The sequence below is a fragment of the Exiguobacterium sp. S22-S28 genome (assembly GCF_043359615.1).
GTDB lineage: Bacteria > Bacillota > Bacilli > Exiguobacteriales > Exiguobacteriaceae > Exiguobacterium_A.
Map to the genome: position 1 here is coordinate 52270 of NZ_JBHFFC010000028.1, position 57015 is coordinate 109284.

Sequence of the window (57015 nt, forward strand, 5' to 3'; positions counted from 1 at the left end):
GCACTTATGCCACGTGAAATCAAAAACTTAGTTGTATCCCACGTCTCCATCGTGGACAAGGCCGCCAATAAGCGGTCTTTTTTGTTGACCAAAAGCGAGGAACAGCCAAATGTTTCCCGCGACATGAACATTCTCAAGCAGGATGCCTCACAGCAGATTGCCTACGGCATCGTGTATGAACCGCTCGTTAAGGATGCACACGACGACTACATGACCGCAGATGAAATTGAGAAAGCGGCGCACATCTTCCTCAAGGATTACCGCCAAATCGATAAGCAACACGATTTCACCTCGCAAGTTGGGGATGTCATCGAGTCCTATATTGCTCCGGCTGACTTCGAACTGGGTGGCGAAACCGTCACCAAAGGCACGTGGGTCATGGCGGTCAAGGTAGCGGACGAGGTCTGGACCGGCATCCAAAAGGGTGAATATACCGGATTCTCACTCGCTGGTATGGGTGAGGTCATCGAAAAGGCAGAGGACCACAAGTCCTTTCTTGCCAAGGTGAAAGATTCCGTCGCGGAAGTCCTCAAAGACATGGGGATTCTACCAGACGAACCGGGAGAGGAGGTGACAGACATGACACAGGAACAATTGCAGAAAGAACTCGATTCGTTCAAGACCGAAATGATGGACTTCTTGAAATCCGCTCTCCCCGTTGCGAAAGCAGAGGAGCCGGAACAAGCCGCCGCTCCGGAAGGTGACCAACCAGAAGAACCGGACGCACAACAAGCAGAACCGGAAGCATCTGAACTGGAGAAAGCGCAGGCGAAGATCGCAGAACTCGAAAAACAGCTATCTGTCCGACCGCTCCCCGCTTCACACGAGGAAGTCACGAAGGCAGAAGTCCCAGATAAAGCTTCATACGCAAGTCACTTTGGATAAGAGAGAGGATGAAAGTATTGAACACTACTGAAATGCTTCAAAAACAGATGGAGAGCATCAAGAAATCAAACAATGTCACATTGCCAGCGGATGACGGTCGCGCCTTCATGCAAGATGTCGTCGCTTCGGGTGAGACGCTTAAAAAGCTGTACTACTACCCTGCTAAATCAGCAAACGGTGCCATCGACATGCTCGGTGTCAAAAAACGCCGCTTGAAACTGCACCAAGGCATCAACACGACGCCGGACGGCACAGACCACAAGGAAGAACGCACAGTGCCATTCGCGTTGACTCCAGTTTACACGGACGCTTGGTTCGAAAATGACAACGTCTACTACACAGCTCGCTCGCGCGGTCAGAACGTTGAGGACATCATCGCTTCGATGATTCAGCAGCAGTACGGGGCGGATTTACAGGATCTCGCATTCAACGGGGACAAATCATCGGCTGACGCGTTCATCAAGTTGGATGATGGCTTCCTCAAGCTTGCTCGCACGAATGCAGACACGATCAAACACGACGTCACGGGTGCAATCAAGCTCGCTGACCTTCAAGTCGTACCGATCAAAGTCGCACCGGAACAACTTCGTGTTGGGAAATACGTGTGGATCATGGGCCGCGGAACGCACACAGCGCTTCAAGCGGAAGTTATCGCCCGCACGACAGCACTCGGGGATGCGGTACTCGTTGACGGTCTTTTGTCTAAACTTCACGGGTATGACATCGAAGTCGTCGACCACATCGTCGAAGATACTGTCCTCTTCACGCCGCTTGAGAACCTCACAGTCGTCACTGGATTCGACGTACAGTACTCACGTACTGGTGAAGGCCCAGAAGCGATGGCGAAGCAAGCGACATACCACTTCGTTCTGTCTTCAGTCGACTTCGTTATCCGTACACCGAAAGCGCTCGTCTACATCGACGCTGACATCACACCCTGAGCCGGCTCCTTTCGCTCTCATGAGTGAGGAGCCTGTTTACGATCGTGAACAGCTGACTGCGATGACACGGGATGAGGTCTACGCCATTGCAACGGACTTGAATATCTCCGGACGTTCGAGTATGACGAAAGCACAACTGATTGACGCGATTCTTATGACGCAGGAAGGAGGGGTCTGATGCCTGTCATCACACCAACGGAGCTACGTGCCTATACCAGTTTTGATTCGGTCAAGGCGCGGAGTGACCAACAACTGACCGACGACATCATTCAAGCGGAAGCCGACATCTTCGATTATGTACATCACGAGTTTCCAACGAATGAGTATCCGACCGTTCCTGTCCGCGTCAAACTGGCGTGCAAGAAGCTCGCTGAATACTATGCCCTTTCTTCCCTCGATGAGAGTGCGGTAAAGGGCTATAAAAGCGAAAAGATTGGCGATTACAGCTACACGATGGCAGACGGCAGTGGTCTTCGCGGGAAACCCGAGATCACGGCACTGCTTGAGAAATACGTGAAGCCGGTCATCGTTGAAAAACCACAAGTCAGGATGCGGTATCTATGAGTTACGACAAGTTACTCTCCGACCGCGCTAGTATCTATCATCTCGACAAAACGTCTTCCGGCGGTGGCTTCGGTCTCCCGTCAGAGGACGCTTTTTCGTATCCAAGCACACCCGACCTCACGAACGTGCCCTGTTACCTCGTCAGAGGACGCGGGACGCTCATTCAGACCGACAGCATGCACGTCTCGTCTTCGGACGACATGGCTCATTTCAAGTATGCGACCGACCTCCGGGAAGGGGACAAGGTCGTCATCGATGGGTCTGTCTACAAAGCAGGCAAACCGTACAAGGTCAAACAGCATCATATCGAGTGCCCACTTCAACGGGAGAGTGCGTTATGAACAGCATGGGTGAGTTTGAACGCGACATGCTGAAGATCCGCAAGGACTTCGCACGAGAAATCCCACTCATCATGGACGCCGTTGGCGCTGAACTGCTTGCGGAGACACGGAAAGAGATCGTGCGGCAACAACTCGTCGATACGCGCGATATGTTGAACAGCTTTTCACTGGGTAACAGCTTCAACGTGTTCGAAAAACGCAACAATGGCTATCTGGTCGAAGCGGGCACCACGAATAATTACGCTGAAATGGTCAACTCAGGTCACTGGACAGTTGGACGCAAGTCATTCGTCGAACCGACCCACTTTTTCGACATGGCGGTCTACATTTCAGAGCAATACATGGCTGTTGGTATTACCAAAAGACTCGATGCACTCGTCAAGCGTCGGCTAGGAGGGTGACATGGCGATTCAGAAACAAAACTCGTTCCTCGCCTTCTGCCGCGCGGAATCGGGCATCACAAAGTTTTACACGGATCAAGTGCCGGCGACGTTCACAGAGCGTTGCCTTTTCTTATCCGCTCCTTTATCGGAGGCGTTGCCACACGCAAACGGAATTTCCCGACGCGTCGTCATGGCAACCGTGACCTTCTTCGCACCGAAACGTTCCATCGCGCTCGCAGATGCCGAAAAGGTCCTGCTTGCCTTGGAACGACGGGGCAACAAGGTGCCTCTGTATACGCAGAACAACACCATCGCGGGGCAATTCCTGCTGATGGACGCCAAGATCCGTGCCATCGAGAATCCCGTCGATACGGTCGGAGCGGTCACCTTGACGGTGGCATGGCACGAAGAAGTCAAACACATCATCACACGCGGTCCACTCGTCAACCGGGTCGCGACTTATTTGAACTAAGGAAGGGGCACATACATGGCATATTGGGACAAAAATGGACCGCAGCCTGTCTTACCAGGTTTGTACATGGTCATCGAAAAGATGCAGGACCAAGTCATCCGTCCGGGTCAACGGGGCGTCATCGGCATGGTCACGAACGGTCTCGTCGCAAGCAAAGGGACGGTCGTCACCCTCAACAACGTCGGGGATGCACTTAACTTGCTCGGCGTATCGAATTACAAATTTGCCAAACGATGCTTCGCAGGTGGGGCGCGCCAGATCGTCGCGTACGTCTTAAACGATGCAGAAACACTCGCGGAAGGTCTCGCACAACTGGACCCGTACTACTTTGACGTGGCAACCGTCGGTCGGGACGTGACTTCAGATGAGGTCGATGACCTCAAATCGTGGCGCATCGCGAATGAACTGGACGGCAAGAACTACGTCGTCGTCGCAGGTGGTGCGGCAGGACTCGCAGATAACACGGCAATCAAGAACCTGTACGCAACCGGCAAGCACGGGGACATCATGTATATCGGCATGGGTGGCGTCGACATTGATGGGAACACCGTTTCACCGGGCGAACTGGCCGCATGGATTGCCGGCAAGCAAGGCGCGAAGGGGATGGGCCAAGGCTCACTCACGCGTCAAATCGTTGATTTCCTCTCGGACGTTGAACGTCGCTTAACGAAAGCCCAGCGCGAAGATTTATACAACGCCGGAATCGCGGTTCCAATCCACAACGGCAATCAAGTCGTCTTGGAAGCGGCCATCACGTCGAGCAAGATCATCGAAGGGACGAACCCGGCGAAAGCGCATCATTCGGGCGGGAAACTTCGGATTGCGTACAATGCAGCCGTCTATCAAACGACGCTCAACGAGGCAGTCGAGAGTGGCTTCATCGGCAAAATCAACAACGACCTGCCGGGTCAAGATACGTTGCTCGGTGCACTCAATAACTTCAACGATGCGTTGATTGACGAAGGCGTATTGGCACCGGGAACGGTCACGACGCTCCATCCGGACTACCAATCCGTCGGGGATGACATCTATCTCTTGACGCGCGGGTACTTCATCGACGCCGCCGAACAATTCTTCGTTGATTTCCAAGTCGGTAGCGTACCGGCAACAGCCGCAACAGGAGGTGCTTAATCCATGGCATTTGATGGTAGCAAAACAATGCTAGGGACGGGACTTGCGCTGTATTACAGCACAGGGACTCGTTTAACATACATCGACCGGATTCAAGTCAAGGTAGACATCGAAAAAGAAGACATCAAGGTGCCGCGTAAAAAGGTGGTCCAGTACAAGGACAAAAGCATCAAGATTTCGGGTACGATCGGTGGCTTTGAATACACGTCGACACTGCAAAAGATTTTACTGACGGCACTCAGTGACAAAGGGCAGGATCGGATGGACTTCCTCGCAGAACTGGAAGATTCGGAGTCGGGTGAGCGCTTTGCCTACCAACTCATCGACTGCCAGTTCACATCCGGCGACATCGCCAACTGGACGGTCGGGGAAGTCGTCAAGAAGGAGTTCCCGTTCGTCGCGACCGGCATCAAGATGACGAATGGAGACGACCGCGATTAAGAGGGGGCAACCTCTCTTTTTTTACTTAGATCATAGAAGGAGGAACACGCATGGCTAACCAACGCTTGATTGACAAATTACTGAAGCGCCAAGAAGAAGAGACGAAGATTGAGGTCGACTTAAAGGGTCTCGCGGATACGCCGTTCATCGTCAAACTCGACAAAGAAACGTATAAGGAATTGCAGAAGGAAGCGTCAGAAAGCAAGAACGAAAAGGAAGTCCCGTTTCTGATCTATGCCGAGAAACTGGACGCCCTCGTCGTCGCCCGCTCACTCCATGACCACAATGAGGACCCTGTCTTCACAGGCGAGTTGTATGAAGCCCTCGGGACATGGGACGCGGTTGAAGCGGTCAAGAAGGTCATCACCTTTGCAGAAGAACAAGCTATCCATGCCGCGGCCAAGGAGTGCTTGGGCTACGTTAGCTCAGACAAGCTGAAGAAAGAAAACGATGAATTAAAAAACTAATGCGAGGGTTGCGGGCAGACGGTATGCCGCTGATGAAGAACGAATCGGTCACGGATGACTACTTCTATCATCATCTGTTCCGGCTGCACGGCATCCCTCCACATGACATCCATCAATGGACGGAAGGGCAAAAACGCTTTGCCTTTAACTCGTTGATCGTACAACTCGAAGAAGAACAGGAACGACTAGCCAAAGGAATCGGGAGGGTGATGTAAATGGCGGAAAAACGGTATACGGTCGTCTTCGATGCGAAGGACAATGCGTCCGCTCGACTCAGTGCCATGGAGCAACAAGCAAGAAAAACCTCCCGAGGCATGGACGACTTAGCGAACAAGACGGAAAAAGTATCCGACGTGACGGAGCGCCTTGACGGGGCCTACCGGGATGCCAATGGACGACTGCGGGATGCGAACGGGAAGTTCCTCAAAATGTCGGATGTCATCAAACAGACGAATAACGAAATGGACCGTTCCGGTGGTCTATTGTCTCGCATGGGTTCCGGTATCTCCCGCATGGGCACCGAAGGACGCGGAGCAGTCGGGCGATTGGCGACAGGTCTCTCAGGTGTCACCGGCATCCTTGGTGGCATCACGGCGGCGGCAGGGCTTGCAGGGGTTGCACTCACGGGCCTTGCGGCAAAAGGTGTCGTTAACGGCATGATTCAACCAGCCATGACAGCCGAAATGACCCGGATGAGCATCGATGGTTTGAGTGGTGACCCGGTCATCGGGAAACAAATCTATGAACAGACGAAATCAGCAGGTATGGAATCGATGTTCGCGGATCAACCGTTCATGGACACGGCGCAGATGTTCCTCAACAGTACGAAGGACCCGGAACAGATTGCGCAGGGTGTTGCCATCACCGAACGACTCGCCACGAAGAATCCATCTGAAGCGATGGGCGGCGGCATGGAAGGTGCGAAGGTCGCCATCAGTGAGGTCATGTCCGGTGATATGACATCGATTGCGGAACGCTTTAACATGTCGCGCTCTACCTTGAAGGAAGCAGGCGTGAGTGCCAGCAACGACTGGTTGACGAACTTACAAGCTGTCGACAACCTACTCAGTAGTCAAGGGTTCACATCGGATTACGTCAAAAAAATCAACGAATCGACGACGGGTCAATGGGAAAAGTTTAAATCTAACTCACAAGGCGTATTCGCGTCCATCGGTACAGGGATGCTCGAAGAAATCCGTCCGGCGTTGAAACAAATGAACCGACTCTTTGCGGATACCGAGGGAATGGACCGTTTCACGAGTTCGATGAGTGGAAAGTTTCAGGGATTAGCAGCGGATGTGTTCGGACTTGGAAACGGTGTCCAAATCACATGGGACAACATCACCAACTGGTCAGTAAGTACTTTCGATGGCGTCTCAAACGTCATGTCTTCGACGACCGACATGTTCGGCACAATGATCACGGCCTTTGCCGGCGGGGACCTCACGAAGCCACAAGAGACGTTCGCGAACTTCGGTTCTGTCTTGGATGGGATTGCTCGGAAGATTGACAGTTTGAAACAAGGATTTATCGAACTCGACCAATGGGGCGACAAGATGACCAAGTTTACAGAAATCGGTCAAAAGGGTGGCATTCAAAAGTCGATTGATGACGGCGCTTGGTGGCTCCCGGAAGGCGCGAAAGGCGGACGTGGTCTGATTCCGTGGGCACTCGAAGGATTCCCGTCGGAACGCAAGAAAGATGGTTCGCACGCTCTCGGTCTCTCCTATGTTCCGAAAAATAAATACAACGCAGAACTCCATGAAGGCGAACGTGTCTTGACGAAACAGGAAAACATCGACTACACGCAAGGTGCGGGCAATCAATCATCAGGCGGAGTGGTCATCACCGGTAATACGTTTAACGTCCGCAGTGATTCTGACATCGACGCCATCGGGGAAGCCCTTTACATGCGTCTGCAAGCGAGGGGGTAACCAATGGCACAAGCGATCAGCATAAAGTTTACGCATTACTACAAGGGCAAGGTGCGAAAAAACGTCAAGGTGAAACAAAAGAAGAAGGTCAACGGACGGTGGGTCACCCGGTACGTCACGAAGAAGAAGACGGTCTACGAAAACCGAAGCCGTTCCGTCACGATCCCCGTCACGCCGGAGTCGATGCCAAGCACCCGGACAGCCAACTACGATGACCTGCCGACGTTGCGCAAGAAGACGCATACCCGACGCGGGGCCTATACCGGACGGACGATGACATGGACGTCATTTTTCCCAGCGCGGAACTATCGCTTCCTGCAAGTCAATAAAGTCGAGAATCCGGTCAAACTGGCACGGTGGTTCGATGAACGCCTGCTGCATAACTCGAAGATACGCGTCCGGATCCCAGCGCTTTACATCGACAACTATTATGACATCCGGTCGTTCGAGTGGGATGTCGAGGGCGGGACGAGTGACATCCGGTACAGCATCACGATCCAAGAAGAATACAATCCGAAGATCAAGACGAAAACCATCAAATAAGGAGGGTCACGCATGAGTTGGGTCGATGACTTGAATGAACACATACAGCATAAAGGCAAGAACACAGACGCCCGCTTTTTTGTCGGCGTGATCAACTCTGTGACGCCGCTCGTGGTGGCTGTCAATGATGGGGTCGTCGGAGCGGCAGAATGGACGACAAGTGCGGCGAATGACGCAGCTGTCGGGGAACGGGTCGTCTTGGTGCAAGATATGGCGACACGGACCTTCATCGTCCTCGGGAGGCTCATATGACGACGTATACGGTTTATTATTATCATCGTAAAAAGAAGAGACGGTACGATATCAGCGCCATCACCCAAAACATCAGTTGGGCAGGTTCCGTTGACCGCATGCACCGGACGGCTGTCGTCACGCTCACCAGTTACGCCAACATCCCATTCGACACAGGTGAGAAGGTACGGATCTATAAGAATGACACCTTGATGTTTGCCGGACGCCTGTTCAAGCGACAACGCGCCGGAACGGGTGATGTGACGTTGACCTGTCACGATGATGCCTATTACCTCTATCGGTCAGAGACGAGCATCAGTAAGTCGAAAATCACGTTATCCGAGCTGTTCGAACTATGCTGTTCGCGGGTCAACCTCAAGCCGGGCTATGTCAAGAAAACGAAGACGACTTACACGAATTTAGAGTTCGTCGGGGAAACGCTTCAAACCATTCTCTATACGGTGATGGGGATGGAGCGCCAACGGACGGGTCGGAGTTATTACGTCCGGGCGCATAAAGGCAAGCTCGAACTTCGGGAACGTGGGGCAATGAAAGGAATCGACATGGATGCGGCGGTCATTGCGTCGATCGATACGACGAAATCAGCCGAGAACACCTACACCAAGATCAAGTACGACGTCACGATTGATGCAAACAAAGGGAGTAAGGCATCCGGTGCAGCAGGCAGTAAAGCGACACTCGGCAACCTTGGCTCGGGCAACTACAAAGGACCGGACTTGATTGCAGGACGTGCCGGATTCAAGGGCAACCTCAAAGGGACGGACAAGTGGAATGACGCGATGATTGCGGTCGGTCGTCAAAAAGGGATTGATCCTTTGTTTTTAAAAGTCATCATGGCAATCGAATCCGCCGGTGACGAAAAGGCATTGGGACCCATTTTGAACGACGGTGACCGAGCGCGGGGCTTGTTCCAACTGGTGCCTGGACGCATCGGGACGGACCTTGACTGGAATCGCCTGCTTGAAGGGGAATACAACCTCAGCAAGTCGGTCGATGTCATGCTCAATGAAAAGGGCGGCATCGCGAAAAGTCTCGGGAAGAAAATGAGCATCGCGGAGATGGCCCGTTTTTGGGTCGGGTATTCGGAAACGGATTACTCCTATACCTATCAGACGTGGGCGAAAACCCTGTATGCCGGATTTGGTGGAGATCCCGACAGCTTGATCACGACGAACAAGTCCGGAACTGCTGCCGGAACGACGGCGAGTAAGCCCGTCAAGGTCGATACGGAAAAACGATACACGTTGGACTCACCGCTCGAGAAAAAACTGGGCACGCTGATCTCGCATCGAAAAGGGACGTTCACGTCGCAAAAAGAGTTCAAGGATACGCAAAAACGACTTGCAAAGGAACTCCTGCGGGAAGAAAACACGGTCTCGGTCAAGATGCCCGGCAGTGTGTACGGGGTGTCCGGACGCAAGGTCGACTTTGATTATTACATCCACGGTGCCGGCGGCGTGTGGTACATCCAATCGGACGACCACATCATTGATCAATACGGACATCAGATGACGCTGAACCTGTCTGATACGAACGAACAGCCAGAACCGGAGTACACGCCACCTCGTGCGAAAGCGAAGGCGAGTGGTGGTGCCTCCAGTAAAGCGCCAACCGGCAGTGCCGCAAGTGTCGTCGATGAAGCGATGTCGTGGGTCGGGAAGATCCGGTACGTCTTCGGCGGCAAGTCCATCGTCAACGGTACGGGAGACTGCTCCGGCTTTACGAAATACGTGTATCTCAAGGCGGCAGGATTGAATATCGGAGACGGGACGAGTAACCAGCTCACGAAAGGTAGTCGGGTCGACTATGCGGACGTACAAGCCGGGGACATCGTCTTTTTTGCGGGTACTTATCGTTCGGGCGTCTCGCACGTCGGGGTCGTCACAAAAAAAGGATGGATGGTCAACCTGCAAAGTTACGGATGCAAGCACGAACGGTACGATGCCGGCTACTGGAAAAAATATTTACTCGAAGTCCGTCGGGTACTGTGAGGTGAGGGAATGGACGCAGAAGAACTAATCGGTGAAATGCTCGACGAGGCGGAAACGCCACAAGAAGAAGAAAGTTTGCTGAATGGCGGATCTCTCACGGATGCAGTGCGCGAAGGAACGTATGCGATCGATTTCAAACGTGGTCGATTCGCGGGCAAGGTGACGGGAGAACAGGCCATCATCCAACGGGTCGTCAAGTATATCCTGACGCCGCGCGGTGAAGTCGATGTGTATCCGGGCAGTGACACCGAAGACATCGAGGATGACGTATACGGTTCGTACATCTTTAGTTTGATCGGTGAGGTTTACCAGTCAGACGAGGACATCACGCAAGCGTTACAAGGCGTTTGCGACATGGCACTGAACGAACTGACGGATATACAAAGTTTGCTTGTCGATGAAGCGACGATTGTAGGCGATAAGGTACAGGCACGGATCGTCGTGCAATTACAAAATGGGACAGAAACGGAGGTGGCGGTCGATGGCGTTGGAGTTTGAGACGGAGTTTTTACCGACGATTGAACCGAAAGACGTAGAAGAAATTCATGCAGAAATGTTACAAGTCATCACCGAACAAGACAGTCAAACCGACATCCGCATCGGAGAACCAGTGTGGGATGCAACGCGTCCGGCTGCCGTCATCGCGGCGGACCTCTCGCAAGAACGGGTCGATGGCATTCGGGCAGCCATCCCGCAACTGTCCTTCGGGGAATACCTCGATGAACATGCAAAGGATGTCCTGCCGAACGGACGCAAGCCCGGTGCCAAAGCCGTCCTGCCCGTCACACTCAGTGCGAACGCCGCCATCACGGTCCCGCAAGGCACGCTCGTCCTGACGAGTAATGACCTCGCCTTTGCACTGGATGCAGATGTTGTGCTGACACCGCCGGAAGAACAGCCGGACCCGGAGTATCCAATCCCTGGTGAAGCGGAAGCAACCGCAACTGCCGTTGAGATGGGTGTCCTCTATAACGTCGTCGCCGGTGCCATCAATACAGTCGATGGGGATTTTAAAGATTTGGTCAGCGTGACGAACGGCATTCCAACGACAGCTGGCGTCGATCAAGAAAGTGACGCCGAACTCCAAGCTCGGATGCGGACGTCCGCACAGAATCAGTCCGGTGCAGGCAATCCGGAAGACTACAAAGCATGGGCCCTTGAAGCGACCGGCATCACGAAGGTCAAAGTGTTTCGGGCGGATCCATCACCCGGTAGTGTGACTGTTCTCGTCGCGCAAGCGAGCGGGATGCCGACAGCGGGGCAGGTGACGGAAGCGCAAAGTAAAGTCGATGCCCGGGCGTCCCTGATTGCGAACAACATCGTACAAGCACCGACGGCGCTTCCAGTCAATATTGCAGGTGATGTCGTATTGGTCGATGGCGCTGAGATGAGTGACCTCGTGACGAGCTTTTCTCAAGCGTTGCAAGGGTATCTCGCCAATCTCGCGTTTTCGGGTGAGGTCATCCGATACACGCAAATTTTTAACTTGCTGCTCGATCAACCACTGCTGATTGATGTGTCCGGCTTTACGGTCAATGGGGCGAGCGCCAACCTCGTCGTCGGGGAAAAACAAATCGCGACACTCGGGACGGTGAGTTTCACATGATCCCAGTGACGACACTCGCTTTAGACATGCAGGAAGATATGTTCTCGATGTCTGCCCCGTACTGGCGTGAGAATTACGACATGGCAAGCGTGTTCCTTGCGGCATCTTTTGCCCTCAGCCGGGAGCAGGACACGATTGACCGGTACTTGTATTCGGAATTGATGACGGCGACCGCGACGGATTGGGGCTTGTCGCTCAAAGAGGATTACTACGGCTTGCGGGATGGGGTAGCGCGAACACTCGATGAACGACGTGGGCGCATCCGGGCGGCGAAACGGGGCGGGAAAGTCCTGACGGTCGAAGATTTGGAAAGCGTCGCGTCTGCCTTTGCCGGTGGACTCGTCAACATCACGATCGACTACGATGCGTTTCTGTACACGATCGAGTTCGTGGACCAACTCGGGATTCCGACGCGCATCAAGGACGTGCAGGATGCCCTCGCTCGTTCGATTCCAGCATACTTCGGCATCGTCTATAAATATCGGTACAACACGTACGGCGACATCAAGACACTGTATGCGACGTATCAGCAACTCAAAGACAGCGGCTTGACCTACGAACAAATTCTCACGGCGGAAGGAGACTGACATGCCGACAACAAACTTCAATTTACCTAAAATCGAGAATACGAACACAGCGGACGTCGTCCGGGATTTAAATGCGTTAGCGGATGCGGCAGATGTCGCCATCAAAACAGCTAAAGATAAAGCAGACGCAGCGGTCCCGACCTCGCAAAAAGGACAACCATCCGGCGTCGCCACCCTCGGCACAGACGGCAAAGTCCCGACCGCCCAACTTCCGACCATTGCCAGCACCGCGAACGACATCACGATTGCGGATACCGCCAACTACTACTCATCTTCTAACGTCGAAGGTGCTCTCGCTGAAATCGGGCAGACACTCGCCGGCACACGCACGAGCATCGTGACGACAGCGCAACAGTTAGGGGTGATGTAATGCCGACGATCAATAACGCAACGGTTGCGACGGGTACGGGGCTGAGTACGGCAGGGAATGGCGGACGGAAGTTAGTTCGCTTGAGTAACGGGTGGTTGGTTTCCATCTATTACGAACCTTCTTCGCTTAAGCTGTACCTCATAAAATCTCTAGATGGTGGCGTAACATGGTCTCAGCTATGCCAAATTGACAGTGGCGGAAGTTACGCGTTATCGAATTTTGCTATTGTTTCAAACGGGACTAAGGTATTCGTTGTATCAACAATGTCTCAACTTTTTGTTTCATCATGGTCTTTTGACGCCGTTACACAAACGAATACGAATATTTATTCTTCAAATAGAGTGTCTATGGATACTCAGTCTGCACTCGGCGCAATCTCCCTCGCCATCAACGATGCCGGTACGGAACTCCACGCCGCTTGGTCATCGAAGAACAGCACGTACCCGAACAGCTTCAACATCCGGTATGCGAAGGGTACGATTGCGGCGGATGGTTCGGTGACGTGGGGTGCGGTGGAGCAGTCTACAACTTTTAATAATTCATCTTTAAATTCCAGTAATCCAAGCGTAACTTTAGATAAGAATGGTGTTCCTTGTATCATTCACCAAGTAGTAAACGATAATTCTACCGCTAGATCTATTGATATATTAAAAAACGCCAACTTCTCAAACTTTCCTGTTTCCGGCGGTAATTGGCGCGTCAATACTATTTATTATATTGGCAGCGCACACAATCAATTTAGTCCCGCTTCTTTTTTCGTCCCGCAATCCATCAACGGACTCGCAAACGGTCGCCTGTGGGTCGCTTGGCATGGTAAGGACGCAACGGACAGCGCGAAGTTCAACATTCGCACCTCGTTCTCGGACGATGGTGGCGTAACATGGGCGACACCTACGAAGCAGACGACGGGCAACCTGTACGACCAAACGAACGCTTCCCTCACGGCAGACGCGCAAGGCAAAGTCCTGCTGACATGGGACGCTCAAAACGCCACGACGACGCAAACGGCGCTGAAAGTGTTTAGCAGCGGAACATGGGGCGCAACCACAACGCTCACAGGCGATGGCTATACGAATGCTACGACGCTGTTCGACAACACGTTTAAGCTCTCGATGACGACACCGCTCCTCATTCGCCAATCGACATCCGGCGTCTATTTCAGCGGGAACTATTTCACGGGTGCTTCCATCACTCCGGCATCCGGCGCACTGGGCGATAAGACCGCATCATCCGTCCTGTCGTACACGGTCACGCCGGAAAGCGGTAGCACCATCACATCTATCGTCGAGAAGGTTAACGGGGCGACGGTCAACACGTACAGCAACCCGGCGTCTCTATCGCGCACGTTCACGATTCCTGCCGCCAACTGGGACGCGCTGAAATATTACAACACGCACACGATCAGCGTCACGGTGACGGATTCAAACGGCATGGCGAACACGCAAACGTATACCTTTAACAAGGCGTTGGCGAATGATGCCTCACTGCTCGAAGGAGCGAAAGCGGCGAAGGACGGGAAAGACCGCATCAGCACGAAGCGGGACGGGATTGCCGGGCAGGTCGGATTACCACCGGGGAGTACGTTTGATGCGATTAGTGCGGCGATTGATTCTAGGAATGTTGTTAAACGCCAATCAGGAATTGCGACAGCGTCGGGTGGACAGATTGTCGTGAACACACTGCTTTTCATGCCAAAAGCAATTACATTAAAAGCATCGACCGGCTCGACTGGTGTTTACAATGAATCGATAGGTCTCAATGAAACGCGTTCTGGTACAACACCGAACCCAAACGCCTTCACCAACATTACAGCGACGAGTTTCACTGCTGGAATCGGTGGAACTACCACTGGCACTACTGTTACATGGGAAGTGTTCGGATAAATAAGGAGGTGGCGCGATGCCAAAGGTAAACGGCAAAATCTATTACAACAACGTCACGGGCGATGTCCTCGTTATCGTCAATCAAAATGAGGGCGTGTGGATTCGGGAGACGACGTTCGCGCAGGACGTGGCGACGTACCCGCAACTCAAGGAACTCGATAAAAACGTCATCAGTGTGCTGAAGCTCGCGTGGGATCAATACAAGGAGGACTTCATGACACAGCAGGCGGTCAAAGTGGTGGCAGGTGAGATCAAGTGGCAACCGATTGGCGTCAATCCTCCGCCACCGCAAGACAAGCCGTTCAGTGAACGCTTGAAGGAAGTGGAGTCAGAGAGAGAGGTGATGACCGCACGAGTCACCGATCTAGAAGATTTAATTTTGTTTATCACTGGTATGTAATCATAAAAAGGAGAGTGGAGTTGATGAGTATTATGTATAAATTCGTATTGCGTATGTGGAAAGAACGTCGTTGTGATGAGGCGTATATCTTGTTCCAGGTTGAAGAAGGTCGTCTCACGCAAGAGGAAGCAGATGCCATCCTTGCAACACCGCAAAACCCAATCGTCACACTGTAAGCGCCTCGGGCGTTTTTATTTTGGCGTCCTCCGGGGCGCTTTTTCTTTTTACCTCACATCCAACTCAATCACACTAGGGGGTCATCGCTTGGAAGGAGCTACCGACATGGATTCCATCATCCAGACCGTACAAAATCATGGAGAGCGCATCACGCTACTTGAGCAGTCGGACGAAAAGATGCGGGGCGACATTACGTCGATCAACGATAAACTTAGCGCCGTCGAGCGTTCACAATTCAAGATTGAATCCACGCTCCACGATGTCTCCCGCGAGACACGCTCGGTCATCCGAGACTCGCAGGACATGACACGTGGGCTTTTTAAATCACAGGAACTCGTCATCTCGCAACTGGCGACCGCCTTTGAAAACGAAGCGGGACGACAGCATAAAGAGAACACGCTTAACGTCGAGGTCCAGGACAAGCGGAGCGAACGCATTTGGGCGGCCATCGGAAAGTGGTCGCTCATCATCGTTCCAACACTCGGCGGCATTGCGACGTTACTCAATATTTTCTATAAATGAGGAGGCTACACCATGACATTATCCGTCAACTGGCTGATTGAAAAAGCCAACCGCAAGCTGAACGCACCGGGCATGGACAAAGACGTCGCAGACATCACCCGTGCCGTCATCAAGGAACTCGCGCCGAAAGGGATTTACGTCGGGGTTGCGCAAGGCTATCGCTCGAAAGCGGAGCAAGACGCTATCTATGCACAAGGACGCACGAAACCCGGCAAGATTGTCACATGGGCACGAGGCGGGTACTCCAATCACAACTACGGTGTCGCTGTTGATCTGTTTGCCTATTCTAACGAGGGTTCAGAAGCCATCTTCCTTGAACCGCATGATAAGCGTTCCGTCGCGCTCGTTAAGGCGATGAAACAACGGGGCATGGAGTGGGGCGGTGACTGGGTCAACAACCGGGATTACCCACACTTCCAGTTGTATGATGCGGTGCGTGGTCAAAAGAAACCTTCGGTTGCGAAACCATCCGCCAAACCCGTTAGCAAGCCTGCTGCTAAACCGCAGGGTGACGGTAAGGCAATCGTTCCAGTCCCTAAACACCCACTGTTCCGAACACAAGAAGCGAAGAAGATGGTCAAAAAAGACATCGAACGAGTCCAACGCGCCGTCGGTGTACCAGTGACAGGGAAATTCGATGCGGCAACCGAGAAGGCAGTCAAAGCTTATCAGAAGCGCAAGAAGCTCGATGCAGACGGCATTGTTGGAAAAGATACCTGGAACATGCTCTTTTAATTCAAACGAAACGGGGAATTGATATGAACGAAAAAACAGTTGCTTTTATCCGACTCGCCATTCCGCTGTATGCTTTCCTCAACGCGACCCTGCTTGCTATGGGGTACGACCCACTGCCATTCGAATCCGAAAAGGTAGATGCCTTTGTCACGGGCGCGATCGGTGTGATTGGTCTCATCGCCGCTTGGTGGAAGAATAACAACGTCACGCCGGAAGCGCAGAAGATGCAACGGTCACTGGATGACAAGAAATCCTACAATCGATTGAATAAGTTATGACCACGCCTGCCCTCACGGGTGGGCTTTTTTTTGTTGCGCAAAAAGAGTGCCCGTCAGGACACTCCCAGTTGCATGCGTAATTGTTCCTCGAAGCGTTCCCGCTTCATCTTGCTTTGCGTGACGTCGAGTTGCATCAGCGTTTCCGTCTGCTTGAGCACATCGACCTGCAAGCCTTTCGTCAGACGTTCGAGTGCGGCGAGGATCTCAGGTACCTCTCCCGACAGCACGATCTGCGTCTTGTTTACCAGCATCACTTTCATAATGCCCTCCCTTGTGTAAACAGTGCGACGGTCAATGCTTAATGATACCCCGTGTGGGTATGAGTTAAACGGCACCGCATCTGCACAGATTCTGCACATGCACAGCAAAACGCACATTTATTCATCTGATTACATCCGGAAGGAAGTGGGATAAAACCGTCATTGTCGACTAATCTTTTATTCCATTTGCTTCTATATAATGCAGTTACACTTTTCAAATTTTGGTCATGAGAATGTCGTCAAGAGGAAAGACTGTTGAAATAATCAGCGTGCTTTAAAAAGGTATAATGAAAAATTTGATTTTGTTCAATGTATATAAAAAAGCGATACGACTGACCTGATGAGGGTGTCGTATCGCGAATCATCAATCGGTAAAAACAATCTTGTCATAGGCAGCACGAAAACGATTGAGGGCTTCGTCAAGTTGACTGCGGGGACAGCCGAAGTTCAAGCGTTCAAATGCTAGGGCGTTTTCTCCGAATGGTTGACCGTGTGTCAAGGCCAGTCCGGCCTGCTCAACCAACCAGTTGGCGCGCTCCGCTTCGTCAAACGGCAGAGCGTGGCAATCGATCCACAGTAAAAACGTCGCATCGGGTGAAATCACCGTCAAGCGGGGCATTTCAGATTGGATCCGTCGCACCGCATAATCCCGATTCGCTTCCAGATAAAGAAGTAACTCCTGGAGCCAGCGTTCACTGTCTGGATTCGTATAGGCAGCGACGATGGCTGTTGCCGCAAAGGCATTCGGATGAACAAAGTGTGCTTGTTGCACTTGTTCGATTTTTAAGCGCGTCTCTGCATGAGGGACGATCAAATAAGAAGCATACAGCCCGGGAATATTAAATGTTTTCGATGGCGCACTGACTAAAACGACCTGTTCATAATCAAACGAAATAATTGGATGGTGGGTCGCTCCGGAAAAAATCAAATCGGCGTGAATCTCATCAGACAAGACGTAGACGTCGTGTTGTTTCGCCAATGCGATGATTTGCTCCAATTCGGACCGGCTGAAGACACGACCGGTCGGATTATGAGGGTTACATAAAATGATCATGCGAGCAGTCTTTAATTGTTGTTCGAGCAGTAAAAAGTCGATTTCATACCGACCGTCCACCAACCGAAGAGGGTTTTCAATCAGTTTGCGGTTGTTTGCTTGCACGACATGATGAAACGGCGGGTAGACCGGTGTTTGAATGATGATTTCATCCTGTTCCTCGGTCAATGCCAATACACTGTGCGCAAGCGCAGGAACAACCCCGCTCGAATACAGAATCGTCGACGAATCGACCGACTGATCGTAACGTTTTACAAACCAATGTTGAATGGCAGATTTCGCCTCGTCTTCAAACAAGGAATATCCGAAATGTCCACTTGCTGCTCGTTTTATCAGTGCTTTTGTGATGGAGTCGGCAGGACGAACATCCATGTCAGCGACCCACATCGGAATCAACTGATCAGATCCAAATAATTGTTCCAAACCATCCCATTTGGCAGATCCGGTTTTTCTTTTTTCCACCACTTCATCAAAGGAGTATTCTTGCATCTGTCTTCATTCCTTTCAAAATAGAATTGCTACTGTCTTCACAGTACCGAACGGGCTTCATTTCGGCAAGTTCGAAAAATAAAGGTTTTAAACGGAAGGTGCTTGGGAAAACTCAATACCGTACACAAAAAAAAGGACGGAGTGGATTTTATGTTACATTCTAAAGTGTTAGTAGGACGATCACCGGAAGAGCTCGAAGAACGACTGAACCAATTCTTTGAGGAAAATGGTGTCGGATCAAATTCGATCATCACACTCAAATTCTCGACATTCGTTGCGTCGAAAGCGGATGAACATTATTCTGTGTTGATTGTTTTTGATAACTCATTAACCAAAACAGTCCTTTAATCGCAGGAGCAGTTATGGGAAGTAAGATTTCCTGTAACTGTTCTTTTCTATTTTTTTGAAAAAGTTGAAATTGGGAAACGGATACGTTATACTAATATTAGAAAAAACAGGCTTCCGTAGGTTAATGGCAGACCTCAGCAATGGTAATGCTGCAGTGCGAGTTCGATTCTCGCCGGAAGCATCAAAATAAACAGGTCTTCCGTCACAAGTCAATCACTTGAACGGAGGACCTGTTTTTGTTTGGAACAGGAACTGACCTTGAAGGAGAAATCGATGAATTCATTAAATATTTCGATTGGCAATGAAATCAAGCGGATCCGGCAAGAGCGGAATTGGACACAATCTGAATTGTGCCGGGGCATCTGTAGTCAGGCAGAAATCAGTAAGATTGAAAATGGACGGAATTCACCGACTGTTCACTTACTTCAACAGATTGCTGAACGGTTACATGTTTCGGTCTCAGCTTTTTTTATCGATGAGAAGGAAAAAAATAATTTTCAAACGATGGATCAAGAATTAATTCAACTGATGCGTTTAAACCAACATGCTGAAATGTTTCAACGAATTGATCAATATTTGACAGAAGCCACGGATAAGGATGTAATCATTTTATTGCGTTATCATAAACTGATTATCGAAGAAAGAACAAAGATGATGGATTATCGAACATGTATTTCACAATTGCTGAATATGACGACAGATGAAAAAATGGTTGAAGAATCATTTTTATTATACTTAAGAATTCAAATGTCAATTGCGATTTTATACACGAATTATGGTGAGTACCGTCATTCGGATGCAATCTATTTGTCATTACTAAAGGACGAATATCATACAGTTGAATATAAAAAAGTAAGACTTAAAATTTTATATAATTACATTCGGAATTTGATTAAACAAAAGGACTATATAGCGATTTTAAAAGAAACTGAATCGGCAATTAACGAAAGTAATCACTTACAGGATTTAAGTTATCTGGGGCACTTTTATTATCAGCGGGGATACGCTCTGGAACAGTTAGACAGTCCATTAAAATTGATTCAAGATTCCTATACACTGGCGTATGGAATTTTTCTGGCGACAGAAAATACTTCGTACGCAAATATACTAGAAGAACATTTAGCTGATGTGATGTATTTTTCTTTGAAATAGACCCAGAAACTAATTTTGCGACAGCAGTCAGAAAGCAGTAGAAAGGTAAATTATGATGACATCATTGCCCCACATGATCGGAAACGAAATCAAACGGATCCGTAAGCAAAAAAAAATGACACAAAAAGAGTTATGCGATGGTATATGCAGTCAAGCAGAAATTAGTAAAATTGAAAATGGTCGAAATTCGCCGACGATCGACTTGTTGCAACAAATTGCCAAACGTTTGCGAGTGCCACTGTCCTTGTTATTTCGAGACCAGCTCGAAAGTGACTCCTTTCGAGAGGCGGATAATCATTTATCGAGTCTGTTTCGCGAGCAGAAGTATCAAGAGATGAGACAAGAATTATCACAATCTGATGCAACGCATCATAATGAGATTCTTTTGTTGAGAGCATACTTTACAATTTTGTTAGAGGTGAAGACTGACAAAATCGATTACCGTACAGCTTCAACGTTACTGTCACGATTAACGGATCAGGAAGATATTTGGTATGAATCCCCCAAAATGTACATTCGAATTAAAATGGCGATTTCAAATTTATATGCTGAAAATGAACAATATCATTTAGCCGAGCGAGTATACGAAGAATTGGAACAATTATCATACGATACGGAAGAGTTAAAGAAACAATTGATTAAAATCTATTACAACCATTCACAATTATTAACGTTCGAGAAAAAATATGAAGCCGGCTTAAAAATTACCGAAAAAGGATTACGTTACAGTTTGTCACTCAATGATGCCTCTTTTATCGCTCATTTTTATTATCAACGTGGCTATTACCATGAGGTGATGCAAGGAGATACGTTAGCGACACAGTCTGATTACACGATTTCATATGCTCTTTTTCGGGCATTTCATCTCGAAACGTATGAAAAAATCGTTCTTAAAGGAAAAGAACGATTTCTCTTATTCTCATTTTAAAATCGTTGCCCAGCCTTCTCGCAAGCAGAGAGGGCATTTTTTATGAGTTCATCGGCCCGGTCCGGATATTGTTGATGACCTTCGAGAATGATCGTTTCGACATCTTCGATTCCAAAAAAACGAAGGATGTCGACCATGTAGCGGACAGCATGATCCGAGCTAACTTTGTCAGGTGTCGAGTAATCACCGCCACGTGAATGGAGCAACAAGACGTGTTTCCCCGTTACGAGTCCAACAGAACCTTCAGACGTATAACGGAATGTCTGACCGGCCTGTGCCAAGTAATCCATATAATTATGGAGCGGGGCAGGAACGGTCAAATTCCACATCGGGAAGGAAAAAACGATTTTATCCGATTCGAGGAAACCGGTCAGGTACTCCTGTAACTTTTCAACCGGAACACTTTCTTCAGCGTCCAGAGATTCACCCCGAAACAGTTTTGCCGCAGATGTGGCGAGTTTCAGGTCAAAAAAAGGCAGGCGTTCTTCGAATAGATTTAAGACGACAATCTCATCTTCCGGGTGATGTGTCCGGTAACTGGACAGAAACGTTTCGTTCATCTGTGAACTGATACCTTTTGATTGATGGGTGCTGTCATTGGCTTCGATAAATAATAAACGGCTCATAGGATGGCACTCCTTTCATTCTTTAGTATTGAATTACCCGAAAGAGTCACTCCTTAGACGTCAATCGATTAACCAGTTTCGTGGAGGATTTAGGTTTTAATTCCATCTAGATAAGGAAAAAGAGAGGAGGAAGAAACGGAAAAGAGGGGATGATATGAAGGTGCACGATCGATCTTCATCAGCAAATCTTCACTATCATCGTGAAGTGAAGGCGAATTACCGACTATTCGGAATGATCATCTTTGTATTGACCAGTTGCGGATCCGCTCTATACGTCTTCTCCAGTGCTTTAAGCCGATCGGGACTGGAATGGTCTGATGGTTGGCGGGCGGGTTTGATTTTTATTGTCGGATTAGTTCAGCTTCTGATTGGAAAAAGTAATCTGTCAGACCAGTTGAAACCGCATGTTATGTCGAGTGTGTTTTTATTGATTCCTTTCATTAATTATCCCTATATCGAAAGTGGTGCTCAGACAGTGTGGGCGACATCGCTGTTATTTTTATTAACGTCACTCGTCGTCATTAACCGGACGATGTTGCTGTATGCAACAGGCATCAGTATCGTGTCATTGCTTTATGTTTGGTTCGAGGCACCGTCAGGAACGTCTGTATTTACGGCGACAGATCACATCGCCCGTATCGGCTTGATTTTGATTGCAACATTAATCAGTTTATTGATTCACACACAATACGTGACACGACTCGAACGGAATATTGATTATTTGACCCGCTTGAAGGAACAAGCCTTTTTTGATCCGGTCACGGAACTTGCGAACCGCTCTTTTTTTGTGATTGAAACGGAAAAAAAAGCAACGTCAGGAGATCTGATCTGTCTGATTGATCTCGATGATTTCAAAACAGTAAATGATGCGTTTGGTTACCGAACAGGGGATCGTGCCCTCCATGTCATCGGGAGTCGATTGATGACGCAGTTTTCGGACTGTATTGTGGCGAAAGCGAGTGGCAGTGCATTTCTATTGCATGCAGATTCACATCATTCGGCACAAGGGTTATGCGATGAAATTTTATCCAGTATCTCGGAGCGTGTCCAAATTGATTTTAAACAAATCAATTTAACAGCAAGTATCGGTGTCTCTTTTGTAAACGGAGAATCAATTGACCATGTGATCAATGATGCAGAAATCGCGCTGTTCACCGCTAAATCCAATCGGAAAAATACATTTGCCATCACGGATCAAGCGACTCAAAATGAACGGAAGCGGGCGATGCAGTTGACACGTGACTTATATGATGCCGAACTCGATCGAGACTTTTTTGTATTATTCCAGCCACAGGTCGGAGCGAGCAGTCATCGTATTACGGGAGCGGAGGCGCTCGTCCGCTGGAATCATCCGAAATACGGTCTCATTTCTCCGCTTGAATTCATTCCACTCGCAGAACGGACACGATTCATCGAAACACTTGGCGGATGGGTGATGCGTAAAGCTTGTTTACAAGGAAAATGTTGGCTCGAACAAGGCAGAAAACCGATTACGATTGCCGTTAATGTATCTCCTTGGCAATTACGTCAGCCGGATTTTACGGAAAAAGTTCTTGAGATCTTAAAGGACACGGGATTTCCTCCTCATTTGCTGGAAATTGAAATGACGGAACATATCTTCGTCGAGGGGACGGTGCAAATCATCGATACATTAAATGAATTACATCGATACGGCATCCGGATTGCCTTGGACGATTTTGGAACCGGTTTTTCATCGATACAGACACTCGTCAAATTGCCGTTTGATCAATTGAAAATCCCGAAAGAAATTGTTCAAGAAGCCATCGATTCAGAAGAAAAACGTGCCATCGTCGAGATGATTATTCAACTGGGGAAACGTCTGGATATGACGATTGTCGCAGAAGGCGTCGAAATGACGGCGGAAGCGGAATTGTTGCAACAGCTAGGATGCCATACGCTTCAAGGCTATTTGTTTCACAAACCATTGGAGGCGTTATATATCGAGCCGTTGCTCGATCGACATGCTTAAAAGAAAAGCTCAACTATTTTTTCGAACGTCACGAGACGTCCAAGGAAAAAATAGTTGAGCTTTTTGGTTACAGGTAACGTGCGAACCGGCGTTCCAGCACTTCTTGTCCGGCAGCAATGACGGCACAAATACCCCAGTAAATGAACGCAATGACAAAATAAACGGTCATATAATCAAACTCACGTCCACCGACGATTTTGGCACGTTGGAAAATTTCAGGAACCGTAATCATGGCAGCCAGAGAAGAGGCTTTGACCAAATCGAGTAAGACATTCGATAACGGCGGGATGGCCAGTCGGACGGCTTGCGGTAAAATGATCCCCACAAAAACCCGGTAGCGGGAGAGTCCCAAGGATTGGGCCGCCTCCCGCTGACCACGATCCACGGACAAGAGCGAGGAGCGGATGATTTCTGCCATATAAGCGGCACTGTTTAGGCTGAACCCGGCAACGGCAGCCGTGAGGGCATCCAGTTGGATGTTGATGACCGGCAGTCCAAAATAAAGCATAAAAAGTAAGACTAAGATCGGTACACCCCGCATGAATGAAATGTAGAGTGTCGCGACGATACGTAACACCCGAGACGTGGATAAACGGGCCAAAGCGAGCAGCAAGCCGAGTCCGAGACCAATCACCATGCTGAGAAGTGAAATCCAAAGCGTGTGACCAAGCCCTCCCAAGATGTAAGGGAAGGCATCGACCGCTAATTCGGGATTAAAGACGGACCGCCATTCAATCGTATCGAAACTAATCAATTCACATCGACGATCGTCGTTTTGACATCAGGCATTTTTGAAACGTCTTTGTCGGCATAAAAGGTTTTAGATAATTTAGCGAGTGTTCCGTCTTTTTTCATTTCATCGATTTGAGCATTGATATTTGATTGCAATTCCTTGTTGTCCAGATCCATGATGAGACCAACTTGGCTTGGATTGTAGGCAATATCAGGATGGATCGTAATATCAAAGTCTTTGAAGAAGTCGATTGCCAGACTTTGGAGATAGTAGTCGTTTAGAATAACATCGGTTCGACCGTTAGAAACATCGCGTAAATACTGATCATTCGTGGCATTGTCATACGTGACTTCTTTGGCGCCATATTTTTTTGCGATCTGCATATACGTCGTCGTGGCTTCACCGGCGGCTTTCTTTCCTTTCAAATCCTCGAGTGATTTGATGCCGGAAAGGTCACTTTTACGAACGATGGCTGTTCCATACGTGTATTTATATGGTTTAGAGAAAGCAAATTTTCCTTTTCGTTCTTCCGTGATGGTAATATCATTGGCGGCTAAGTCAACTTGACCGGTGTTGACGCTTGTCAACATCCCGTCAAACGACATTTCTTTGAACGCCACTTTTAAGTCAAGACGCTTGGCTACTTCCTTGACGACTTCAACATCAAAGCCCGTTAATTTGTTGTTTTTTTCTTCATGGAACGATGTAGGGTAAAGCGTCCCAGCTGTCGCAACCGTTAAAGTCCCATCTTTCTGAATTTTATCATATGCGGTGAGTTTTTTTTCTTCTTGACCACATGCACCAAGCAACAGGGTAGTTCCTGCTATCAAGAGCCCTGTCCATTTTACAGATTGTTTCATCGGTTACATTCTCCTTTTCTAGCGAACACAGATAATTTACTTCTATATTAAAAATACCACGTCTAAATCTATTGGTGCAAAAATGAGTGATGTCTAAAAAAAAAATTTTAAGAAAAAAGTTTGGAATAAAATTATTCATCTTTATGTAAGCGTTATCATCATTGATTTGAAGCCTACCAATGATTTGGAAGACGTAAAATACAAAAATATACATAGTAGCGAATAAACATAAAAGGGTGTAAAGTATATTTTAACTGAATATACAGAAAATTTAGAACGGGTAGGAGCGTGGTACTATGTCATTTCATCAAATGCCGCAACGGCAAGGACTTTATGATCCGAAACAGGAACACGATGCGTGTGGAATCGGTGTTTATGCTCATCGGACGGGACGAGCGAGTCACGAAATCGTTCAAAATGCCTTAAACATGTTGTGTCAGATGGAACATCGGGGTGGTCAAGGGAGCGATGCGAAAACAGGAGACGGAGCAGGCATCCTGACGCAACTGCCGGATCGTTTATTCCGTCAAGCTCTTCGGAATGTCAGTCTGCCACCTAGTGGGGACTATGGAGTCATGATGATGTTTCTTCCACGGGAGGATCGTTTACGTCAGCGACTGGAACGCGCTTTGGAATCGATCATTTTATCAGAAGGGCAACGGTTGATCGAATGGAGAACCGTTCCTGTCTCGAATACAGTCATCGGTGAAAAAGCCCGTCAGACAGAACCCGTCATTCGTCAATGTTTCATCGAGGCAAAAAAGGTCGAAGGGTTGGCGTTCGAACGCACGCTGTTTTTGATCCGCCGGTTGTTCGAACGAGAAGCAGAACGACTTGGGATTGAACAGTACGTGCTGAGCAGCTCAAGTGAAACGATTGTCTATAAAGGGCTTGTCACAACGGATCAACTCGGCTTGTATTTTGATGATTTACAGGATGAGCGGTATCAATCTGGTTTTGCCATCGTCCACTCCAGATTCAGCACAAATACATTTCCAAGTTGGAAACGGGCCCATCCGAATCGCTATTTGATCCATAACGGAGAAATCAATACGTTGCAAGGGAATATCCGGGCGATGCGGAGCCGGGAAAATAACTTGGCAAAAACGACGTATGGACGCCGAGCCAAAGATGTCTTGCCGATCCTTGATGAATCAGGCAGTGATTCGTCGATGCTTGATAATGCGTTTGAGTTTTTATACTTGTCGGGGCTGACGTTGGCCGAAACAGCATTGATGCTTGTACCCGAACCATTTGAGCATACAGAGGTCCGGCCGGCGAAACGCGCATATTACGAATACCACAGTACGATGATGGAACCTTGGGATGGTCCCTCAGCCATTGTATTCACGAACGGAAAACAAATTGGGGCGACACTTGACCGAAATGGATTACGGCCGGCACGGTACATGATGATGCGGGACGGACATTTCATGTTGTCTTCTGAATCAGGTGTCCTCCCGGTGCCGGAACATGACATTTTGTTTAAGAAACGACTTGTTCCGGGTGAGTTGTTGTTACTTGATTTTGCTTCTGGTCAATTGATGTCCGATGAAGAAGTCAAACGGGAACTCGCCATGCGTCATCCGTATGCGGAATGGTTGGCGGAAGAGTTAGTGACGTTGCCGGGAGACGTTCCAAAAGAGGATGTCGTGAACCTCGGGACATTACAGCGTTTGTTCGGCTATACCCGAGAAGATATCGATCAGTATTTGATTCCTTTGGTCGAGGAGAAAAAAGATCCGCTCGGAGCGATGGGGACGGATATCCCATTAGCCGTCTTAAGTGAACGTCCACAATCGCTGTTCCGGTATTTTAAACAGTTGTTTGCCCAAGTGACGAATCCGCCAATCGATGCGTTGCGCGAACAAATCGTCACCTCGACGATGACGTGGTTAGGTCAGCAGGGGGAACTGTTGACGCCGAACCGTCGGAATTGCCGCCGGATTCGACTCGCTTCACCAATCCTCATCCCGTCGGAAGGAGCGGCCTTAAAACAAACCAAACTGGTTTCGAGAACACTGTCGACATTATTTGAAGGTTCGCTCGAAGAAGCACTGGAAACGTTGCTGGAACAAGCAGTCCATGCCGTCCAGGGAGGCTGTGAACTGCTTATTCTCTCCGACCGGAACGTACGGCCGGGGGCAGTACCGATACCGATGCTTCTTGTGACGAGTGCCGTCCATCATCACTTGATCCGGGAAGGATTACGAACAAAGGTCAGTTTGATCATCGAAGGCGGAGAAGTCCGTGAAGTCCATCATTTTGCAGCGTTGATCGGATACGGGGCGGATGCCGTTCACCCATACCTGGTCTATGCGACCTTACAAGATGCCGTGCCGGAAACGATGACGGATTACGAAGAGCGTTACCGGGCTGCCGTGACGGAAGGCGTCGTCAAGGTCATGTCCAAGATGGGGATTTCGACGGTCTTCAGTTACCGCGGTGCCCAAATCTTTGAAGCAATCGGCATTTCCGAGCAAGTCATTGATCGGTATTTCACGGGAACGGTCTCACAATTGGGTGGTCTTTCACTTGCCTTGATTGAAGAAGAAGCGGTTCGCCAACATGAAGAGGGCATCAAGCGGACGCACCTCGAGTCGGGCAGTGTATTCCGCTACCGGCATGACGGGGAGCACCATGCCTTTAATCCGGCGACGATTCATCTGTTGCAACATGCTTGCCGGACTGGACGATATGAATTGTTTAAAACCTATTCGGCCCGGATTCAAGCAGAGCCGGCGACGTTTTTACGTCATTTGATGACCTTTCAGGAGACGACGCCGATTCCGCTCGAAGAAGTCGAGCCGGTCAGTGAAATCGTGAAGCACTTCAAAACAGGAGCCATGTCTTACGGTTCTTTATCAAAAGAAGCCCACGAAACGTTGGCGATCGCCATGAACCGTTTGGGCGGGAAAAGCAACAGCGGTGAAGGCGGCGAGGAGGAAGAACGCTATCAGTTGGACGAAAACGGGGATTCACGGATGAGCCGAATCAAACAGATTGCGTCCGGTCGGTTTGGTGTGACCAGTCATTACCTCGTTCATGCCGATGAACTGCAAATCAAGGTGGCTCAAGGAGCAAAACCGGGCGAAGGCGGACAGTTGCCGGGTGAAAAAGTCTACCCGTGGATTGCCCGTGTCCGAGCATCGACACCGGGTGTAGGGTTGATTTCACCACCGCCGCACCATGATATTTATTCGATCGAGGATCTGGCGCAACTGATCCATGATTTAAAACGAGCCAATGATGAAGCACGGATCAGTGTCAAGTTGGTTGCCAAAGGTGGTGTTGGGACGATTGCGGCAGGTGTTGCGAAAGGATTGGCTGATGTCATCGTCATCAGTGGTCACGACGGGGGAACGGGTGCTTCGCCGAAGACGAGTATTCAGCATACGGGATTACCGTGGGAATTGGGGCTGGCTGAAACGCACCAGACGTTGGCCTTGAATGGTCTGCGCGAACGGGTCGTTCTGGAGACCGACGGCAAACTGTTGACCGGACGTGATGTCATCATCGCCGCAATGCTTGGGGCGAACGAGTACGGATTTGCGACGGCACCGTTAATTGCCGTCGGCTGTATCATGATGCGGGCATGCCACCTCGATACGTGTCCGGTCGGTGTCGCGACACAAGATCCGAAACTGCGCGAGAAATTTACGGGATCGGCGGATCACGTCGTACATTTCATGGAATTCGTCGCAGAAGAAGTTCGGGAATATTTAGCGCAATTAGGCGTTCGGCGTTTGGCCGATTTAGTCGGACGGACTGATTTACTTCAGGCGTCAGACCGGTTGACGACGCACTGGAAAGCGTCGAGTCTCGACTTGTCCCGTCTGTTCGTCATGCCGGATTATTCGGCGACGACGCAGGAATTTCAGCAGCATCACGTGTCGGCGTCATTTGACGGACGAGAATTGGCAACACGGATATCCGATCAATCCTTTGCCGAGCCGCAAACGTTCACGTTCCCAATCACTAATACGGACCGCGCAATCGGAACGAATACCGGAGCACGCCTGACCCGACTGCACGGGGCGATGGGACTTCCGTCGGACCGGTTGACGCTTCAACTGAATGGATCCGCCGGTCAAAGCTTAGGTGCATACGTCCCGCGGGGCATGACATTGAATGTCGTCGGAGATGCCAACGATTATGTCGGCAAAGGGTTGTCCGGAGGAATCATTACGGTCCGACCACCGACGAAATCAAGTTACGTCTCGTCAGATCAAGTCATCATCGGCAACGTGGCGCTTTACGGGGCGACGAGCGGCGAACTGTACGTCAACGGTCAGGCCGGGGAACGGTTTGCTGTTCGGAACAGCGGGGCAACAGCAGTCGTCGAAGGAATCGGAAATCATGGTTTGGAATACATGACGGGAGGAAGTGTTGTCATCTTAGGAGACGTCGGATTGAATTTTGCGGCAGGAATGTCGGGCGGTGTTGCCTACGTCTTGCCAAAAGACTTGGCGCGATTCCAAGCACGTGTCAATCGGGAGCTCGTGACGACGGGAGCAGTCACAGATCCAGAAGAAGCGACCCGACTCAAAACCTTTATCGAACGACACGTCGCGCGGACGAACAGTGAACAAGGTCATGCGATTCTCGCCAACTGGGATCACGTCCTCAGCTCGTTCATTCGTGTCATTCCGACGACATATCAAACCGTAACGACTTTAATGGCAGGCTACGCACAACAAGGACACAATACAGAAGAAGCGATGTTGTTGGCATTTGAGACGCACATCGGACGTGGAACAGGAGGGAAACGATGAACAGACGAGATCAATTCATGCATGTTCCCCGAAAGTCGGGAACTGAACGGGCGAGCAATGAGCGCATCGGTGACTTCGAGGAATACAAAGAACGGTTTTCAGAGGCGGAAGCCTCTACCCAGGCCAGCCGGTGCATGGATTGTGGGACTCCGTTCTGCCATGTCGGGGAGACGTATGGTCAAGTCAAGATTGGTTGCCCGGTCTACAATTTGATTCCAGAATGGAATCTTCTTGTAGAACAAGGGAATTTCCAAGAAGCGCTCGTCCGATTGCAACAGACCAATAATTTTCCGGAGTTTACGGGGCGGGTCTGTCCGGCTCCGTGCGAAGGATCGTGTACCCTCTCGATCAATGAACCGGCTGTTTCGATCAAACAGATTGAACGGACGATTATCGACATCGGTTTTGAGAAAGGGTGGGTACAACCCCGGATACCGACCGTCAGAAGTCAACACCGGATTGCGATCGTTGGTTCAGGACCTGCCGGTTTGGCAGCGGCCGATCAATTAAACCAAGCGGGTCACCAGGTGACGGTGTTCGAACGGGAAGACCAAATCGGCGGGTTATTGACGTACGGAATCCCGGCCATGAAACTCTCAAAAGACGTTGTTGCCCGCCGTGTCCGCTTGCTTGAGACGGAAGGCATCCTGTTTAAAACCGGAGTGACGATTGGTCTCGATGTCTCACTTGAACAATTAAAAGTAGATTACGAAGCCGTCATCCTCTGTGTCGGAGCGACTGAACCAAGAAAACTCTTGGACGTCCCGACAAGTGGTGTCGGATATGCGATGGACTATTTGACCAGTGTGACGCGTCAGCTGTTGACCGGTCAACCCGTTCAGGATCAGCACGAGATGAAGGGGAAAGACGTCCTCGTCATTGGCGGCGGCGATACGGGAGCTGACTGCGTCGCAACGGCACTTCGCCAAGGCTGCCGCTCGGTCGTTCAGTTCGGGAAACACGAGATGCCGGGAACGGTTCGGGCCACCGATAATATGTGGCCGGATACACCAAATCTTTATACACTTGATTACGGATATGAAGAAGCACTTGCTCAATTTGGACGTGACCCACGGGAATATCTGATCGCCATCGAACGGTACACGACCAGCGAAACCGGGCAATTGACCGGTGTTTGGACGGTTCACAATGAAAAAATCCGCCATCCGGACGGTCGCATTGAATTTCAAGCGATTTCAGGTACCGAAAAATATTTTCCGGTCGATACGATGTTGATCGCAATCGGGTTTAGTGGTGTCGAACAAGACGTTTTACGCCATCTGGCAGTCGAGACGCACAACGGAAAAATTAAGACAACATCTTATGCGACCAATCAGGAAGGGGTCTTCGCAGCTGGCGATGCCCGCCGGGGACAATCACTGATTGTTTGGGCAATCCGCGAAGGGCGCGAGGTTGCAGAAGTGGTCGAGCACCATTTACGGACTTTACAGCAAACCGGTTGATTGATGTGACGACAAAAATGTTCGAGACTCCGTTGTGATATGCTCCCCAAAAAGTAGACAGTTGAAATAACAAAAACTGTCTACTTTGTGAACTGAACCATAAAAGTGAGACAATAAATGATTCGTCAGGCGACCTTGAGGACCTGAGTCCGGTATTCCATCGGGCTCAGGTTTTTTAGTCGTCTCTTGATACGGCGATGGTTATAGTACTTGATAAAAGCGATTGCTTCGCTCTTTGAGTTTTCAGTCACCACCTTAAATTGATGGAGGACAAAATATCGTAAGGACGGCTCTTTGGCACTTCGTAATCGAACAGAATGGACACGTTATCTAGAAGAGCTAAAGAGGGAGGCTGTTCGCGCAGTGCTCACTCAAGAGGAATCGCTCACTATTACGAAGGCTGGTTTTTGGATTTAAAAACATGTCGAAATACCAAGGGTTAACGAGTTGAATTTCCAAATCTTTAACATAAATCAGCGATCTTGTGTATAACAGATTTAGAATATTCGTTATCGAATATTTTTTTTTGTTTTTGCGTTGTACGCTAAAGAAACGGAACTTCCAATCATCCGATTCTTAATTAAGAGAAGGTGGAATTATGCTCAATTATAAAGTGAACGTATATATGACTAAGGGAACACGGTCAAAATCTAATCAATCTTCAAACGGAAAACATTTAATTTATACGAGTCAATTCATGTCACAAACACCCGTGCAATTACTGCATCAGTTATTGCTGAACCGGTTGACGCTTGAACAAGAACATTCTCCGCACTTGATGTACACGTTAGAAGTGAACACGGTCGTCGATCAATATGTCATCGATGTAAGGATCTATATAGAAGAAGAATTACCGGTAACAGTAGAACGAGGACTCATTGAATTGATTGAACGGGAAGAGGTCCGGCATCTTCCGTCGCTTGAAATCGGGAAACCGGATTACGCTGAATTTGCTCATTTGGTACTGCATGTCAAACTAGGAGCTGTCCGGGTTGATCAAGAGAAAATGCAGGATATCTTTGATGAATCTGGTGTCCAAGGAAAAATCATTCTTCAAAAAGAACGGAGTGACAGTCGTGAACCCTGTCATTCGATTCAACTGTTGATTGGCGGAATGGAAAAAAGTTTATACAGTCTCTCGCATTATCAACTGGATCCATTGTTCCGAAAACATGGACTCGTGATCCAATCGCTGAACCTGTTACCGTTTGATCTATTTTTAATCCGTGATAAGGTAGCGATGTTATCATCCGCGGATGCTACACGATTATGGATTGATGATATCTCCACTTCTAAAAACGGTCGTAGCCATCAAATTTGTTTTAAGGATGGTCAAGAATTCATGACCGTCATCTGCGATCTTCATGGTTCAATCCGTTCGTATAAGTGTTCTTGAACAAGCAATTGACGTTTAACATGGTTTCATTTCGGTTAAAACCTTTAGAGAAGAAGTTGAAGCTCAAGAATTGGAGATGAAAGCTATGTTGTCAGCAAAACAAATCGAAACGTTTAAAACACGTCTGCTTAAAGAAAAAGAGAAAACAGAAACGAACATCGAAAACCGCGAAGTGGACTACGATGCAGGAGAATTGTCGAGTTACGACAATCACCCGGGGGATTCAGGTGACGAGTTGTTCCTGCGAGAACGGGATCAGGCGATGACGGATATGCAGGAAGAGATGTTATCCGACGTTGATTTGGCGTTAAAAGCGATCGAAGACGGCACGTACGGAGTCTGCAAAGTATGTGGAAAAGACATTGAAATTGAACGTCTCGACATCATTCCGGAAACGTTGCTCTGCATTCAAGATGCAAAAGAAGAGGAAGAGCGTGAGGGGAACGATCCAATGTCTCGTCCGAGCGAAGAAGCAGTTCTAGATCCGTCCGTCACAGCAACTGGCAAAGATATTGACGGGGCGACAGACGGATTCAGCAAAGTAGGGGAATTCGGAAACTCTGACACGCCTTCAGATAAAGAGGACGGTATTGATCCGACTCGCTAAGTGAATCCATCAAATGTTCAACACGTCAATCCATTTCCGGATGACGTGTTTTTTGTTCGGATAAAAATATCGGAAAATTTTGACTTTTATTAAACATTTGGTACGATAGGTACGAGAAGACATTTCGTTAACACTAAAATGAAAGCGTATACATGAGATACCTTCTCGTTGTTTGACCATTTTAATTGAGGGAGGAACAAGATCATGATTTATGAGATTCCGAACACGCAAGGGTCAAAGGTACAGTACAAGGATCGTTATGAGAACTTCATTAACGGAAAGTGGACGGCACCGGTCGGAGGAGAATATTTTGATAATGTGACGCCGATTACCGGGAAAGTGTTGTGTCAAGTTGCCCGTTCAGGGAAAGAAGACGTTGAACTCGCGCTCGATGCGGCTCATGCGGCGAAAGACGCGTGGGGAAAAACGTCGGTCGCAGAACGGTCGAACATTCTAAATAAAATCGCCAATCGGATGGAAGAAAACTTGGAAATGCTGGCCTATGCCGAAACACTGGAAAACGGGAAGGCTGTCCGGGAGACGTTGAATGCCGATTTACCGCTCGCCATTGATCATTTCCGGTACTTTGCCGGTGTCATCCGGGCGCAAGAAGGATCGATCGGTGAACTTGACAACGATACGGTCGCTTATCATTTCCATGAGCCGCTTGGTGTAGTCGGTCAAATCATCCCGTGGAACTTCCCGATTCTGATGGCTGTCTGGAAACTGGCACCGGCACTCGCGGCAGGGAACTGTGTAGTCTTGAAACCAGCTGAACAAACGCCGGCGAGTATTCTATTGCTGACGGAACTGATTGAAGATTTGTTACCTCCGGGTGTCTTGAATATCGTCAACGGTTTTGGACTGGAAGCCGGAAAACCGCTCGCCTCGAGCAAACGAATCGCTAAAATTGCCTTCACGGGTGAGACGACGACAGGACGACTCATCATGCAGTATGCATCCCAAAACATCATTCCGGTTACATTAGAACTCGGAGGAAAATCACCGAATATCTTCTTTGCCGATATTATGGATACCGATGATGCCTTTTTCGATAAAGCGATTGAAGGCTTGTTGATGTTCGCCTTGAACCAAGGGGAAGTCTGTACATGTCCATCACGCGCCTTGATTGAAGAATCCATCTACGAACCATTCATGGAACGTGTACTTGAACGGGTCAAAGCAATCAAACTCGGAAATCCGCTTGATGCCGACGTCATGATGGGCGCACAAGCGTCGAGTGAACAAATGGAAAAAATCTTATCTTATCTTGAAATCGGAAAATCCGAAGGGGCGGAATGCCTGATTGGTGGCGAACGGAATCATCTCGACGGGGATTTAGCCGACGGATATTATATCCAACCGACGATTTTTAAAGGACATAATAAAATGCGGATTTTCCAAGAAGAGATTTTTGGTCCTGTTCTGTCGGTCACGACCTTTAAGACAGAAGAAGAAGCCCTTCAGATTGCAAATGACACGCTGTACGGATTAGGTGCAGGGGTTTGGACGCGTGATATGAATCGTGCATACCGATTCGGACGCGCCATTGAAGCAGGACGTGTCTGGACGAATTGTTATCATCAGTACCCGGCTCACGCAGCGTTCGGTGGATATAAAATGTCAGGAATCGGACGGGAAAACCATAAAATGATGCTCAACCATTACCAACGGACAAAAAATCTGCTCGTCAGCTACAGTCCGGATAAACTTGGTTTCTTCTGATCGAAGAAAGGATGTGGCGACATGGTCGAACGTGTACTTGCGACCGATGCCGGCTTGGAATTGATTGAACTGCTGAAAGCGAAACACGGAGCGTTAATGTTTCATCAATCGGGCGGGTGTTGTGACGGCAGTTCCCCGATGTGTTTTGCAGAAGGCGATTTATTTTTAGGCGATCAGGATTTATTGATTGGTACGATTGGTGGCTGTCCGTTCTATATTCACGAGGATCAATATGCCTACTGGAAACATACACAACTCATCATTGATGTCGTCAATGGTCGAGGGGGAATGTTTTCCTTAGAAGGTGTCGAGGGGAAACGATTTTTGACACGTTCTCGCGCCTTTACGTCCGAAGAATATGCGGAACTCACGGCATCTGCCAAACCATAAAACGAAAAGAGAAAACACCTCGCTCAAATTTTTAAGTGATGACTCCTTAAAAATTCGAGTTGAAGGTGTTTTTTTAGTCCAAAAAGTCAAATGAGAAGTCCTGTTTTGTTTCTAAGCTGCGGCACGTTATAATTAAAAGATATTTTACAAAAGAAGAGGGCGAGACATGGCGACGTTTCAAGAGAAAACGTCAATCGAACCCATTTTAGCAAACCATTCCGAATTTCGGTCTGGGCATGTTTATTGGAGTACCATACCGGAAAGTCTAACAGCGCAGTCGATGGGTCCCGTCGATGAACTGAAAAAATCCAACATTGTTAGGAGGAAACAAGCATGCGTTATCCTTTTTTAGGCTGGACCGGACAAACGATTGGAGTGACAGCCCCGTCTTCTGGTGTGCCGGAAGACTTACATGGATTGCTTGAAGAAGCAACGTTACGTTTACAGGATCGGCAAATGACAGTCAAGGTTGGACAAACAGCTTGGACACAACAACAGGCGGCAAGTGCTCCGGCTCAAACGCGGGCAGACGAACTGAATGAAATGCTACAAAATCCGGATATCGATGCAATCATTCCACCCTTTGGAGGGGAGCGAGCGATTGATGTGTTACCGTTTCTGGATTTCGGACGTATTCCGGCAAAGTGGTTGCTCGGATATTCTGATATCAGTACTGTATTGTTTGCAATCACGGTCAAGACAGGCATCGCGACAGCGCATGGACCGAACTTCGTAGACATGCGAAGTGAGGAGTGGGACGAAACTACGGCAGCCTGGCGGCGTGTTCTGGCAACACCTGCCGGAGGGACGGTCACGCAGTGGACGTCTGATTTGTATCAAACCAAGTGGAACCATTCAGAACGACCGGACCGTTACATGTATCATCTCGATGCAACGACAGAGTGGAAAACACTGGATCCGGCACAAAAGCAGGCATCCGGTCGGTTACTTGGCGGATGCCTTGAGACGATTCGTCATCTCATCGGGACACCATACGGAGAAGTGGCAACGTTTCAGGAAAACCAAATCAACGCAGACCCTATCCTTTGGTACTTCGAGGTATCGGAAGCTAGTGCCACTGAGGTCCATCGTTCACTGATGCAAATGTACCTCGCCGGTTGGTTCGAGCACGCATCCGGAATCGTTTTTGGACGAACGGCAGGCGGACGGACCATTGAGGATTATACGATAATAGATGTCTATGAGACGTTTAAAAAAATGTTAGACATTCCGGTATTTTACGATCTCGACATCGGGCATCAACCCCCGCAACTGACACTCGTCAACGGGGCGTCGGCGACCATCACGATTCAAGGAAAAGATTCTAGAGTAGACATGACCTTTCAGTAATCTAGAAGAGGAGGACGATTATGGCAAATCGGAAGTTTCAATCGTTAGCAGCGTACAAACGGGTACATATCAATCCGGAGACACGACGGATGACGTTACCCGAGCCGTTTTACGATGCTTTACAACTAAATGACGAACTGATGTTGGCTCAAGTCGGTCAAGTATTGATCGTTCGAAATCCTGAAGAAATCGTAACGACAGAAACGGACTTGTTGGCTGAAATTGTCGATGAAGGATTTACGGGACAAGAATTGGTACAGGAATTTGCTTACCGTAAAGCACAACAGGAGCACCGTCTGCGTCAGCACATTTTACAAGAAGAGGATACGGCATCTTCAGCGCAGCTACAAATTGAGTTATAAGAGCGGATGAGGAGTGGACAGTGATGCGTAAACGAACAAAAATTGGTCTGGGTGTACTTGGATCAGGGATGCTTGCAGCGAGTTATTATTTTTATGAAATGGCAATCGCGACCAACCCTAAACCCTTTTTATCCAACAATCGTGATTTAAGCGACGAAATGGTCCGTTTGATGCAGCCGGGTCAAACGTGGATCAAAGAACAACCGCTTGAGCTGATTGAAGTAACAGCACACGATGGATTGACATTGCGCGGGCATTATTTGCCGCCGCTTGTTCCATCTGAACGGGTTGTGATCCTCGTTCACGGCTATGGAGGTGTTGGTACGGATTTAGCCGGATTTGCTTATTTGTATCACCAAGCCGGTTTCCATGTCATGATGCCGGATAACCGGGGACATGGAAAAAGTGATGGGAATTACATCGGTTTTGGATGGCATGACCGGGAAGACTGTCTCCGGTGGAGTGAATACTTGATTGCGCGTCTAGGTCAAGAAAGTGCGATTTTCTTGCATGGTGTCTCAATGGGCGGTGCAACGGTCCTGATGACGAGTGGGGAAAAGTTGCCGTCACAAATTAAAGGGATCATTTCTGACTGCGCGTACACGTCAGTCAATGCCGTCCTCGCCTATCAAATGAAACGGATGTACCGTTTGCCGCACTTTCCGTTTTTGGCGATGACCAGTATCTTAACGAAACTAAAAGCCGGTTATTTTTTCAGTGAGGCGTCAGCGATCAAACAAGTCAGACGAGCGACTGTCCCTATTTTATTTTTACACGGCGGTGCTGATACGTTTGTTCCGACTTCAATGGTCTATGAATTATACGAAGCCTGTCCGACGGAGAAAGAATTGGTTGTCATTCCAAATGCAGCCCACGCGATGGCTTATTTCGAAGATCCGGATACGTATGATGATGTGGTAGAACAATTCGTTCGCCGTATTTTGAATGAACAGCCAAAAGAAGTCTAAAAAAATCAATGAAACCGTTGACACGAAAACAACTATTTAGTATTCTAGTAACATAAATAGAAGTCGTCGTGGCGGAACTGGTAGACGCGCTAGACTCAGAATCTAGTGGTGGCAACACCGTGGAGGTTCAAGTCCTCTCGGCGGCATTTTAAAGCAAAAATAGGAGTACTCTTCGTAAGAAGGGTGCTCCTATTTTTATTTTGAAAAATTTTAATGTATGCCTTAATAAGTTAGTTCGTAAAATTTGAATTTTTCTGATAAAATATGTGTTAAGGAAAAATTTTTGAAGAAAATACAAGGAAGAAGGCATTTGCTTTCAAGAGAGGAGTAACAACATGAAAAAGCATTTATCGGTTTTATTTTTACTGCTTAGCTGTTTAATGGTATTAAGTGCGTGTAGCATCGGATCAAAAGACGAGGTTTCGAAAGACAAGACATACAAAGTCGGAATCGATGTCACATATCCACCGTTTGAATATAAAGACGGGGACACATATAAAGGAATCGATATTGACCTCATTAAAGCCATTGCGAAGGATCAAGATTTTAAAATCAAGTTTGAAGCAATGGATTTCAGCGGAATCATTCCAGCCCTTCAAGCCAATCAATTGGATGTCGCGATTGCTGGTATGAGCATCACGGATGATCGGAAAAAAGTCGTGACGTTCTCAGACCCTTACTTTAAAGCTGGGTTGATTTTAGTCGTCAAAGAAGATGAAAACAAAATCAAATCAGTTGATGATTTGAAAGGACAGAAAGTAGCTGTCAAAAAGGGAACAACAGGTGCAAAATATGCGACGGATAATGCAGATAAGTTAGGCATTACGGTCACACAATTCAACGACAGTCCTGCGATGTTCCAAGAAGTCAAAAATGGAAATGCTGCAGCATTGATTGAAGATTATCCAGTTATCTCATATGCAAACAAACAACAAAACCTGGGTCTGAAATTAGTCGGGGATCGTTTGAATGGTGATAATTATGGAATCGCCGTCTTAAAAGGTGAAAACGAAGAGTTGATGAAAAAAATCAACAAAGGATTGGCTAACCTCAAAGAAAACGGCGAGTACGATAAAATCGTCGATACGTATTTAAAATAAGCCATTTGAACGAATGACAAGGGAGTTGAGTCACTGATGGAAGTCGCAAAAACGGCGTTTCCGTTTTTCTTGGAAGGGTTACAAATTACCCTTTATATCTTTATCATCGCGGTCATTGTTGGATTTTTAATCGGCTTGATCGTCGCATTGATGCGTTTATCACCACTTAAGATTTTAAACGGAATCGCCATTGTCTATATCGATGTTATTCGGGGAACTCCCTTTATCGTCCAATTGTTCTTTATCTATTTTGGACTCAATTCGCTCGAGTGGCTGTCGATGGACCGGATGTATGCCGGGATTTTGACTGTCGCGATCAATGCTGGAGCCTACTTCGCTGAAATCATCCGGGCCGGGATTCAATCGATTGATAAAGGACAAACTGAAGCAGCCCGTTCCCTTGGTATGACGGGGCGTCAAACGATGACACAAATCATTTTGCCGCAAGCATTTCGTCGTATGTTACCGACGATTACAAATCAATCGATCATCAGCTTAAAAGATACATCGTTATTATCGATCATCGGCATCGCGGATTTGACGCAACAGGGACAAGTGCAACAGGCGACGACGTTTGAACCGTTCATCGTCTGGACCGTCGTCGGTCTGATGTATTTCGTCGTCATCTATCTCCTTTCACTGCTAGGGAAATTTTTGGAACGGAGGTTTACGCTACGATGAGTATCATTGAAGTGAAACAATTAAAGAAGTCGTTTGGCTCGAACGAAGTGTTAAAGGACATTTCCGTTGAAATCAAAGAAAAAGAAGTCGTTTGTGTCATTGGACCTTCTGGGTCCGGAAAAAGTACGTTTCTCCGCTGCTTAAACCGACTGGAAGATATTACAGGCGGCACAGTCGTAGTTGATACACACGACATCACGGATCCAAAAGTCGATATCAATAAAGTACGGGAAGAAGTCGGAATGGTTTTTCAACACTTCAACTTGTTTCCACATAAAACGGTACTCCAAAATGTGACGCTTGCACCGATGAAAGTCCGGAAGACCGAAAAAAATCAAGCAAAACAACGTGCACTGGAATTGCTGGACAAAGTCGGATTACGCGAAAAAGCGGATAACTATCCGGGTGAACTGTCCGGTGGTCAAAAACAACGGGTCGCCATTGCCCGTGCCTTGGCCATGAATCCGAAAATCATGTTGTTCGACGAACCGACGTCCGCGCTTGATCCGGAGATGGTCGGGGATGTTCTTGCCGTTATGAAACAGTTGGCACTCGAAGGGATGACAATGATTGTCGTTACGCACGAGATGGGATTTGCCCGTGAAGTCGGTGACCGGGTTCTTTTCATGGACGGTGGTTTCATCGTCGAAGAAAATATCCCGAGTCTATTGTTTGATTCGCCACAACACGAACGGACACAGTCGTTTTTAAGTAAAGTCTTATGACACACGAAATCGAGTATGGATGACCTTCAGGAAGGTTATTCATACTCTTTTTTTTAGAGAAAACATCAGTTTTCGCCTAGAGATGTTTGATTCATAAACAACACAGGGTACAGTCATAAGAAAAACTTATACATTTATGACTGAGAAATTGGGAATTCGAAACGCACTGACCTAAAAGAAGTAGTAATATAATAACTAAGGCAAACACTTTTGACATACAGGCCTTCGTTAAGAGTTGTGTTCGTACGCAATGTAAGGAACATGACGATTACCGAATTTTTATGTCATATGATTTGAAAGCGCTAACAGGTAGAGAGTTGGAAATATGCTGATTTTTCAACACGAAGTGTGAAATGAATGAAACGGGGGGAACCGTACATGGCAAGCCAGGATCAACAAGCATTTTATGGACCCAACCTTGGGTATATCATTGAATTGTATGAACGTTTTTTAGAGGATGCTTCTTCTGTTGATGAAGAGACACGGACATACTTTGAACAAAATGGTGCTCCGGTTGCAGAAAGCGTAATGAAACAGCCGGTCGAAACGGGAGATTTCGAAAAGTACTTGGCAGCGAGCCGGTTGGCTGATCAAATTCGGGCGAAAGGTCATCTTGCAGCCGATATTTATCCGCTCAAGGATCATCCACGCGAAACAGAGTTATTGGAACTCCGTCAGTTCGGATTAACCGAAGCCGATTTGCGGGGAATGCCTGTCACACTCGTTTGTCCAGAACCACCAGCTCATCTTCAAGATGCTTTTGAAGGCATCGAACACTTAAAAGCTCAGTATACAGGGGCGGCGGCTGTTGAATTTCAACATGTCGATGACTTGGATGAAAAGAAATGGTTGCGACAGAAGATTGAACAAGGTGCGCTGACAGCCAAGTTGACTGTTGATCAGAAAAAGCAATTGTTCAAACGATTGGCGGAAACGGAATTATTTGAAAAATATCTTCATAAAACATATGTCGGACAAAAACGTTTTTCAATCGAAGGACTTGATGCGATGGTGCCGTTGCTCGACACGATCGTCGGTCATTTAATTGCTAACGGATCGGAAACAATCAATATCGGAATGGCGCATCGGGGACGACTAAACGTCTTGGCACACGTTTTAGGAAAACCGTATGAAATGATTTTTGCAGAATTCCAACACGCACCGAACCATGATTTGGTTCCTTCCGAAGGTTCAATCGGTATCACGTACGGCTGGACAGGTGACGTCAAGTATCACCTTGGGTTAAACCGAAAGATGGAGCAACAATCCAGTAACGTCCGGATGACGCTTGCGAATAATCCGTCTCACCTTGAATTCGTCGATCCTGTTGTCGAAGGGTTTACACGAGCTGCGCAAGACGATCGTTCACAAAAAGGAGCTCCTCGTCAAGAACAAGGGAAAGCAGCTTCCATCTTGATTCACGGTGATGCTGCGTTTCCGGGACAAGGGATTGTCGCTGAAACGCTCAACTTAGCCAACCTAAAAGGATACAATACGGGTGGAACGATTCATATCATTGCCAACAATACGATTGGTTTCACGACAGAACCGACAGATTCCCGCTCAACACGGTATTCAAGTGATTTGGCAAAAGGTTATGAAATTCCGATTTTCCATGTTAATGCGGATGAACCAGAAAGCTGTTTAGCAGTCGCTCTTCTTGCCAGCGAATACCGGGCAACGTTTAACAAGGATGTCTTAATTGATTTGATTGGGTACCGTCGTTTCGGACATAACGAGATGGATGAGCCGATGAATACGAATCCCGTCCTCTATGATTTGATCCATAAACATGATTCAGCACGTGTTTTGTACGCCAAGCAACTGGTCGAACAAGGAGATGTCGCCAAAGAAGACGTGACGAAGATTGAAGCAGACATCAATGAGATGATGAAAACAGCACGTGAAAAAGTTCCAAATGTCGAGAAAGAATACGGTGGCATCATGCCGGACGTCGTCTTTAAAGGAGTACCGCACATCGAGACGGGAGTTGCCGCCGAGAAATTGACTGCGTATAACGAGCAGCTACTCGAATGGCCAAGTGGTTTCAGTGTCTTCCACAAACTCGAAAAAGTGTTGAAACGCCGGACGGATGCATTGACGACGAAAAACGGAATCGACTGGGGACATGCAGAAACGTTGGCATTCGCCTCCATCCTCTCAGAGGGGACACCGATCCGACTCAGTGGTCAAGATTCGGAACGGGGAACATTTGCCCAGCGGAATATTAATTTAAATGACGTAAAAACGGGACAATCCTTCTCTCCGATGCACAGCTTGGACTCTGCGACAGCATCGTTTGCCGTCTACAACAGTCCGTTGTCGGAAGCGGGCGTTCTCGGATTCGAATACGGCTACAATGTGTTTGCACCTGAGACACTTGTTTTATGGGAAGCCCAGTACGGTGACTTTGCAAACTCCGGTCAAGTCATCTTTGATCAGTTCATCTCGGCAAGTCGTGCAAAATGGGGACAAACGTCCGGGCTTGTCATGCTGTTGCCGCACGGATACGAAGGACAAGGACCGGAACACTCGAGTGGTCGCTTAGAGCGCTTCTTGACGTTGTCGGGTGAAAAGAACTGGACGGTTGCCAACGTGTCGAGTGCGGCCCAATACTTCCATCTGCTTCGCCGTCAGGCAGCGATACTTGGAAAAGAAGAAGTCCGTCCACTCGTCGTCATGACGCCGAAAAGTTTACTCCGTCATCCACTGGCAACTTCTGATCTATCCGAACTGACAAACAGTTCATTCAAACGACTCGTCGAACAAGAGGGCTTAGGGCAATCACCGGAACAAGTTGAACGGATTGTTTTCTGCAGCGGGAAAGTTGCGATTGACTTAGCAGAAGCCGTCTCGAAATCAGACGATGACTTCAACTGGTTGCACATCGTCCGGATCGAAGAAATTTATCCATTCCCGGCCAAGCAGTTAAACGCCTTATTGGAACGTTATCCGAATGTTGCTGAATTTGTTTGGGTTCAGGAAGAACCGAAAAACATGGGCGCATGGACTTACATTGAACCACGTCTTGAATCGGTTGCCGTCAATGGGATTACAACCGTCCGTTACATCGGCCGTCGTCGACGTTCGAGTACGGCGGAAGGTGATCCGACAGGTCACAAAGTCGAACAAGCGCGGATTCTAACAGAAGCCTTGACACGAACGACAGTCAACCAGCCGAGCGCATCAGCTACTTCCGAAACAAATGTCTAATCTAAAATCAAGTGGGGTCAAACACGAAAAGTCTTAGGGGGACGAATTAACATGGAAATCAAAGTGCCAGAACTTGCAGAATCGATTACAGAAGGTACGGTCGCATCGTGGTTAAAACAACCCGGCGATCAGGTAGAAAAAGGGGAAGCCATCGTCGAACTGGAGACAGATAAAGTCAACATCGAAGTACCGTCTGACGAAGCTGGAATTCTGTCTGAAGTCATGGCGGCTGAAGGCGATACAGTCCGCGTCGGAGAAACGATTGCCATCATCACAGCAGGTGGAGAAGCGGCACAACCGACAGAAGCAGCTCCGGCACCTGAACAAACAGAAGTACCCGTCGCACAGGAACCGAAAAAAGAACAACCGGCAGCTGTCGCTGCGACAGAAGCAACGTCACGCGTTGATCGCCCGATTGCCTCACCTGCTGCCCGGAAAATGGCACGCGAAAAAGGAATTGATTTAGCACAGGTCGCGACACAAGATCCACTTGGTCGAATTCGTGTTCAGGACGTCGCGACATTTGAAGTCGCTCCACGTGAACAAGCGAAACCGGAAACAAAAGCTCCGGCACCACAAGCCGCAACGCCTGCTGCACCGGGGAAACCGGAAGAGCGGATTAAAATGTCACGTCGCCGTAAAACGATTGCCAATCGTTTGGTCGAAGTGCAGCAAACAGCAGCGATGTTGACGACGTTCAATGAAATCGATATGTCTGCCGTCATGTCTTTACGGAAACGCCGTCAAGAAAAATTCGTCAAAGACAATGAAGTCAAACTCGGGTTCATGTCATTCTTCACGAAAGCAGCAGTAGCGGCCTTGAAGAAAATGCCGTATTTGAATGCTGAAATTCAAGGAGACGAGATCGTTCTCAAGAAATTCTACGATATTGGAATCGCCGTTTCGGCACCAGACGGGTTGGTCGTACCGGTCGTTCGCGATGCCGATAAAAAGAACTTCGGTGAAATTGAGAAAGATATCATTAATCTTGCGGTCAAGGCGCGGGATAATAAACTTGGATTATCGGATTTGACAGGCGGGACATTTACGATTACAAACGGCGGAACGTTTGGTTCATTAATGTCAACACCGATTCTCAACGGACCACAAGTCGCGATTCTCGGAATGCATGCGATCAATTTGCGTCCGATCGCGATTAGTGCAGAACGGATGGAAAATCGTCCGATGATGTATGTCGCGCTTTCTTACGATCACCGCATCGTGGATGGAAAAGAAGCCGTTACTTTCTTAAAACACATTAAAGATTTGCTCGAAGATCCGGAATCATTGATTTTTGAAGCATAAGCAAGATTATACAAACGGGGCTGACTCAAAAGTCAGTCCCGTTTTTTCTCGGATATGACATATCTGTCATCGAATCTACACAGAAGATTACAGCAGATTCATAATTCCTTTATCGTCAGCCGGTAAGATACGGTTTGTACGTTACTTTAAAGGGGGAAACATGAATGATGAAACAGATGGGTGTCACGATGGTCGTGGGAATGGTTGTCGCAAGTAGTTCCGTCAGTACTGAGGCAGCAGGTAAAGAAAAGGGGCTGCTTGACCCTAACCGAATTGTCAATGTTGCCCATCGCGGAGCATCGGGTTATGCACCGGAACATACAATGGTCGCTTACGAAATCGGACACAAAACATTAAAAGCCGACTACATTGAAATTGACTTGCAAATGACGAAAGACGGTCAGTTGATTGCGATGCATGACGAGACGGTGGATCGAACGACAAATGGTTCAGGTGCAGTTAAGGACAAGACGCTCTCGGAAATAAAAGAGTTGGATGCAGGAAGTTGGTTTAATGAAGTATATCCGGCGTATGCGGAAGAACGTTACAAAGGATTAAGTGTACCGACGCTCGATGAAATTTTTGAACGCTACGGAAAACATGCAAATTATTATATTGAGACAAAATCACCAGAAGTTTACCCAGGAATGGAGAAAAAGTTAGTAGAGAAGCTGTCCCAATATGGATTATCAAGTGATCGAATTCGTCAGGGGCAGGTTATGATTCAGTCGTTCAGCCGAGACAGCTTATTGAAAGTTAAAGAACTGGACCATCAACTTCCGCTTGTCCAACTCTTAGAAGCGTCGGAAACGACACGTTTAACAACGAAGGACTTGCAGGTCATCCAATCATACGCAGTCGGAGTCGGACCGTCGTTTAAATCATTGACACGAGAAAATACAAAACAAATCCGGGATAACGGATTATTGCTTCATCCCTATACAGTCAATGAAAAAGCGGATATGAAACGAATGCTCGATTACGGAGTAACAGGAGTCTTTACGAATTACGCAGACCGCTTTAATGAAGTGTTACGTGCTTATAAAAATAAAAAATGACGATAGGATCAGTCAGTTTCCCTTTCAAGCGGAAACTGATTTTTTTTTGAAATCAGGAATCTAAATCATATTGGCTTACGTATACATAATTAGAGCATCTCTTTTATTTTCGATTGAAATGGAAAATGTTAAGATGAAACAGCAAAGTTGGAAGAGGTCGTCAAAGGCTTCGTGAACAGGGAATGGAGTGGAACGACATGCGAATTACACAATATACGGATTATGGACTTCGGGTCTTGATTTATTTAGGGATACATCGAGAAGAGGTTACACCGATGCCGGCAATTGCCAATCATTACGGGATTTCATCCAATCATTTGATGAAAGTCACACAACAACTGACGAAGCTTGGATACGTGGAGTCGACGCGTGGTCGTACAGGTGGATTACGATTGATCCGTGATCCGGAGGAAATTAATATCGGTAAAGTCGTCCGTGAGATGGAACCAATGGATATCGTCGAATGTTTTGCAAAAGACGGTCATTGTGTGATAGAACCCCAATGTCAGCTCAAAGGGATTTTAGCTCGGGCCTTACGGGCGTTTATTCGTGAACTGGAACAACATACGTTAGCGGAACTGCTCACCAATCGACATGAATTAGAATTATTATTTGCAAAAACGGATGCGAATCCTTCACGATGAGTGAACGGTTGCATCCGTTTTTTTTGTATACCCGTATATTTTGATTCAAAATCATTGAACTCATTTTAATTTTGGACTAGGTCGTTTTTTAGGAGTAACGTGTTCCGGATTTTTCGCAAGATCATCTTGAACAGATCCCTTCCAAAGCGGTACATCACTGTAATATGCAGCCCTTGCAATTAAATGTCCGCCGATTGGTGCGGTAATCAAAACGAACAAGATTCCGAGCAAAACACGGGAAGAGAAAAATCCGTCTTCTGCGACGAAATAGATGATCACGCCAATGAGAATACTCATGACGCCAAGTGTCGCACTCTTAGAGGCGGCATGAGCACGCGTATAAAGGTCAGGTAGCCGAATGAGACCAAGTGCGGTCACGAGGCTGAAAAATGCCCCGATCAATGCAAAGACGGCTACGAAAATATCACTGATTGCGGTCACGTTCGATGATCTCTCCTTTCTCGATGAATTTAGAGAAGGCGACGGTGCCGATGAACGCCAAGATTCCGATCAATAAGATGACTTCCAAGTAGTCACTCGTCCGAAGAATAATCGAGACGAGACCGACGACGGAAATCAGGCTGATCCCGATCGAGTCGAGGGCGATGACCCGGTCGGCAACGGACGGTCCTTTGATGACGCGGTAAAATAACCCGAGCATCGACAGGAATACGCCACCCAAGGCGATGAATAAAATGGTCTCTAACATCAGCGGCTCACCTCCAAGATGGCTTTCTCAAAACTGTTTCGAATCGAGTCAACGGCATCATCAGCTTCCGGCATATGCAACGCATGGATGTACAATGTCTTATTGTCATCTGAGATATCCACGACCAAGGTGCCGGGTGTCAACGTAATCAGCAACGACAGCAACGTGATTTGCCAGTTGTGTTTGAGCTCGGTTTCATAGGCGAAAATACCGGGCTTGATATCAAGTCGCGGTTTCAAGATGATGGACAGCACCTGGAGATTCGCCACAACAAGTTCATATAAAAAGCGAATGAACAGTCGAATCAACGCGATGAACGGTCCGAGATAAAACCGGCTACTGAACCCCCTCCGCATCGCAAACATCGCAATCAATCCCAATAAATAGCCGATGATGAACGATGACGTCGAGAAGGAATTAGCAAGAAACATCCAGAGGAACGCAAGCAAGAGATTGAGTAATAACTGAAACGGCATAAGATTAGTCCTCCTTCAGTACGGCTTGAATATAGATTGAGGGATCGACAAGTGGATCCACGGCTTGCGAGATGAACGGTCGTACCGCTTCCGTCCCGACACCATACAAAACAGTCATCGTGACCAAAACGAGTGCAGGTGCGAGCAATTGTTTCGTCAGGTGGCGTTTCGGACCCGTGTAGGTCTTCGGCGATCCCCAAAATCCACGGATGAAAATCTGCATCACGGAATAGAGGACGAGCAGACTCGAAATCAAGACGACGAACGGTCCGACAAGATCACCTGCTTCAAAGCCACCACGGACGATCAGCAACTTTCCGATGAAACCACTGAGTGGTGGAATCCCGGCGAGTGACAATGCAGCAATGAAATACGTCCACCCGAGTAAGGGATAGTCTTTGATCATTCCACCCATATCTTTTAAGCGACTCGATCCAGCGATGCCGATCATGACACCGATCAACAGGAACAAGGCGGCCTTAATTAACATGTCATGAATCAGGTAGAACACCGCTCCTTCGAGTGACTGACGGGTCATGACAGAGACGCCGTACAAGATGACGCCGACCGCGACGATGATGTTGTAAATTAAGATCTGTTTAACGTCGCGTGTTGCCAGTGCACCGATGACACCGATGACGATCGTTGCCAGTGCCAACCAACCGAGAATTTGATGCGTGAACTCTTGCTGATGCGAGAAAAACAGGCTGTATGTCCGCAAGATCCCATAGACGCCGACTTTCGTCAGCAATGCGCCAAACAGCGCAAGAACGGGTGTCGGAGGCACTTGGTACGAGCCGGGAAGCCAGAAGTATAACGGGAAGATGGCACCCTTTAATCCAAAGACAATCAAAAACAGAATCGCAATGACGCTGAGAATGCCAGGCTGATTGATGTCTGCGATTTTTTGTGAGATGTCTGCCATGCTCAGAGAACCGATGACACCGTACAAAAAGGCGACGGTCATGACGAACAGAGCGGACGAGATGACGTTAATCAACAAGTATTTCAAGGACTCACGCAACTGAGCCGGTTTTCCTCCAAGCACAATCAAAACGTAAGAAGAAATCAAGAAGACTTCAAAAAAGACGAACATATTAAAGATATCACCTGTCGTGAAGGCTCCATTTACACCGACGAGTAAAAATTGGACGGCGATGTAATAATAAAACCGCTGATGTAAGTCGGACAAATAATAGATCGAATACCAGACGACAAAAAAGACAAGTAAGCTGGTCGTCAAAACAAGTAAGGCGGATAACATATCCGACACAAGCGTGATACCGAATGGAGCCGGCCAACTGCCGAGTGTGACGGTCAGGATTCCGTCTTTTCGGATACTGTAGACGAGATAGGCCGCTGCACCGGTGCTTAAAAAGGTCGAGACGAGAGAGAGCGTCCGTTGCAGACGGAGCCGATTCGGGAACAACATCAAAATGACACCGGTAATCAGCGGAATTAAAAGCGGTAATAACGGTAAATTAATCATGCGTATCGGTTCCTTTCATTTCCTCGAGATTGTCAGTGCCCAGTTCTTGGTAAGCCCGGTAGGCGAGCACGAGGAAAAATGCGGTCACGCCGAAACTGATGACGATTGCCGTTAGAACAAGCGCTTGTGGCAGTGGATCCGTGTACTGGGTGACCCCGTCTTTAATGACGGGCGCCGCTCCGGTCTTCAGACCACCCATCGTCATGACGATCAAATGAGCCGCGTGACTGAGTAAACCGGTTCCAATGATGATGCGTAAAATACTTTTTGAAAGAATGAGATAGACGGCACACATCGTCAAGATGCCTGCGGCAATCGCCATGATAATTTCCATGCGTTAATCACTCTCCCCAATCGTTTGAATAATTGTCATCGTCACACCGACGACGACGAGATATACCCCTAAATCGAACAGCATTGCTGTGTGTAAGGACGTTTTTCCGAACAACGGCAAATTGAAATAGTCGTGGGCATGTGTAAAAAATGGTTTGTTGAACAACAGGGCGCCTGAAGCCGTCAAGACGGAAATCAACATCCCTATGGCTGTCATCTGTTTGTAGTCGACAGGCAGGATTTGTCGAAGCGTCTTGATATCAAAGGCAAGCAAAATCAAGACAAGTGCGGAAGCCGTCACGAGACCGCCGACGAAGCCGCCACCCGGCGTATAATGACCGGCGAAAAACAGGTAGACGGCAAACAAAAAGATAATGAACGTGATGAACGTCGTGGCAGATTCCAAGATGACGTCATTCGTATGCTTCTTCATCGGGTTTTTCATTTGTCGATTCCTCCTGTCTTCCGGAAATTAATCATCGCGTAGATGCCAAGACTGGCAATGGCTAATACACTAATTTCAAATAACGTATCAAAACCACGGAAGTCGACGAGAATGACGTTGACCATGTTACCGCCGGCGGCTAAATCGGCCACATTGTCGATGTAGTATTGGGCAATCGAAGCGAACGACCGTTGGCTGAGCGAGGCAAGTGCGACCAACGTGACGCTTAATCCGACGAGCGCCGAGATTGCGGCATTGCCAAGTTTAAACTTAATCCGTTCTTCTTTCCGGCTGATTTCCGGCATATGATAAAACACGAGCAGGAATAAGGCGACGGATACCGTCTCAATGACAAGTTGTGTCAAGGCTAAGTCCGGCGCCCGGAATAAGACGAAGAACAGGGCGACCGTATAACCGACGACACCAAGCAAAATGATGGATGTCAAACGGGACCGGGCAAACGTGATCGATAAGGCACTTCCGACGAGGACGAGGACCAAGACGATTTCGTAAGCCTGAACTGAACTGAGTGGATCCACATCAAATCTAAAGGCATCAAGGAAGTAAAGACTCGATAATACCAGCACGACGATAAAACCGAAAATATAGACCAAATAAGAACGCATATAGCCGGTCATGACCGTATCATGAATAACGGTAGAGGTTTGTTCACCACGGCGCAGCAAGGCGTCATATTGGTGATTCAACGAGACTTGTTTGGGCATCCGGTTGTAAAGCGAGCGCCATTTTGGCAACGTCAGGAACAAAATCGTCCCGACTGAGATGATCAGCACGGTCAAAAACAGTTCCAAGTTGAAACCGTGCCAAAGTTTGATCTCAACAGGAATCGATCCCCCGTTCGCGGCAACTTTCGGTAAAATTGCTTCGGCTGCCGGTCGGATCAACGTGTTCGATAATAAGTTCGGGAACAAGCCGATTAAGACGACCAATGAAACAAGGAAAAGTGGCGGTATTAACATGCCGATTGGTGCTTCATGCGGTTTTTTCGGTAACTTGTCCAATTGTTTTGGACCAAGGAACGTCCGGTAAACGATTAAGATGCTGTAGACAAACGTAAAGATACTGCCGACGACCGCAACGAATGGGAACAAGAGACCGAATGTGTCCAGATGAAATAATCCGGACTGCGATACTTCGAGAACACCGGTCAAAAACATTTCTTTACTCAAGAAACCATTGAACGGAGGCACACCAGCCATGGATAGCGTACCGATGGTCGCAATCGTAAACGTCACCGGCATCAGTTGTGATAAACCACCGAGTTTCCGGATGTCGCGTGTACCGGTCTCATGATCGACAATTCCTGCCATCATGAAGAGACTGCCTTTGAACGTAGCATGGTTAATCAAGTGGAAGACTGCTGCGACCGTTGCAACCGTGTACAGGCTGTCCGGCAAGGCCTCGACTTGTAGTGCGGCCGCTCCGAGTCCGAGCAATGACATGATCAGACCGAGCTGTGAAATCGTCGAATACGCTAAAATGGCTTTTAAATCCACTTGTTTGACAGCATTCAATGATCCCCAGAAGAGTGTGAACATTCCGACAGACGAAACAAGATAAAACCACAGCGGTGTTTCGGCAAAAATTGGACTCATCCGTGCTACCAGATACAAACCGGCTTTGACCATCGTTGCCGAGTGCAGATACGCACTGACAGGGGTCGGAGCCTCCATCGCATCCGGTAACCAGATGTGAAACGGGAACTGAGCGGATTTTGTAAAGGCCGCCAGTAAAAACAGGACAAGCGAAACGGCGAAGAGTGGATCATTTGAATACGTCGCAACCGTCGCCAATGATTCCCGAATACTGAATGAACCGGAGAGAAGCGACAGCAAAGAAATTCCGCCGAGCATCGACAGTCCACCAAAGACAGTGATGAGCATCGATTTTTGGGCCCCGTAACGGGAGCGTTCTCGTTCATACCAGTAACCAATCAGTAAGAATGAGGAAATCGACGTCAATTCCCAAAACAGATACATGACAATCATGTTGTCGGATAAAACGATTCCGAGCATGGCCGTCATGAAGAGAAGCAGATAGACATAAAAATTATGCAGGGCTTCTTTTTTCGCATCGAGATAATAGATGGAGTACAGCACAACGAGCGAACCGATTCCTGTAATCAACAACGCAAACAGCAAACCAAGGCCGTCGACGTAAGCGATAAAGTTGATATCGAGCGAAGGAATCCATTTCATTGTCGCGACTACCGTTTCCCCTGCCATTGTCTGGGTGAGGAACTGACTGAAGTAAGCGACCAGCGTCAGCGGAACAAGCAGGACAAACCAGCCTGTGTGTACCGATTGAATCTTTTTGTACAATAATGGAATGAAAAGACTTGCGAGTAACGGCAACAAAATTGCCAAATGAAGCAATGACACATGATTCCCTCCTTTTCATATCGTTCATTTCATCGAAAAAAATGAAAGAAGGACGTAGTACGCAAGCGAGCTGTCGTGCTTGTGACATGTCCTTTTGTATTCAACCATTCGATTCTCATGAAGCATCTGTTAAAAGTATAACGTAGATTTCGGCTCTCTGCATGACCCGAACATTCTTGAGGTAGCGCAGGAAAGCGGTTTTTAAGTGAATTATTAAATATGTAGGAACACGGTAGAAAAACGCGAAAAAAAAGTCTGAAAAAATTTTAAAAAGACGTATAGACGTTGATTACAATGTTCCTTTTCAGGGAAAATGACTTAAGTGTAAAAATTCAGCGGACAGAGGTGTCGTCATGAAAAAGTCATTTAAGCAAGGTCTGGTCATTGGTGGGATCGCAGTGTTAACTGCGTTAGTCGTCAAACGTTATCAACAAGGTGGGTTCTCCTCGCAAGATTTCAGTGATCCGACCGCACTCGATCGTCAACCGAGTATCGATGCGAAAAAGGATGAAGCAGAAGTAGGATTGACGCAACTGGATTCAATTCATCGGGCCGATTGGCAGGCTAATGGTTTTCCGCAAACGCATGCTGAACTGGAACGTCTGGAAAAAGAAGAAGGATAATAAAAAAACACGCTCTCGTTTGAGGGCGTGTTATCGTATACAGTATTAAGCACTTGTTGAGACGAGTGATTGAATTCGTTCGCTGTGAGCAGCATACGAAGAGAGATGTTCAAATTGATGCAACGTAAGCGTCGTCATCCGGCTGTGTCCCGTACTTGAATCCAGTCGCAGATAGGCTTCGTTTTGATCATCTCCGCCGCCGTCAAAACGAATTTTAGCAGTAATCGTTCGTCCGTCATTCGTTTGCATATAGATATCGTAACCGCCAAAATCAACCCGGCTAAACCGATTGGCTTCGCTAACAATTCGTTTAAAAGTTTCAATTAATGAATAAGACATACCATTTCCTCCTTATGTGAAAAGCACGTGACTTAAAAATGCATCACCTATCAGTATCGAATATGTCTTTTCCCATTATATTCAAAAATTAAACATTAAAAAAGAATCTTTTTTTTGTAGCAAATTTTGATTGTTATGAAACGCGTTTCATACTTTATGATGAGTTACGACAGCGCGTGACTATCTTGAATCGATAGGCGTCAGCTGAGTAAGACGTTGAAAGGGGCATTGAGTTCTTTTCTGAATAGACATGTCAAAATTACATTAGATACAGACAAAAGTGGAATACACAAAGAGGAGTCGGATGCGCATCCAACTCCTTTTTGTGTATGAAAACCGGCAATGATATCAGCCGGTTGATAAATCGATGATCAGAGTTCGACGTTATGATAGACTTGTTGCACGTCTTCCAAATCTTCCAACGCATCAATCATTTTTTCGAACTGTTGCACGTCTTCGTCGGATAGCGTGACTTCGTTTTGAGCGAGCATGACTAGTTCAGCGACCGAGAAGTCGGTGATTCCTGCCTCTTTCAGCGTTTCTTGAACAGCATGGAACTGTTCTGGCTCAGCGTAGATGATGACAGACTCCTCTTCTTCCAAGATATCACGAACATCGATATCCGCTTCCATCATCAGTTCAAGAATATCATCTGCTGTTTTTCCTTCAAAAGCAAAGATGGCTGTCGCGTCAAACATGTAAGCAACCGACCCGCTGACCCCCATGTTTCCACCGTTTTTACCAAATGCGGCACGGACGTCGGAAGCGGTCCGGTTGACGTTGTTTGTCAGTGTCTCGACGATGACCATGGAACCGCTTGGTCCAAACCCTTCGTAACGCAAAACGTCAAAATTCTCTTCCGCGCCACCTTTTGCTTTTTCAATGGCACGCTCGACGATGGCACGGGGGACACTGTAGGTCTTGGCACGCTCGAGAACGACCTTTAATGCCTGGTTTGATTCAGGATCCGGTTCCCCTTGTTTAGCGGCAACATAAATCTCCCGACCGAATTTAGCATAAACCCGACTTGTATTTTTGTCTTTTGACGCCTTTTTTTCTTTAATATTATTCCATTTACGACCCATCAGAATCCACTCGCTTTCACATGACTTCGATTTAGTTAGGAACTTACTGGTTCCTTCTGCCTCATCAGTATACCGCATAAACTGTTGATTTCTAAACTGAAAAGACAGTAAAACGAGTGTTTTTTCAAGATTGACGTTTACATCTAGTCAGAAATCGGGAAATAACAAAAAATGAAATCTAGAGTGTGGAAGGAGAGGGACTTATGAATAAAGCAGCTGTGTTTCACCGGGCCCTGTCTCCGTATGTTTATACATACGATCAAGAAACGGTTCATATCCGCCTCATGTCGGCGAAAGGAGACGTGGATCGTGTTGAGTTGATTCATGGGGATCCTTATGAATGGGATGCGGAAAAAGAAGAAGATCGGGATTGGAACTTTGATCCGAATAAAGAAAAGTTTTGGAAAACGGAGACGGCAGAGATGACGTTCGCAGGCTCGGATGCGACACACGATTTTTGGTTCATTGCGATCCGGCCGAAAAAAAAGCGGGTCCGTTATGGATTCAGAGTTCACGCAAACGGTGAATCTGCCGTTTATACAGAACGAGGATGGTACGATGAAGTGCCGCTGGATCACCCGGGCTACTATTTTGCCGTCCCTTATATGAATGCCGTTGACGTGTTTGATGCTCCGGCATGGGTCAAAGACACGGTCTGGTATCAAATTTTTCCGGATCGATTCGCAAACGGTGACTTGACGAATGACCGCGCGGATACAAGCACATGGGGAGCCGAGGCACCGGCTTTTGACAATCATTTCGGGGGCGATTTTCAAGGAGTGATTGATCATATTGATTACTTAAAGGCACTTGGGATTACCGGAATTTATTTTTGTCCGGTCTTTGTCGCACCGTCAAACCATAAATATGACACGCTGGATTATTTACGTCTTGATCCGAGTTTTGGAACGGAAGAAACGTTTCGGGAAATGATTCGACTTCTGCATCAAAATGGAATTCGAATTTTACTGGATGCCGTCTTTAATCACGTCAGTGTCGATCATCCTGCATTTCAAGACGTCATTGCCCATGGGAAAGAATCACAGTATGCGAATTGGTTTATGATTGATTCATTTCCGGTCCAATCGACACCGGTACCAAATTATGAAGTCTTTGCCTTTGAAAGCAATATGCCGAAACTGAACACGGCCCATCCTGATGTTAAAGATTATTTATTAAAAGTTGGTCGTTACTGGGTAGAAGAATTTCAGGTTGATGGATGGCGATTGGATGTCGCGAGTGAAGTAGATCATGCATTTTGGCGCGAGTTTCGGCGGGAAGTGCGAGCTGCTAATCCGGAAGCGTATATCGTCGGGGAGTGTTGGACGGATTCGCAGGAATGGTTGCTAGGCGACCAGTTTGATGCAGTCATGAACTATGGGTTGACGGAAGCTTTTCTAACGTTCTTTGCAACAAATGAAGTGACGGCATCAGAGTTCAGCTACGCCATCGTCCGCAATTTGAACAGCAACTCGATGAACGTTAACGAAGTCATGTTCAACTTAATCGATTCCCATGACACCCCTCGTGCTTTGACACGGGCAAAGGGGGACCGGGATCGGATGAAATTGTTGATGTTATCGCTATTGACGTTCACGGGAAGTCCGGTCATCTATTATGGCGATGAAATCGGTTTGACGGGTGGCCAGGATCCGGATAACCGCAAATGTATGGTGTGGGATCCGGCGGAACAGGATGCGGAACTCTTGACGTATATTACACGGTTGATTGATTTACGCAAAAAACATCCGGGCCTTGCCAATGCGAGTGGCTATCAATTCGAACAATTGAATGACGAGACGGCGAGTTTCCTCATTCGCCGTCAGTCCGATGAAGTGACCTATTTGATTCTGTTTAACAATGGCTTGGAGGATGTCCGATTTGATCTGGCGGAACCAGCTGCTGATTTAGTTGATGGACAACGTTACACAGACACCATTATTGTACACGGGGTGTCCGGAAAAATTCTCCGAGTAGAATGAAAATTATCAAACAAAAAAACATCCGTT

The 57015-nt window shown here is 47.8% G+C and carries 62 protein-coding genes and 2 tRNA genes; 49 read left to right on the forward strand and 15 right to left on the reverse strand.

The features are described 5' to 3' along the window. Positions 1-6 precede the first annotated feature (6 nt). From ACHA8N_RS11435 to ACHA8N_RS11555, 25 genes are all read left to right on the forward strand, one after another. Positions 7-885, forward strand: coding sequence for an XkdF-like putative serine protease domain-containing protein (locus ACHA8N_RS11435; protein WP_393965811.1), 879 nt, complete (start codon positions 7-9; stop codon positions 883-885). A gap of 17 nt (positions 886-902) precedes the next feature. Further along, positions 903-1826 carry a phage major capsid family protein gene (locus tag ACHA8N_RS11440; RefSeq protein ID WP_393965812.1) on the forward strand — a complete coding sequence of 308 codons (924 nt, stop codon included), beginning with the start codon at positions 903-905 and terminating at the stop codon, positions 1824-1826. A 19-nt stretch (positions 1827-1845) separates the two neighbouring features. Next, positions 1846-2004: a Rho termination factor N-terminal domain-containing protein gene (locus ACHA8N_RS11445; protein WP_393965813.1), complete on the forward strand. Its 159-nt coding sequence runs from the start codon at positions 1846-1848 to the stop codon at positions 2002-2004. Beyond that, complete coding sequence (gene yqbG / locus ACHA8N_RS11450; protein WP_393965814.1) at positions 2004-2390, forward strand: protein YqbG; 387 nt, start codon at positions 2004-2006, stop codon at positions 2388-2390. The genes ACHA8N_RS11445 and yqbG overlap by 1 nt, the downstream gene beginning before the upstream one ends. Next, positions 2387-2731: a DUF3599 family protein gene (locus tag ACHA8N_RS11455; protein WP_393965815.1), complete on the forward strand. Its 345-nt coding sequence runs from the start codon at positions 2387-2389 to the stop codon at positions 2729-2731. Before yqbG ends, ACHA8N_RS11455 begins: the two co-directional genes overlap by 4 nt. Continuing rightward, entirely contained in the window at positions 2728-3132 is a 405-nt protein-coding gene (locus ACHA8N_RS11460) for an HK97 gp10 family phage protein (RefSeq protein WP_393965816.1), read from the forward strand. Before ACHA8N_RS11455 ends, ACHA8N_RS11460 begins: the two co-directional genes overlap by 4 nt. A gap of 1 nt (position 3133) precedes the next feature. Continuing rightward, positions 3134-3586: a hypothetical protein gene (locus ACHA8N_RS11465; protein WP_393965817.1), complete on the forward strand. Its 453-nt coding sequence runs from the start codon at positions 3134-3136 to the stop codon at positions 3584-3586. Positions 3587-3601: 15 nt separating this feature from the next. Further along, positions 3602-4717: a phage tail sheath subtilisin-like domain-containing protein gene (locus ACHA8N_RS11470; RefSeq protein WP_393965818.1), complete on the forward strand. Its 1116-nt coding sequence runs from the start codon at positions 3602-3604 to the stop codon at positions 4715-4717. A gap of 3 nt (positions 4718-4720) precedes the next feature. After that, on the forward strand, positions 4721-5158 hold the full coding sequence (locus ACHA8N_RS11475) for a phage tail tube protein (RefSeq protein ID WP_393965819.1): 438 nt from the start codon (positions 4721-4723) through the stop codon (positions 5156-5158). A 50-nt stretch (positions 5159-5208) separates the two neighbouring features. Further along, a complete protein-coding gene (locus tag ACHA8N_RS11480; protein WP_393965820.1) occupies positions 5209-5625 on the forward strand; it encodes a hypothetical protein in 417 nt (138 codons plus the stop codon). Then, a complete protein-coding gene (locus ACHA8N_RS11485) occupies positions 5625-5840 on the forward strand; it encodes a hypothetical protein (protein ID WP_393965821.1) in 216 nt (71 codons plus the stop codon). Before ACHA8N_RS11480 ends, ACHA8N_RS11485 begins: the two co-directional genes overlap by 1 nt. Continuing rightward, a complete protein-coding gene (locus ACHA8N_RS11490; protein ID WP_393965822.1) occupies positions 5841-7559 on the forward strand; it encodes a hypothetical protein in 1719 nt (572 codons plus the stop codon). A gap of 3 nt (positions 7560-7562) precedes the next feature. After that, a complete protein-coding gene (locus ACHA8N_RS11495) occupies positions 7563-8102 on the forward strand; it encodes a hypothetical protein (protein WP_393965823.1) in 540 nt (179 codons plus the stop codon). A gap of 12 nt (positions 8103-8114) precedes the next feature. Continuing rightward, positions 8115-8354: a hypothetical protein gene (locus ACHA8N_RS11500; protein WP_393965824.1), complete on the forward strand. Its 240-nt coding sequence runs from the start codon at positions 8115-8117 to the stop codon at positions 8352-8354. Then, entirely contained in the window at positions 8351-10345 is a 1995-nt protein-coding gene (locus ACHA8N_RS11505) for a C40 family peptidase (protein ID WP_393965825.1), read from the forward strand. Before ACHA8N_RS11500 ends, ACHA8N_RS11505 begins: the two co-directional genes overlap by 4 nt. Before the next feature lie 9 nt (positions 10346-10354). Beyond that, on the forward strand, positions 10355-10843 hold the full coding sequence (locus ACHA8N_RS11510; protein ID WP_393965826.1) for a DUF2634 domain-containing protein: 489 nt from the start codon (positions 10355-10357) through the stop codon (positions 10841-10843). Continuing rightward, positions 10827-11951 (forward strand): baseplate J/gp47 family protein, encoded by a 1125-nt coding sequence (locus tag ACHA8N_RS11515; protein ID WP_393965827.1) that lies wholly within the window; start codon positions 10827-10829, stop codon positions 11949-11951. The genes ACHA8N_RS11510 and ACHA8N_RS11515 overlap by 17 nt, the downstream gene beginning before the upstream one ends. Further along, the gene (locus ACHA8N_RS11520) at positions 11948-12538 is read left to right on the forward strand and encodes a putative phage tail protein (RefSeq protein ID WP_393965828.1); all 591 of its coding nucleotides are present in this window, start codon (positions 11948-11950) and stop codon (positions 12536-12538) included. Before ACHA8N_RS11515 ends, ACHA8N_RS11520 begins: the two co-directional genes overlap by 4 nt. Position 12539: 1 nt before the next feature. Further along, positions 12540-12908 carry a hypothetical protein gene (locus ACHA8N_RS11525; protein WP_393965829.1) on the forward strand — a complete coding sequence of 123 codons (369 nt, stop codon included), beginning with the start codon at positions 12540-12542 and terminating at the stop codon, positions 12906-12908. A gap of 347 nt (positions 12909-13255) precedes the next feature. Next, positions 13256-14791, forward strand: a complete 1536-nt coding sequence (locus ACHA8N_RS11530) for a hypothetical protein (protein ID WP_393965830.1) — start codon at positions 13256-13258, stop codon at positions 14789-14791. Positions 14792-14807: 16 nt separating this feature from the next. Beyond that, positions 14808-15191 (forward strand): hypothetical protein, encoded by a 384-nt coding sequence (locus ACHA8N_RS11535; protein ID WP_393965831.1) that lies wholly within the window; start codon positions 14808-14810, stop codon positions 15189-15191. Positions 15192-15214: 23 nt separating this feature from the next. Beyond that, on the forward strand, positions 15215-15367 hold the full coding sequence (locus ACHA8N_RS11540) for a hypothetical protein (protein ID WP_393965832.1): 153 nt from the start codon (positions 15215-15217) through the stop codon (positions 15365-15367). 106 nt (positions 15368-15473) lie between these two features. Beyond that, positions 15474-15890: a hypothetical protein gene (locus tag ACHA8N_RS11545; RefSeq protein ID WP_393965833.1), complete on the forward strand. Its 417-nt coding sequence runs from the start codon at positions 15474-15476 to the stop codon at positions 15888-15890. A gap of 12 nt (positions 15891-15902) precedes the next feature. Next, the gene (locus ACHA8N_RS11550) at positions 15903-16625 is read left to right on the forward strand and encodes a M15 family metallopeptidase (RefSeq protein WP_393965834.1); all 723 of its coding nucleotides are present in this window, start codon (positions 15903-15905) and stop codon (positions 16623-16625) included. Between the two features lie 23 nt (positions 16626-16648). Next, positions 16649-16903, forward strand: coding sequence for a phage holin (locus ACHA8N_RS11555; protein ID WP_393965835.1), 255 nt, complete (start codon positions 16649-16651; stop codon positions 16901-16903). 53 nt (positions 16904-16956) lie between these two features. Here ACHA8N_RS11555 and ACHA8N_RS11560 read toward each other — a convergent pair whose 3' ends face one another. Both ACHA8N_RS11560 and ACHA8N_RS11565 read right to left on the reverse strand, forming a co-directional pair. Beyond that, entirely contained in the window at positions 16957-17157 is a 201-nt protein-coding gene (locus tag ACHA8N_RS11560) for a hypothetical protein (protein ID WP_393965836.1), read from the reverse strand. Between the two features lie 370 nt (positions 17158-17527). Further along, positions 17528-18706: a MalY/PatB family protein gene (locus tag ACHA8N_RS11565; protein WP_393965837.1), complete on the reverse strand. Its 1179-nt coding sequence runs from the start codon at positions 18704-18706 to the stop codon at positions 17528-17530. Positions 18707-18856: 150 nt separating this feature from the next. Here ACHA8N_RS11565 and ACHA8N_RS11570 point away from each other — a divergent pair, with 150 nt between their 5' ends. The 4 genes from ACHA8N_RS11570 (at position 18857) to ACHA8N_RS11585 (ending at position 21134) form a co-directional block, all read left to right on the forward strand. Then, complete coding sequence (locus tag ACHA8N_RS11570) at positions 18857-19054, forward strand: hypothetical protein (protein ID WP_012370601.1); 198 nt, start codon at positions 18857-18859, stop codon at positions 19052-19054. A gap of 110 nt (positions 19055-19164) precedes the next feature. After that, a tRNA-Thr gene (locus tag ACHA8N_RS11575) sits at positions 19165-19235 on the forward strand. Between the two features lie 59 nt (positions 19236-19294). Beyond that, the gene (locus tag ACHA8N_RS11580; RefSeq protein WP_393965838.1) at positions 19295-20206 is read left to right on the forward strand and encodes a helix-turn-helix domain-containing protein; all 912 of its coding nucleotides are present in this window, start codon (positions 19295-19297) and stop codon (positions 20204-20206) included. Between the two features lie 55 nt (positions 20207-20261). Continuing rightward, positions 20262-21134, forward strand: a complete 873-nt coding sequence (locus tag ACHA8N_RS11585) for a helix-turn-helix domain-containing protein (RefSeq protein ID WP_393965839.1) — start codon at positions 20262-20264, stop codon at positions 21132-21134. Here ACHA8N_RS11585 and ACHA8N_RS11590 read toward each other — a convergent pair. Then, positions 21131-21760, reverse strand: a complete 630-nt coding sequence (locus ACHA8N_RS11590) for an FMN-dependent NADH-azoreductase (protein ID WP_393965840.1) — start codon at positions 21758-21760, stop codon at positions 21131-21133. The genes ACHA8N_RS11585 and ACHA8N_RS11590 overlap by 4 nt on opposite strands. A 232-nt stretch (positions 21761-21992) precedes the next feature. Between ACHA8N_RS11590 and ACHA8N_RS11595 the strand changes: the two genes are divergently transcribed. Then, on the forward strand, positions 21993-23750 hold the full coding sequence (locus ACHA8N_RS11595; protein ID WP_393965841.1) for a putative bifunctional diguanylate cyclase/phosphodiesterase: 1758 nt from the start codon (positions 21993-21995) through the stop codon (positions 23748-23750). A 67-nt stretch (positions 23751-23817) separates the two neighbouring features. Here ACHA8N_RS11595 and ACHA8N_RS11600 read toward each other — a convergent pair whose 3' ends face one another. Together ACHA8N_RS11600 and ACHA8N_RS11605 are read right to left on the reverse strand one after the other, a co-directional pair. After that, positions 23818-24504 (reverse strand): amino acid ABC transporter permease, encoded by a 687-nt coding sequence (locus ACHA8N_RS11600; protein ID WP_147511001.1) that lies wholly within the window; start codon positions 24502-24504, stop codon positions 23818-23820. Beyond that, positions 24501-25343, reverse strand: coding sequence for a transporter substrate-binding domain-containing protein (locus tag ACHA8N_RS11605; protein WP_147511002.1), 843 nt, complete (start codon positions 25341-25343; stop codon positions 24501-24503). The genes ACHA8N_RS11600 and ACHA8N_RS11605 overlap by 4 nt, the downstream gene beginning before the upstream one ends. A gap of 296 nt (positions 25344-25639) precedes the next feature. Here ACHA8N_RS11605 and gltB point away from each other — a divergent pair, with 296 nt between their 5' ends. Together gltB and ACHA8N_RS11615 are read left to right on the forward strand one after the other, a co-directional pair. Further along, positions 25640-30118: a glutamate synthase large subunit gene (gene gltB / locus ACHA8N_RS11610; protein ID WP_393965842.1), complete on the forward strand. Its 4479-nt coding sequence runs from the start codon at positions 25640-25642 to the stop codon at positions 30116-30118. Next, a complete protein-coding gene (locus ACHA8N_RS11615; RefSeq protein WP_393965843.1) occupies positions 30115-31581 on the forward strand; it encodes a glutamate synthase subunit beta in 1467 nt (488 codons plus the stop codon). The genes gltB and ACHA8N_RS11615 overlap by 4 nt, the downstream gene beginning before the upstream one ends. A gap of 125 nt (positions 31582-31706) precedes the next feature. Here ACHA8N_RS11615 and ACHA8N_RS11620 read toward each other — a convergent pair whose 3' ends face one another. After that, positions 31707-31835: an IS3 family transposase gene (locus ACHA8N_RS11620; protein WP_393965844.1), complete on the reverse strand. Its 129-nt coding sequence runs from the start codon at positions 31833-31835 to the stop codon at positions 31707-31709. A 443-nt stretch (positions 31836-32278) separates the two neighbouring features. On the opposite strand from ACHA8N_RS11620, the gene ACHA8N_RS11625 reads away from it, so the two are divergent. The 15 genes from ACHA8N_RS11625 (at position 32279) to ACHA8N_RS11695 (ending at position 47105) form a co-directional block, all read left to right on the forward strand. Next, positions 32279-32977 carry a hypothetical protein gene (locus tag ACHA8N_RS11625; RefSeq protein WP_393965845.1) on the forward strand — a complete coding sequence of 233 codons (699 nt, stop codon included), beginning with the start codon at positions 32279-32281 and terminating at the stop codon, positions 32975-32977. A gap of 85 nt (positions 32978-33062) precedes the next feature. After that, a complete protein-coding gene (locus ACHA8N_RS11630; RefSeq protein WP_147511007.1) occupies positions 33063-33584 on the forward strand; it encodes a TraR/DksA C4-type zinc finger protein in 522 nt (173 codons plus the stop codon). A gap of 204 nt (positions 33585-33788) precedes the next feature. Further along, complete coding sequence (gene adh, locus ACHA8N_RS11635) at positions 33789-35309, forward strand: aldehyde dehydrogenase (RefSeq protein ID WP_147511008.1); 1521 nt, start codon at positions 33789-33791, stop codon at positions 35307-35309. A 21-nt stretch (positions 35310-35330) separates the two neighbouring features. Then, positions 35331-35699: a DUF779 domain-containing protein gene (locus ACHA8N_RS11640; RefSeq protein ID WP_147511009.1), complete on the forward strand. Its 369-nt coding sequence runs from the start codon at positions 35331-35333 to the stop codon at positions 35697-35699. Between the two features lie 333 nt (positions 35700-36032). Beyond that, complete coding sequence (locus ACHA8N_RS11645) at positions 36033-37049, forward strand: S66 family peptidase (protein WP_393965846.1); 1017 nt, start codon at positions 36033-36035, stop codon at positions 37047-37049. Positions 37050-37069: 20 nt separating this feature from the next. After that, on the forward strand, positions 37070-37411 hold the full coding sequence (locus tag ACHA8N_RS11650; protein WP_393965847.1) for a hypothetical protein: 342 nt from the start codon (positions 37070-37072) through the stop codon (positions 37409-37411). A 23-nt stretch (positions 37412-37434) separates the two neighbouring features. Continuing rightward, positions 37435-38379, forward strand: a complete 945-nt coding sequence (locus tag ACHA8N_RS11655; protein WP_393965848.1) for an alpha/beta hydrolase — start codon at positions 37435-37437, stop codon at positions 38377-38379. A 62-nt stretch (positions 38380-38441) separates the two neighbouring features. After that, a tRNA-Leu gene (locus tag ACHA8N_RS11660) sits at positions 38442-38525 on the forward strand. 234 nt (positions 38526-38759) lie between these two features. Continuing rightward, the gene (locus ACHA8N_RS11665; RefSeq protein ID WP_483867444.1) at positions 38760-39479 is read left to right on the forward strand and encodes a transporter substrate-binding domain-containing protein; all 720 of its coding nucleotides are present in this window, start codon (positions 38760-38762) and stop codon (positions 39477-39479) included. 36 nt (positions 39480-39515) lie between these two features. Next, on the forward strand, positions 39516-40160 hold the full coding sequence (locus tag ACHA8N_RS11670; RefSeq protein ID WP_147511014.1) for an amino acid ABC transporter permease: 645 nt from the start codon (positions 39516-39518) through the stop codon (positions 40158-40160). Continuing rightward, positions 40157-40885: an amino acid ABC transporter ATP-binding protein gene (locus tag ACHA8N_RS11675; RefSeq protein WP_147511015.1), complete on the forward strand. Its 729-nt coding sequence runs from the start codon at positions 40157-40159 to the stop codon at positions 40883-40885. The genes ACHA8N_RS11670 and ACHA8N_RS11675 overlap by 4 nt, the downstream gene beginning before the upstream one ends. 357 nt (positions 40886-41242) lie before the next feature. Next, complete coding sequence (locus ACHA8N_RS11680; protein ID WP_393965850.1) at positions 41243-44098, forward strand: 2-oxoglutarate dehydrogenase E1 component; 2856 nt, start codon at positions 41243-41245, stop codon at positions 44096-44098. A 51-nt stretch (positions 44099-44149) separates the two neighbouring features. Beyond that, on the forward strand, positions 44150-45403 hold the full coding sequence (odhB, locus tag ACHA8N_RS11685; protein WP_147511017.1) for a 2-oxoglutarate dehydrogenase complex dihydrolipoyllysine-residue succinyltransferase: 1254 nt from the start codon (positions 44150-44152) through the stop codon (positions 45401-45403). A gap of 176 nt (positions 45404-45579) precedes the next feature. Continuing rightward, positions 45580-46461: a glycerophosphodiester phosphodiesterase gene (locus ACHA8N_RS11690; RefSeq protein ID WP_393965862.1), complete on the forward strand. Its 882-nt coding sequence runs from the start codon at positions 45580-45582 to the stop codon at positions 46459-46461. 197 nt (positions 46462-46658) lie between these two features. Continuing rightward, entirely contained in the window at positions 46659-47105 is a 447-nt protein-coding gene (locus ACHA8N_RS11695; protein WP_147511019.1) for an Rrf2 family transcriptional regulator, read from the forward strand. Between the two features lie 60 nt (positions 47106-47165). Here ACHA8N_RS11695 and mnhG read toward each other — a convergent pair whose 3' ends face one another. Genes mnhG through ACHA8N_RS11730 form a run of 7 tightly spaced genes read right to left on the reverse strand, consistent with a single transcriptional unit; the run spans position 47166 to position 52959 of the window. After that, positions 47166-47546 carry a monovalent cation/H(+) antiporter subunit G gene (mnhG, locus tag ACHA8N_RS11700; protein WP_147511020.1) on the reverse strand — a complete coding sequence of 127 codons (381 nt, stop codon included), beginning with the start codon at positions 47544-47546 and terminating at the stop codon, positions 47166-47168. Further along, complete coding sequence (locus ACHA8N_RS11705; RefSeq protein WP_014970528.1) at positions 47530-47814, reverse strand: Na(+)/H(+) antiporter subunit F1; 285 nt, start codon at positions 47812-47814, stop codon at positions 47530-47532. Before ACHA8N_RS11705 ends, mnhG begins: the two co-directional genes overlap by 17 nt. Further along, entirely contained in the window at positions 47814-48290 is a 477-nt protein-coding gene (locus tag ACHA8N_RS11710; RefSeq protein WP_147511021.1) for a Na+/H+ antiporter subunit E, read from the reverse strand. Before ACHA8N_RS11710 ends, ACHA8N_RS11705 begins: the two co-directional genes overlap by 1 nt. 4 nt (positions 48291-48294) lie before the next feature. Continuing rightward, a complete protein-coding gene (locus ACHA8N_RS11715) occupies positions 48295-49779 on the reverse strand; it encodes a Na+/H+ antiporter subunit D (protein ID WP_147511022.1) in 1485 nt (494 codons plus the stop codon). Further along, complete coding sequence (locus ACHA8N_RS11720) at positions 49772-50113, reverse strand: Na(+)/H(+) antiporter subunit C (RefSeq protein WP_147511023.1); 342 nt, start codon at positions 50111-50113, stop codon at positions 49772-49774. The genes ACHA8N_RS11715 and ACHA8N_RS11720 overlap by 8 nt, the downstream gene beginning before the upstream one ends. Before the next feature lie 3 nt (positions 50114-50116). Next, on the reverse strand, positions 50117-50557 hold the full coding sequence (locus ACHA8N_RS11725) for a Na(+)/H(+) antiporter subunit B (protein ID WP_393965851.1): 441 nt from the start codon (positions 50555-50557) through the stop codon (positions 50117-50119). Further along, the gene (locus ACHA8N_RS11730) at positions 50554-52959 is read right to left on the reverse strand and encodes a Na+/H+ antiporter subunit A (protein WP_393965852.1); all 2406 of its coding nucleotides are present in this window, start codon (positions 52957-52959) and stop codon (positions 50554-50556) included. The genes ACHA8N_RS11725 and ACHA8N_RS11730 overlap by 4 nt, the downstream gene beginning before the upstream one ends. A 353-nt stretch (positions 52960-53312) precedes the next feature. On the opposite strand from ACHA8N_RS11730, the gene ACHA8N_RS11735 reads away from it, so the two are divergent. Beyond that, positions 53313-53582: a hypothetical protein gene (locus ACHA8N_RS11735; RefSeq protein WP_393965853.1), complete on the forward strand. Its 270-nt coding sequence runs from the start codon at positions 53313-53315 to the stop codon at positions 53580-53582. A gap of 45 nt (positions 53583-53627) precedes the next feature. Here the strand turns inward: ACHA8N_RS11735 and ACHA8N_RS11740 are convergent, their stop codons facing one another. Both ACHA8N_RS11740 and ACHA8N_RS11745 read right to left on the reverse strand, forming a co-directional pair. Continuing rightward, a complete protein-coding gene (locus ACHA8N_RS11740) occupies positions 53628-53921 on the reverse strand; it encodes a hypothetical protein (protein WP_147511026.1) in 294 nt (97 codons plus the stop codon). A gap of 371 nt (positions 53922-54292) precedes the next feature. Beyond that, positions 54293-55006 carry a YebC/PmpR family DNA-binding transcriptional regulator gene (locus tag ACHA8N_RS11745; protein ID WP_393965854.1) on the reverse strand — a complete coding sequence of 238 codons (714 nt, stop codon included), beginning with the start codon at positions 55004-55006 and terminating at the stop codon, positions 54293-54295. 203 nt (positions 55007-55209) lie between these two features. Here ACHA8N_RS11745 and ACHA8N_RS11750 point away from each other — a divergent pair, with 203 nt between their 5' ends. Then, the gene (locus ACHA8N_RS11750) at positions 55210-56988 is read left to right on the forward strand and encodes a glycoside hydrolase family 13 protein (RefSeq protein ID WP_393965855.1); all 1779 of its coding nucleotides are present in this window, start codon (positions 55210-55212) and stop codon (positions 56986-56988) included. The last annotated feature ends 27 nt before the right edge of the window (positions 56989-57015 follow it).

What these genes read in the sequence shown, in the direction of transcription:
- ACHA8N_RS11435 (WP_393965811.1), top strand. Translation starts at nt 7, where the DNA reads ATGCCACGTGAAATCAAAAACTTAGTTGTATCCCACGTCTCCATCGTG.
- ACHA8N_RS11445 (WP_393965813.1), top strand. Translation starts at nt 1,846, where the DNA reads ATGAGTGAGGAGCCTGTTTACGATCGTGAACAGCTGACTGCGATGACA.
- yqbG (WP_393965814.1), top strand. Translation starts at nt 2,004, where the DNA reads ATGCCTGTCATCACACCAACGGAGCTACGTGCCTATACCAGTTTTGAT.
- ACHA8N_RS11455 (WP_393965815.1), top strand. Translation starts at nt 2,387, where the DNA reads ATGAGTTACGACAAGTTACTCTCCGACCGCGCTAGTATCTATCATCTC.
- ACHA8N_RS11460 (WP_393965816.1), top strand. Translation starts at nt 2,728, where the DNA reads ATGAACAGCATGGGTGAGTTTGAACGCGACATGCTGAAGATCCGCAAG.
- ACHA8N_RS11465 (WP_393965817.1), top strand. Translation starts at nt 3,134, where the DNA reads ATGGCGATTCAGAAACAAAACTCGTTCCTCGCCTTCTGCCGCGCGGAA.
- ACHA8N_RS11470 (WP_393965818.1), top strand. Translation starts at nt 3,602, where the DNA reads ATGGCATATTGGGACAAAAATGGACCGCAGCCTGTCTTACCAGGTTTG.
- ACHA8N_RS11475 (WP_393965819.1), top strand. Translation starts at nt 4,721, where the DNA reads ATGGCATTTGATGGTAGCAAAACAATGCTAGGGACGGGACTTGCGCTG.
- ACHA8N_RS11480 (WP_393965820.1), top strand. Translation starts at nt 5,209, where the DNA reads ATGGCTAACCAACGCTTGATTGACAAATTACTGAAGCGCCAAGAAGAA.
- ACHA8N_RS11485 (WP_393965821.1), top strand. Translation starts at nt 5,625, where the DNA reads ATGCGAGGGTTGCGGGCAGACGGTATGCCGCTGATGAAGAACGAATCG.
- ACHA8N_RS11490 (WP_393965822.1), top strand. Translation starts at nt 5,841, where the DNA reads ATGGCGGAAAAACGGTATACGGTCGTCTTCGATGCGAAGGACAATGCG.
- ACHA8N_RS11495 (WP_393965823.1), top strand. Translation starts at nt 7,563, where the DNA reads ATGGCACAAGCGATCAGCATAAAGTTTACGCATTACTACAAGGGCAAG.
- ACHA8N_RS11500 (WP_393965824.1), top strand. Translation starts at nt 8,115, where the DNA reads ATGAGTTGGGTCGATGACTTGAATGAACACATACAGCATAAAGGCAAG.
- ACHA8N_RS11505 (WP_393965825.1), top strand. Translation starts at nt 8,351, where the DNA reads ATGACGACGTATACGGTTTATTATTATCATCGTAAAAAGAAGAGACGG.
- ACHA8N_RS11510 (WP_393965826.1), top strand. Translation starts at nt 10,355, where the DNA reads ATGGACGCAGAAGAACTAATCGGTGAAATGCTCGACGAGGCGGAAACG.
- ACHA8N_RS11515 (WP_393965827.1), top strand. Translation starts at nt 10,827, where the DNA reads ATGGCGTTGGAGTTTGAGACGGAGTTTTTACCGACGATTGAACCGAAA.
- ACHA8N_RS11520 (WP_393965828.1), top strand. Translation starts at nt 11,948, where the DNA reads ATGATCCCAGTGACGACACTCGCTTTAGACATGCAGGAAGATATGTTC.
- ACHA8N_RS11525 (WP_393965829.1), top strand. Translation starts at nt 12,540, where the DNA reads ATGCCGACAACAAACTTCAATTTACCTAAAATCGAGAATACGAACACA.
- ACHA8N_RS11530 (WP_393965830.1), top strand. Translation starts at nt 13,256, where the DNA reads ATGGATACTCAGTCTGCACTCGGCGCAATCTCCCTCGCCATCAACGAT.
- ACHA8N_RS11535 (WP_393965831.1), top strand. Translation starts at nt 14,808, where the DNA reads ATGCCAAAGGTAAACGGCAAAATCTATTACAACAACGTCACGGGCGAT.
- ACHA8N_RS11540 (WP_393965832.1), top strand. Translation starts at nt 15,215, where the DNA reads ATGAGTATTATGTATAAATTCGTATTGCGTATGTGGAAAGAACGTCGT.
- ACHA8N_RS11545 (WP_393965833.1), top strand. Translation starts at nt 15,474, where the DNA reads ATGGATTCCATCATCCAGACCGTACAAAATCATGGAGAGCGCATCACG.
- ACHA8N_RS11550 (WP_393965834.1), top strand. Translation starts at nt 15,903, where the DNA reads ATGACATTATCCGTCAACTGGCTGATTGAAAAAGCCAACCGCAAGCTG.
- ACHA8N_RS11555 (WP_393965835.1), top strand. Translation starts at nt 16,649, where the DNA reads ATGAACGAAAAAACAGTTGCTTTTATCCGACTCGCCATTCCGCTGTAT.
- ACHA8N_RS11565 (WP_393965837.1), bottom strand. Translation starts at nt 18,706, where the DNA reads ATGCAAGAATACTCCTTTGATGAAGTGGTGGAAAAAAGAAAAACCGGA.
- ACHA8N_RS11570 (WP_012370601.1), top strand. Translation starts at nt 18,857, where the DNA reads ATGTTACATTCTAAAGTGTTAGTAGGACGATCACCGGAAGAGCTCGAA.
- ACHA8N_RS11585 (WP_393965839.1), top strand. Translation starts at nt 20,262, where the DNA reads ATGACATCATTGCCCCACATGATCGGAAACGAAATCAAACGGATCCGT.
- ACHA8N_RS11590 (WP_393965840.1), bottom strand. Translation starts at nt 21,760, where the DNA reads ATGAGCCGTTTATTATTTATCGAAGCCAATGACAGCACCCATCAATCA.
- ACHA8N_RS11595 (WP_393965841.1), top strand. Translation starts at nt 21,993, where the DNA reads ATGATCATCTTTGTATTGACCAGTTGCGGATCCGCTCTATACGTCTTC.
- ACHA8N_RS11605 (WP_147511002.1), bottom strand. Translation starts at nt 25,343, where the DNA reads ATGAAACAATCTGTAAAATGGACAGGGCTCTTGATAGCAGGAACTACC.
- gltB (WP_393965842.1), top strand. Translation starts at nt 25,640, where the DNA reads ATGTCATTTCATCAAATGCCGCAACGGCAAGGACTTTATGATCCGAAA.
- ACHA8N_RS11615 (WP_393965843.1), top strand. Translation starts at nt 30,115, where the DNA reads ATGAACAGACGAGATCAATTCATGCATGTTCCCCGAAAGTCGGGAACT.
- ACHA8N_RS11625 (WP_393965845.1), top strand. Translation starts at nt 32,279, where the DNA reads ATGTCACAAACACCCGTGCAATTACTGCATCAGTTATTGCTGAACCGG.
- ACHA8N_RS11630 (WP_147511007.1), top strand. Translation starts at nt 33,063, where the DNA reads ATGTTGTCAGCAAAACAAATCGAAACGTTTAAAACACGTCTGCTTAAA.
- adh (WP_147511008.1), top strand. Translation starts at nt 33,789, where the DNA reads ATGATTTATGAGATTCCGAACACGCAAGGGTCAAAGGTACAGTACAAG.
- ACHA8N_RS11640 (WP_147511009.1), top strand. Translation starts at nt 35,331, where the DNA reads ATGGTCGAACGTGTACTTGCGACCGATGCCGGCTTGGAATTGATTGAA.
- ACHA8N_RS11645 (WP_393965846.1), top strand. Translation starts at nt 36,033, where the DNA reads ATGCGTTATCCTTTTTTAGGCTGGACCGGACAAACGATTGGAGTGACA.
- ACHA8N_RS11650 (WP_393965847.1), top strand. Translation starts at nt 37,070, where the DNA reads ATGGCAAATCGGAAGTTTCAATCGTTAGCAGCGTACAAACGGGTACAT.
- ACHA8N_RS11655 (WP_393965848.1), top strand. Translation starts at nt 37,435, where the DNA reads ATGCGTAAACGAACAAAAATTGGTCTGGGTGTACTTGGATCAGGGATG.
- ACHA8N_RS11665 (WP_483867444.1), top strand. Translation starts at nt 38,760, where the DNA reads ATGGTATTAAGTGCGTGTAGCATCGGATCAAAAGACGAGGTTTCGAAA.
- ACHA8N_RS11670 (WP_147511014.1), top strand. Translation starts at nt 39,516, where the DNA reads ATGGAAGTCGCAAAAACGGCGTTTCCGTTTTTCTTGGAAGGGTTACAA.
- ACHA8N_RS11675 (WP_147511015.1), top strand. Translation starts at nt 40,157, where the DNA reads ATGAGTATCATTGAAGTGAAACAATTAAAGAAGTCGTTTGGCTCGAAC.
- ACHA8N_RS11680 (WP_393965850.1), top strand. Translation starts at nt 41,243, where the DNA reads ATGAAACGGGGGGAACCGTACATGGCAAGCCAGGATCAACAAGCATTT.
- odhB (WP_147511017.1), top strand. Translation starts at nt 44,150, where the DNA reads ATGGAAATCAAAGTGCCAGAACTTGCAGAATCGATTACAGAAGGTACG.
- ACHA8N_RS11690 (WP_393965862.1), top strand. Translation starts at nt 45,580, where the DNA reads ATGGGTGTCACGATGGTCGTGGGAATGGTTGTCGCAAGTAGTTCCGTC.
- ACHA8N_RS11695 (WP_147511019.1), top strand. Translation starts at nt 46,659, where the DNA reads ATGCGAATTACACAATATACGGATTATGGACTTCGGGTCTTGATTTAT.
- ACHA8N_RS11705 (WP_014970528.1), bottom strand. Translation starts at nt 47,814, where the DNA reads ATGTTAGAGACCATTTTATTCATCGCCTTGGGTGGCGTATTCCTGTCG.
- ACHA8N_RS11710 (WP_147511021.1), bottom strand. Translation starts at nt 48,290, where the DNA reads ATGCCGTTTCAGTTATTACTCAATCTCTTGCTTGCGTTCCTCTGGATG.
- ACHA8N_RS11715 (WP_147511022.1), bottom strand. Translation starts at nt 49,779, where the DNA reads ATGATTAATTTACCGTTATTACCGCTTTTAATTCCGCTGATTACCGGT.
- ACHA8N_RS11720 (WP_147511023.1), bottom strand. Translation starts at nt 50,113, where the DNA reads ATGGAAATTATCATGGCGATTGCCGCAGGCATCTTGACGATGTGTGCC.
- ACHA8N_RS11725 (WP_393965851.1), bottom strand. Translation starts at nt 50,557, where the DNA reads ATGAAAAACCCGATGAAGAAGCATACGAATGACGTCATCTTGGAATCT.
- ACHA8N_RS11735 (WP_393965853.1), top strand. Translation starts at nt 53,313, where the DNA reads ATGAAAAAGTCATTTAAGCAAGGTCTGGTCATTGGTGGGATCGCAGTG.
- ACHA8N_RS11740 (WP_147511026.1), bottom strand. Translation starts at nt 53,921, where the DNA reads ATGTCTTATTCATTAATTGAAACTTTTAAACGAATTGTTAGCGAAGCC.
- ACHA8N_RS11745 (WP_393965854.1), bottom strand. Translation starts at nt 55,006, where the DNA reads ATGGGTCGTAAATGGAATAATATTAAAGAAAAAAAGGCGTCAAAAGAC.
- ACHA8N_RS11750 (WP_393965855.1), top strand. Translation starts at nt 55,210, where the DNA reads ATGAATAAAGCAGCTGTGTTTCACCGGGCCCTGTCTCCGTATGTTTAT.